Consider the following 57,465-nt stretch of genomic DNA (forward strand, 5'->3'; position numbering starts at 1 on the left):
CTCTGGCCTCCTTGAGGGGGAGGCCCCTGGCCCGCATGGTGTGCGCCGCCTCCGTCACCCTCTCCACGATCTCCTCCGGCCTGCCGAGCGTCCGGTGGACGAGTCCCAGCTCAATGTCGATCTTCGCCTGGCTGGTCTCGTCCTCGGCCCCGATCAGCCCCTTGGCCCGCTCGAACGCCTCGAACGCCTCCTGGGGACGGCCCGCCGCGGTGTGGGTCAGGCCCAGATGGTAGGACTGCAGCCCCGCGCCCCGGGCCCTGCCCAGCGCCTCGTTGACGGCCAGGGCCTCGGTGAAGTGCCCGATCGCGGCCTCGAAGGCCCCTCGGGCCAGCTCGACCTGGCCGAGCGATTCGAGCACCGCCGCCTCAAGCCGCCTGTCGCCGGACTCCACGGCCAGGGACCTGGCCAGACGCAACTCCTCGTCCGCGGGCCCGAGCTCGCCGAGCTCGACGAACGCCCTGGCCGTCTGGTTGCGCATGCGCGCCTCCGCGGCCCGGTTCCCGAGGCGGCCCGCGGCCAGGGTGCCCAGCCTGCCCGCCTCGATCCAGTCGGCGTAGTGCTTGCGGCTGTGGTGCAGCACCCACAGGGCCTCGACCGTCTGCCAGACGACGTCGTCCCACCCGGCCCGCTCCGCGAGGCGGAGGACGGCGAGCATGTTGCCGCGCTCGCCGTCCAGCCAGTCCAGGGCCTCCCGCGCCGAGGAGAACGTCACCTCGGGCTCGACCGGCTCGGGGACGGGAGCCAGACGCAGCCGGGACCTCGTGACCGCCCGGTCGGCCGCCATGGCGCACGCCCGGTACCAGCGGGCCATCCGGCCGAGCACCGCCTCCCGTTCCCCGGGGGCCTCCTCCCGTTCGGCGAGCCGGGCCGCGTGCAGTCTGACCAGGTCGTGGAACCGGTAACGCTCCTGCGCGGTCTCCTCAAGCAGGTTGGCCTCGAGGAGCAGCTCCAGCAGCTCCTCCGTCTCCCGCTCCCCCACCCCCGCCACGACCTGTACGGCCTGGGCCGAGAGGTCGGCGACCGGGACCGCGCCCAGCAGCCGGTAGAGCCGTCCCGCCCCCGACGGCAGCGCCCGGCAGGCCGTCTCGAACACCGCCTCCACGATCGTCTTCCCCCCTACCGCCAGGCGTTCCAGCCTGCGGCGCTCGTCGGTCAGCTCCGTCACCAGTCTGGCGATCGGCCGTCCGCGCCGCTGCGCCAGGCGGGCGGCGGCCACCCGCAGCGCGACCGGCAGCCCTCCGCACAGCCGCGCCAGCTCCCCGGCGGCCTCCGGTTCGGCGTGGACGCGCTCCTCGCCGAGCACGCCCGCGAGCAGCCGTACCCCCTGCTCCTCGTCGAGCGGGGCGAGCGGGACCGGGACCGCGCCGGTGACGACCAGCTCGCCGAGCCTGCTGTGGCTCGTCACCACGACGACGCCGCTCGCGGACGCCGGAAGCACCGGCGTCACCTGGGCGGCGTGTTCGACGTCGTCGAGCAGGATGAGAAGCCGCAGGTCGGCTGTCCTGGAACGGAACAGGGCCGCCCGCTCGGACGGGTCGGCGGGGATGCCCGCCTCGCGGACGCCCAGGGCGCGCAGGAAACCGCCGAGCACGTCGCTCATCGCGACCCCGCCCTCGTGACGCAGGTCGCCCAGGCCGGCATAGAGCTGACCGTCGGTGAACCGCTCACGCACCCGGTGCGCCCAGCGGCGGCTCAGCGCGCTCTTGCCCACCCCGCCGAGGCCGTTGACGACGGCCACCAGGGGAGCGGAACCGTCACCGCCCTCGTCGAGGAGCCGGTCCAGCTCGTCCAGTTCCCTGACCCTGTTGACGAAGTCACGCGGCTCGGGAGGCAGCTGCCGGGGAATCTCGGCGACGGGCGGTTCCTGGGCCGCGAACGTGAGGTGCTGGATGACTCCGGCCTGCACGACGTTGCCCCCGACCTGGCCGGAAAGGTCGTTGCGCGTCCCGCTCGCCCCTGACCGCTCGTCATCGGATTCGATCACCATGCTCAAGCAACCGCCTCAGGTCTGGTCACACTTCGGACGGCGGCCCGCCACCGGGAACACGCCATGGGGTAAATGATCGCAACCATGACGCCACTTCACGAGTGGCTCAGGGCCTCGAAGCCTGCCGTGCGTCTCCCGCTTCTCGAAGGCCGGTCCGGTCCGCCGGGATCCGGCGGTGGACGTCTCTGCACATGTTCCGCATCGCCACGTGGAAGACCTCGGCCTGGTGGGCGCCGATGAACGTGGTGTGCCCGAACACCTCCAGGGCCACGAGACCGTGCATGCGCCCCCACGCGTCCAGGAAGAGGGACACCGCGGGGGGCGGCAGGGCTCCGAGGCCGTCCGGGGGCAGGTGTTCCAGGTGCGCCCTGAACGAAGGTGAGGGTTCCGGGGTGTCGGCCGCGGCCAGCTGCTCCGTGGAGAACTCACCGAACAGTTCACGCATGAATATGGCGCTCATCCGGCGGACGGCCTGGGTGGTCGGCCCCTCGGCGGGCGCCTCGTAGTGCCGCAGCGGCGTTCCGTAGATGAGCTGGAACCGCTCGGGATTGACCATGGCCCAGCGCCGGTAACCCTCGGCGGCCAGCACCACACGCGGCACCGTCGTCCTGTCCGGGGCGGCGTCGACGGCACCCTGCACGGCGTCGGCGAGGTCGTCGTACGCCTTGGCGATGAGTGTCGTGACGAGGTGGTCCCGGCTCGGGAAGTAGTGGTAGAGCGCCTGCACGGTCATTCCGAGACTTCGGGCGACCGCTCGCAGGGACATCGCGGCGGGCCCGTGTTCGGTGAGGTGGCGCTCGGCGGCGGTCACGATCTCCTGGACGGCGACGGCCCGGCGCCGCCGGCGCAGTGGCGGTACGTCGGTAGCCGCTTCGTCGGATGTCATGCGGTGACCGTACGGCATCCCCTTCACGGCTCCAAGGAAACCGCGCCCTGTTCGGAAAATCTAACACTGCCAAATTCTCTTTCCACTCACTAGCGTGATGAACGCCCACGGGAAACGGCCCAGCCCACAGGAGGGGTGGTGACCGGCACCGACCCGGGACGCCGGGATCCGCCGCCCCTGCGGTGCCGGACATGTGGTGGGGCGCTCCGCCGAAGAGGCATCCGGGCGGCGGCGCCGTCCTCAACGCGATATCCGTCCGGCCGGACCCGAACCCCGTCGGCAGGCCCACTCGTCCACCGGTATTGGAGTACCCCTATGACCGCCTCGCCCGCCCCCAGGACCAGCCGCCGCCGGTGGTGGTGGGCACTGTGGGGGCTGATGGCCGTGTCCGCGATCGGCATCACCGCCTACGCGGTGCCCCCTTACCTGTCGGGGAACCCGGCCGACAGCAGCGTGCCGATCGACCCGAACGTGGCGCTGCACTACCTATCCCTCGCCGTGCACGCCGTTCCCGGCGGCCTTGCTCTGATCATCGGCCCCTTGCAGTTCATGACCTGGCCGCGCGTCCGCAGGCCCGGGCTGCACCGGGTGATGGGCCGGGTCTACATGGTCTCCGTCCTGATCGCCTCCGGCGCGGCGGCGTTCGCCGCGACGTTCTCACTCAGCGGCTTCTCGATCCAGGTCGCGTTCTACCTGCTCGTCGCGGCCTGGCTGTACACGCTGGCCGAGGCGTACCGGAGCATTCGCCGCGGCGACGTACAGCTGCATCGGATCTGGATGATCCGTAACTACGCCCTGACCTTCGCCGCCGTCTCCCTGCGCGTCTATCTGGCCGTCGGCCTGCAGCTGAAGCAGTCGTTCGTCTCGTTGCCGTTCGACGAGATCTACGACGCCAGTGGTTGGGCGTCCATCCTGGTCAACGTGGTCGTGGCCGAGTACTTCATCATCCAGCGCACACTGGCGTCGCCGGCCCGCCGGGCAGCGTCGGCAGGCCTCCCCGACCGCGACCCGCTGCGGCGGTGAGCGGGGCGGTCCGGGACGCATAAGGTACAGCGTGACCTCCATCCTGCTCGTCGAGGACGACGACGTGATCCGCAGAGGCGTCTCGATGGCCCTTGAGCGGTACGGCTACCGCATGGCCACCGCCTCGGACGGCCTGGGCGGCCTGGAGTCCTTCCTGGCCGGTGACCACGACCTGCTGGTGCTCGACGTGATGCTCCCCGGGCTCGACGGCATCGGCCTGTGCCGCAGGGTCAGGGAGTCCAGCCAGGTGCCGATCCTGATGATGTCGGCGCGCGGCGACTCCCCCGACGTGGTCTCCGGGCTGGAGGCCGGGGCCGACGACTACGTGGTCAAACCGGTCGACATCCCGGTGCTGGTGGCCAGGATCAGATCGCTGCTGCGCCGTACCACCGCTCCCGTCTCCCAGCCCGGCGTGCTGAGGTTCGGCGAGCTGACCGTCGATCCGGCCGCCCTTGAGGTACGGCTCGGCGGGCGTCCGGTGGCGCTGGCGCCGACCGAGTTGCGGCTGCTGCTGGAGTTCGCGGCCAACCCGGGGATCGTGCTCGAACGCGCCACGCTGCTGCGCGACGTGTGGGACTACGGCTGGGACGGCGACAGCCGGGTCGTCGACCTGTGCGTACAGCGGCTGCGCAAGAAGATCGGCGCGGACCGGATCGAGACCGTGCGCGGGTTCGGTTACAAGCTGCGCAAGGCATGAAGCCCTCGCTGCGCTGGAAGGTGGCGGCGCTGATCACGCTGGCCTGCTGCGCGGTGACCGCCGTGGTCGGGGTGCTGGTCCACCGGACGACCTTCGACCGCGCGATCGGGCAGGCCAAGGAGCGGGCGGTGGAGTCGGTCCACAAGGCCGTCGAGGGTCACCGCGCGAACGCTCCCGCCGAGGATCCCGCCTCCTGGATCGGGCGGATCGGGCGACTCGGCGAGCTGCCTGACTCCCTGCGTGCCCTGCTGACCGGCGACGAGGCCGTCGCCTGGTACGACGACGGCAGGCCGACGCGGCCGTGGATGTGGGCCGCGCAGCGGATCGACGGGGATCTGGTGGCCTTCTCCCGGCTGGAGATGGGCTCGGAGAGGGTGAGGTTGCACGCCCTGGACCGCGCCATGGTCCAGGCCGCGCTGATCGCGCTCGCGGTCGTGGTCCCGGTCTCGGTCGGCCTGGCCGAGCTGACCAACCGGCGGCTGAGGCGGGTCGCCGCCACCGCCCGCAGGATCGCCGACGGTGACCTGGACGCCCGTGTCTCCGCCCCGGGGCGCGGGCTCGGGCGTGACGAGATCGCCGACATCTCCGTGGCCGTCGACTCCATGGCGGCGAGTCTGCAGTACCGGCTGCTGGCCGAGCAGCGCTTCACCGCCGACGTCGCCCACGACCTGCGCACCCCGCTGATGGGCCTGGTCACCGTGGCCGGGCTGCTCGACGAGGGCGAGGCGGCCGACCTGGTTCGTGACCGGGTCGGGGTGCTGCGCTCGCTGGTCGAGGACCTGCTGGAGGTCTCCAGGCTGGACGCGGGCGCCGAGGTGGCCGAACGGGTCCGGGTGCCGCTGGCCGAGCTGGCGCGACGGTCGGCGGCCCGCGTCGGGGTCGAGGTGCGGGTGACCGTCTCGGGGGACCCGGTGGCCGAGACCGACCCGCGCCGCCTGGACCGCATCCTGGCCAACCTCGTCCTCAACGCCCACCGCCACGGCGGCCCGCCGGTCGAGATCGCCGCCGGAGACAACGTGGTCGAGGTCCGCGACCACGGGCCGGGGTTCCCGCCCGAGCTCCTGGCCGACGGGCCGAAGCGCTTTCGCACCGGTGCCGCCGAACGTGGCCGGGGCCACGGCCTGGGGCTCACGATCGCGCTCGGCCAGGCGCACGTCATCGGCGCCGGCCTGACCCTGGCCAACGCCCCCGAGGGCGGCGCCGTCGCCACCCTCAGGCTCCCTGCCTGATACACGGCTGATACACGATTAAGCCACGGCGAAGACACAACGGCGACGGGCCGGAGATATCAGCGGCACACCGTTTCACGTATGCGATATGTCCTGGCTTATCTCCTGGCGTTCGTCCTGCTGAGCGGCTGCGGAGCCGTACCGGCCGTCTCCGGAGCCACGGTGCCCGGCGTGCCGCTGCCGTGGCCCGCTGAGGGGCAGGCCACGGTCGAGGTCGAGGGGGTGGGCAACCTGGGCCTCAGCGGCGGGCGGAGGCCGGTGCCCATCGCCAGCGTGACGAAGGTGATGACCGCCTACGTGATCCTGCGCCGCCATCCGCTGCGGCCCGGCGAGAACGGCCCGCTGGTCACGGTCGACCACACCGCCGCCAACGAGTCCTACCTGCCGCAGGAGTCGACCGTCCCGCTGCGGGAGGGCCGCAGGGTACGGCTGCGCCGCATGCTCGAACTGATGCTGGTGCCCTCGGGCAACAACGTGGCCCGCCTCCTGGCCCGCTGGGACTCCGGCTCCCAGGAGCGCTTCGTCGCGCGGATGAACGCCGAGGCCCGCCGCCTGGGCATGCGGGCCACCACGTACACCGGCGCCAGCGGCAACGAGGACAGCACCGTCAGCACCGCCCCCGACCAGCTCAGACTGGCCAAACAGGCGATGCGCGACCCGGTCTTCCGCGAGGTGGTCTCACGGGCCGAGACCGTCGTCCCCGGGGACGCGCTCAGGCTGGCCAACACGAACACGCTGCTGAACAGGCACGGCGTCATCGGCGTCAAGACCGGCTCGGGCACCGCCGCCGGAGGCAACCTGGTCTGGGCCTCCCGGGTGCGGGGCCGCCTGGTGCTCGGGGTGATCCTCTCCCAGGCCGCGGGCACCAACCCGGTGGCCGCCAAGGCCGCGGCGCTCGACGTGGGCGGCCGGATGAGCGAGGCGGTCGAGCGGTGGCTGACCGGCCCGGACTCCCCGCTGCCCGCCCGGTGAGAACCGGGCCGGTCAGTGCCGCCCGAGCCGTGCGCAGACGGACTCGAGCACGCCGAGCGCGGCGGTGAGGGCGGGCCGCCGCCCGGTCGCGGTCCGCCACACGCCGTAGATCCGGCGCAGCGGGGCCGAGCCGACGGGCAGCGCGCGGACGGTCGCGGGCAGCGGCCCCCGGCCCATCCTGGGGACCAGGGCCACGCCGAGTCCCGCGCCGACCATCTCGATCTGGCTGGCGTACTCGCTGACCATGTGGGTGAAGCGGGCCGTACCCGGCGAGTCGCGGTAGGCGTTGAGCAGGAAGTCGTGGGCCACGGACCCCGGCTCGTAGAGCCAGCTCTCCTCCCGCAGGTCGTCGAACTCGACCGAGGTCCGGCGGGCCAGCGGGTGGGTGTGGAAGACGAGCACGTCGGAGACGTCGTCGCCCAGGTGCCGGGAGTGCAGCCCCTCGGGCAGTTCGAGAGGCATCGCGGCCCAGTCGTGGGCCACGGCGAGATCGACGGTGCCCTTGGCGACGAGTTCCACCGCCCGGTGGGAGTCGACCTCGACGAGCTGCGGTTCCAGCGACGGCCAGGTCTGCCCGAGCTCCCGCATCGCCGCCGGGATCATCCCCCGCGCCGCGGTGGGGAAGGCCGCGACGCGCAGCGGGCCGGTGACCGTCTCCGTCTGCGCCTGCAGCTCGGCGTTCATGCTCTCCAGCTCGATCACGATGCGGCCTGCGGCCTCGGCGAGGATGCGGCCGGCGACCGTCAGGGTCATCCGCCGCCCCTGACGGTCGATGAGGACCTGGCGCACGTCGCGCTCAAGCCGGGCGATCTGCTGGGAGATGGCCGAGGGGGTGTAGCCGAGGGCACCCGCGGCGGCTGTCACCGACCCGTGGGTCGCCAGGGCGTCGATGGCGCGGAGGCCGGCGAGGCTCAGGTTGGTCACGGATGTCACCTCGTTCCCGCCGCGGTCCACGGGACGCGACCGGCAGGACACGCCGTCGGCCTACGGCTTGTGCTCGTCCGGCAGCTTACAGCGATGGCCTCCGGGCGGTCGAACGTCGCCCTCCGCGGGCGGGGCGGGCAGGTGGAGGACCGCGTCCACCTCGACCTTCACCTCGCGCAGTCCCGCGACCACCGTGGTGCGGGCCGGGCGGTGGCCGCCGAAGCACTCGGCGTAGGCGGCGTTGAACTCGCCGAAGTACTCGGGCCGCGCCAGGTAGGCGGTGACCTTCACCACGTCCCCGAGGCCGCCGCCCGCCGCGTGGGAGATCTCGGCCAGGTTGCGCAGGGTCAGCAGTGTCTCGGCGCGCACGTCGGCGGGCGTGTAGCCGCCGTCCGGCGCGCGCGGCACCTGGCCGGAGACGTACACGAGGTCGCCCGCCCGTACGGCCTGGGCGTAGTGCCCGGCCGGGGAGGGCGCCCGCTCGGTGTGGACGGGTACGGTGCCGTGCGCCGGTGGCGAGGTGATCCGGTGTTCCTCCCGGATGATCGCGTCCTTGGACGTCTGATCGCTCGGCTCCATGGCGGCTCCTCACTGTGGGCGACACGTCCCGGCCCCGTCCCGAACCCCGCCGGAGGCGGGAGCCGTACCGGATGCGGGGCGGACGGCGGCCACGGAAAGAGGTCCCGTCGCCGACCGCAGAGTCTGCCAAAAAGCCCGGAGACCGGACAAGAAACGTTTTCGAAATCGGTGTTTTAACGTCCGCTAAAAAAGCGGGCCGGGCGAGAACGGCGTCAGGGCCCATTAGCAAAGCTAAAAGAGGCGGTGCAGATTCCCGCGCTTGCCCGTTCCCCGGGGGTTCCCGTTCACTTGATTGACCGCGGCGGTTCCGTGGCGGACCGGGGAAGGGCGGCTCGACCACCCGCGTGCTCGGCCGGTCACGGGACGCCCGCTCCCCCTCGGCCCTCGCCCCGGCGCCCGGTCCGAGACGACCCACCGGCCACCGCCTCGACACGACGAGACGCGTCGGCGACTTCAACGGAGCGAACCACATGAAACCGACGGGGCATTCCATGGAACCGAACCCGGAACCGCAGCCGCGATCACAGCCGGGGGCACGGCCGGAGTCACGGCGCCTGCGGGCGACCCACCTGCCGGAACGGGCACGGCTCATCGGCTCGTCCGTGCGCGAGGCCGATCTCAGCCTGCGGCTGGACGGCGCCGGGCACGGACTGCTCGACACGACCCATTTCGACACCGTGCGCTTCCCGCCGCCGGACTGGGCGCTGGAGACCTTCTCCCTGGCCGCCGGGGACGGCGAGCTGGCCTACACCGCCTACCGGGGCGGCGACGGGGTGCGGCGGGCCTGTGCCCGTCCCGTCGCGGAGCTGCTGGGCGTGGACGTCGACCCCGACCGTGACCTCGTGCTGACCGCCGGGACCCAGAGCGGCCTGTTCACGACGCTCAGCGCGCTGGTCGACGACGGCGACACCGTGGCGCTCGCCGACCCGGAGTACCTGTTCGTCGAGCGGATGCTGCGTTTCCTCGGCGCCAGGGTGGTGCGGATCGGCATGGTGGACGGTCCCGACGGGCCGCAGCTCGACCTGGACGCGCTCGACGAGGTGGCCGGGAACGGGATCAGGCTGCTGCTGACGTCCAACCCCAACAACCCGACCGGCTCGGTCTACACCGAGGAGACGGTCCGCGGCATGGCGCGCCTGGCCGTACGGCACGACTTCCTGGTGGTCGTCGACGAGCTGTACTGCAGGCTGGTCTATCCGGACGTCCCGTTCTTCCATCTCGCGGCCCAGCCGGGGATGGCGGAGCGGACGGTGACCATGCTCGGCGGGTCGAAGACCGAGTCGCTCAGCGGTTACCGGATCGGGGTCGTCGTCGCGCCCCCGGAGGTCGTGGACGCGATCGAGCAGGTGATGGCGATGACCTGCCTGCGCGCCCCCGCCTACGCCCAGCAGCTGCTCACCCGCTGGCTGGTCGACGACCGGGAGTTCGTGCGGCGCCGGGTCGAGGAGCTGCGCGTGATCCGCGACCTGACCGTCGACCGGCTGCGTCAGGTCGACGGCCTGGTCGTACGGCCCGGCGCGGGCACGGCCTACCTGTGGCCCGACGTCTCGGCTCTCGGTCTCAGCGACGTGGCGGTGGCCCGTCTCCTGCAGCGGGAGGCGGGGGTCGTGGTGAGTCCCGGCTACCAGTTCGGGCCGTCGGGGGTCGGGCGGTTCCGGGTCTGCTACGCCAGGGACGAGACTCAGTGGGAGGCCGCCCTCGACCGGATGGTGAAGGCGCTGAATGACACACCTGACCGACACCGCTGACTCAAACCGGACATTACCCGCACAATAGGCTAGCCTTCCCTGATCATGACGTCGGGAGGCGCGGGTGAGCCGGTCGAGGTCGCCGGGACAGGTGGTTCTGCGCCGGGCGCTCGGCGGGAGGCGACGCCTGGTCCTGGCCGGGTCCGTGCTGCGTGCCGGGCACCAGGCGGGAGAGGCCACGGTTCCGGTGCTGATCGGCCTGGCCGTGGACCAGGGTGTCGTCGCGGGTGACCTCGGCGCCCTGCTGCGCTGGCTCGCGGTGCTGGCCGTCGTCTATCTGGTGCTGTCCTTCAGCTACCGGTTCGGCGCCCGCGCCTCCGACCGCGCCATGGAGGAGATCGCGCACACCCTGCGCGCCGACGTCGTCGGCCGGGTCCTGCATCCCGGCGGCGGCGCCGAGTCCGGACGGCTTCCCGGCGCGCTCGCCGGGATCGCCACCGAGGACGCCAGGCGGGTCGGCGCGCTGGCCAACGCGATCCCCGGCGCCGCCGCCACGTTCACCGGACTGCTGGCCGGGGCCGCCGTGCTGCTGTGGATCTCGGTCCCGCTCGGCCTGGTCGTGCTGGCAGGCGCCCCGGCGCTGCTGTGGCTCGGTCACCTGCTGAGCAGGCCGCTCGAACGGCGCAGCGCGACCGAGCAGGACCGGGCCGCGCGCGCCTCCGGCGTGGCCGCCGACCTGGTCGCCGGGCTGCGGGTGCTCAAGGGCATCGGCGCGGAACGGGCCGCCCTGGACAGGTACCGCGTGACCAGCCGCGACTCCCTGGCCGCGACGATGCGCGCGGCCAGGGCGGAGGCGCTGCAGAACGGTGTGGTCCTGGCGCTGACCGGCTGCCTCATCGCGGTCGTCGGGCTGTCCGGCGGGCGGCTGGCGGCCGACGGGCGGATCAGCCTGGGCGACCTGATCTCCGCGGTCGGGCTCGCGCTGTTCCTGATCGGGCCGTTGCAGTCGCTGGCCCGGGTCAACACCGCCTTCGCCCAGGCCAGGGCGTCGGCCACCAGGATCGCCGAGGTGCTGGCCGCGCCGCCCGCCGTCACCCCCGGCGCCGTACGGCTGCCGCGTGACCTTCGGGGCGGTCTCAGCCTGCGCGGGGTCGGGCACGCCGGGCTGCGCGGGATCGACCTGGAGGTCGCGCCCGGCGAACTGCTCGGCGTCGCCGCGACCGACCCGGCGGACGCGCTCGCGTTGCTGCGCTGCCTGGACCGGCGGGCCGACCCGGAGGCCGGGACGGTCGAGCTCGACGGGATCAACCTGCGCGGCCTCGACCCCGGTGACCTGCGCTCCGCCGTCCTGGTCGCCGCGCACGACGCCGACCTGTTCGAGGGCACGCTGCTCGGCAACGTCGGGGCCGCCGCCGAGGAGGGCGCCGACCTGAAGCGGGTGATGACCGCGGCCGGAGCCGACGAGGTCGCCCGCGCCCTGCCGTACGGACAGGAGACGGTGGTCGCCGAGCGCGGCCGGTCGCTCTCCGGCGGGCAGCGGCAGCGGGTCGCCCTGGCCAGGGCGCTGGCCGCCGACCGGCCGGTGCTGGTGGTCCACGACCCGACGACGGCGGTCGACACGGTCACCGAGGCCAGGATCGCCGCCGGGATACGCGAGCTGCGGCGGGGCCGTACCACGATCATGGTCACCACCAGCCCGGCGCTGCTCACCGTCGCCGACCGGGTGGTGCTGCTGGACGGCGGCCGGATCGTGGAGACCGGGCCGCACACCGAGCTCGCCCGCCGCAACGAGACCTACCGCTCGGCGGTGCTGACGTGACCCGGGACCGGGAGAGGGAGCCGGAGACGGCACCGCCCGAGGGGGCGCTGCCGACGGCCTCCCCCGCGCGGACCCGCGCCCTCGTGCGGGAGCTGCTGCGTCCGCGCCGCGGGCTCGCCGCCGCCGGGTTCGCCGTGATGGTCGGCGCGACCGCGTTCGGGCTGCTCCCCCAGCCGCTCCTCGGGCACATCGTCGACCTGGTCGCCGAGGGCCGTCCCGCCACGGAGCTGACCGGGCCCGCCGTGCTGCTGGTGCTCGTCGCGCTCCTGCAGGGCGGCGCGACGGCGCTGGGGCTGACGCTGGTCTCGCGGCTCGGCGAGACCATGCTGGCCGCGCTGCGGGAGCGGTTCGTCGAGCGCGCGCTGCTGCTGCCGCAGGAGCGGGTCGAGCGGGCGGGCTCCGGCGACCTGACGGCCCGGGTCACCGGTGACGTGTCCCGGGTGGCCGAGTCGGTGCGCAACGCCCTGCCCGAACTGGCCCGCTCGCTGCTGGCCATCGTGCTGACGCTCGGCGCCATGGCGCTGCTCGACTGGCGCTTCCTGGTCGCCGCGCTGCTCGCGGTGCCGGTCCAGGCGCACACCGCCCGCTGGTACGTGCGCAACGCGGTGCCGCTCTACGCCCGCCAGCGTGTCGCGGCGGGGGCGATACAGCAGCGTCTGCTCGACACGATCGGCGGCGCGGAGACCGTACGGGCCTTCCGGATGGAGGAGGAGCACGCCGGGCGGGTCGCGAACGCCTCGCGGGCGGCGATCGAGCTGACGATGCGCGGGGTCAGGCTCGTGGTGGGCTTCTACAGCCGGCTGCACATCGCCGAGTACATCGGGCTGGCCGCGGTGCTGTTCGCCGGGTTCCTCCTGGTTCAGGATGGCTCGGCGTCCATCGGCACCGCGACCGCCGCCGCACTGTACTTCCACAGCCTGTTCGGCCCGATCAACAACGCGCTCGTGCTGCTCGACGACGCGCAGTCGGCCCTGGCCGGGCTGGCGCGCCTGGCGGGGGTCGCCACGCTTCCCCCGGAGTCCGAGACGGAACCGGAGGCCGGGCGGGAACCGGACGCGGAGCCGCGGGCGGTCATCGTGACGGACGCCGGGCACGCCTACGAGGCGGGACGGCCGGTGCTGAACGGGGTGGACCTCGTCCTGCGCCCCGGTGAGCAGGTCGCGCTGGTCGGCGCGAGCGGGGCGGGCAAGTCGACGCTCGCCAGGATCGTCGCGGGCGTCCAGCGCCCCTCGTCCGGGACCGTACGGCTGCCCGCCGCCCGGCCGGGCGCGCGGCGCGCGGTGGTGCTGGTCACGCAGGAGTCGCACGTGTTCGCCGGGCCGCTCGCCGAGGACCTGCGGCTGGCCAGGCCGGAGGCGGACGAGGAGGAGCTGTGCTCCGCGCTCGCCCTGGTCGGCGCGCTGGAGTGGGCACGCGCGCTGCCCGCCGGGCTCGACACGGTCGTCGGCGAGGCCGGGCACCGGCTCACCGCCGCCCAGGTGCAGCAGCTCGCGCTGGCCCGGCTGGTGCTGGCCGACCCGGAGGTCGCGGTGCTCGACGAGGCGACGGCCGAGGCGGGCAGCGCGGGCGCCCGCGCGCTCGAACGGGCCGCCGCCCGCGCCGCCGAGGGCCGTACCGCCCTGGTGGTCGCGCACCGGCTGACCCAGGCCGCGACGGCGGACCGGATCGTCGTCATGGAGGACGGACGCGTGGCGGAGAGCGGCACGCACGAGGAGCTGCTGGCCGTGGGCGGACGTTACGCCGCCCTGTGGGAGGCCTGGTCGGACACCCGCGCCACGACGGAGTGATCCACCTGTCACCGTTCCCCCACCCCCGGTGACAGAGTGACAGAAGGGACATATAAGGTAAGCCTTACCTAAATCTCCCTCCGTCACTTGGAGATCGCATGCTCACCGCCGTACGGTCGCGATCCAGGACCGCACTGGCCGCGCTGGTCACCCTGACCGCCCTCGCGCTCGCCGGGTGCTCCGCCTCCACCTCCCCCGCCGAACCCGGGGCGCGGTCCTCGGCGAGCCGGGCCGCGTCCTCAAGCGACGCCTTCCCCGTCACCATCCCCAGCGCGCTCGGCGACGCCGTGATCACCAAGAGGCCGGAGCGTGTGGTCACCTGGGGCTGGTCGAGTCAGGACGTCGTGCTCGCCCTCGGCGTGGTCCCGGTCGCGATGCCCAGGAACACCTACGGCGGGGACGCCGACGGCGTGCTCCCCTGGGACGCGGACAAGATCAAGGAGCTCGGCGGCGCCACCCCGGTCCTGCTCAGCTCCGAAAGCGGCGAGGTGCCGTTCGAGGAGATCGTCGAAGTCCGCCCCGACGTCATCCTCGCCCCCTACTCGGGCATCACCAAGGAGGAGTTCGCCAAACTCGGCAAGATCGCCCCGGTCGTCGCCTACCCGGAGAAGCCCTGGGCGCTGTCCTGGCAGGACCAGGTCGAGATCATCGGCAAGGCCCTCGGCCGCAGCGCCGAGGCCACGGCCCTGAAGGAGAGGACCGCCGCCCACGTCGCCTCGCTCGCCGCGGCCAACCCGGTCCTGAAGGGCAGGTCCTTCCTGTACGGCGCCGCCAACGAGGCCGACCAGCTCAACGTCTACCGGGCCAGCGACCCCCGGGTGGCGCTGCTCGGCGACCTCGGCATGACCGTGAGCCCCAGCGTCGCCGCGCTCGACGCCGACCCCGAGGCGGGCTCCTACTTCTACAACGTCAGTTACGAGAACGTCGGCAAGATCGAGGCCGACGTCCTGGTGATGTACTTCGGCTCCCAGAAGGAGGCCGACAGGTTCGTCGCCGACCCGGTCATCGCGGCCATGCCCAACATCAGGGACAAGCGCTTCGCTCCCATCGTGGGTGAGTCGTTCGTGATGGCCAGCAGCGCGCCGACGGTGCTGTCCATCCCGTGGATGCTCGACCGGTACGTGCCACAGCTCGCCGCCGCCGCCGCGAAGGCCGGCGCGTAGCCCTCTGGAGATCCGTACGTGCCCGTCCTGCCCGCGCCCCGGGACGCCCGGAGACCCGCGGTCCCTGCCGGCCCCGCGTCCCGGCGCCGGACCGGCCCCCTGGTCGCCGGTCTGCTCCTGCTCGCCGTCGCGCTGGTCGCGGTGTGCGCGTTCAGCCTCGCCGTCGGCGCCAACGCGCTGCCGCCGCGCACGGTGTGGCAGGCGCTCACCCACTACGACCCGGCGAACCCGCACCACCTGGTGATCGTCGAGAAGCGGCTGCCCCGGACCCTCGTCGGGGTGGTGGCCGGGCTGGGCCTGGCCGTGGCAGGGGTGGTCGTCCAGGGACTGACCCGCAACCCGATGGCCGACCCCGGTCTGCTCGGCGTCAGTTCCGGCGCCTCCCTGGCCGTCGTCGTCGCCATCAGCGTCCTCGGCGTCCAAGGCGGCGGCAGGATCTGGTTCGCCTTCGCCGGTGCCGCCGTGGTGACCGCCTTCGTGTACGGCGTCGCCGGGGCAGGGGGACGCTCCGGTGCCGGCCCGGTCACCCTGGTGCTCGCCGGGGCCGCGGTCACCGCGGCGCTCACCTCCCTGGTCACCGCGGTGCTGCTCACCGACCGCTCCGCCCTCGACCAGATGCGCTTCTGGCAGGTCGGCGCGCTGGCCGCCCGGGGGTTCCCGGTGCTGTGGCAGACACTGCCGGGCGTCGCCGCCGGGCTCGTCCTCGCCGTCGCGGTCAGCAGGCCGCTCAACGGCCTGGCCCTGGGCGAGGACACGGCCCGGGGCCTGGGCCAGCGGGTCGGGCTCACCCGGGCGCTCGCCACGCTGACGGTGGTGCTGCTGTGCGGCTCGGCCACCGCCGCCGCCGGACCCATCGCCTTCGCCGGGCTGATCGTCGCGCACACCTCACGCAGGCTCGCGGGACCCGACCACCGCTGGACCGTCCCGTACGCGGCGCTCTCCGGCCCGATCCTGCTCATCGGCTGCGACGTACTGGGCCGGATCGTCGCGCGCCCCGGCGAGCTCCAGGTGGGCGTGGTGGTCGCGGCGGCCGGCGCCCCGCTGCTCATCGCCCTGGTACGGCCGCGCGGGAGGGGACGCCGATGACCGTCACCGGATCGCCGACCGGCAGGCTGCGCAGGCGGGCCCGGTCGCGCGAGGCCCGGGTCACCGCCGTGCTCGCGGCCGGGATCGCCGCGCTCGCCGTGTGCGGGCTCGCGCTCGGCAAGGCGTCGGTCAGCCCGCAGGAGGTCCTCGGCGCCGTCCTCGGCCGAGCGGACCCGACGACCGGGTTCGTCATCATGGAGCTGCGCATGCCGCGCATGCTCACCGCGCTGCTGGCCGGGGCGTGTCTGGGCCTGTCCGGCGCGCTGCTCCAGTCGATCCTGCGTAACCCCCTGGCCAGCCCGGACGTCATCGGTGTCACGCAGAGCGCGGGCGCGGCCGGGGTCCTCGGGCTCATCGCCTTCGGGCTGAGCGGCCTGTCGCTGACCGGTGTCGTGCTCGGCGGCGCCCTGGTCGCGACCGCCGCCGTCTACCTGCTGTCCTGGCGGCGCGCCGGTCACCGCCTCGTCATCGTCGGCATCGGCGTCTCCGCCCTGTGCACGGCCGTCGTCTCGTACGTGCTCACCAGCGGCGACGTGCGCGACACCCAGGAGGCGCTGGTGTGGATCAACGGCAGCCTGGGCAGGGCGGGCTGGGAAACCTCGCTGACGCTGGCGGTCTGCGGAGTGGTGCTGGTGCCCGCCGCGCTGGCCGCGGGGCGCGGGCTGCCCGTCCTCGAACTGGGCGACGACCCGGCGACGGCGCTCGGCGAGCGGGTCGGGCGCGCCCGGACGCTGGTGCTCGGGCTCGCCGCCGCCCTGGCCGCCACGGCCGTCGCCGTCGTGGGGCCGGTGCCGTTCGTCGCGCTGGTCAGCGCCCCGGTGGCGCGCCGCGTCGTCCGGACGGGCTCCGTCGCCCTGCTGCCGTCCGCGTTGGCCGGGGCCGCGCTGCTGCTCGCCTCCGACCTGGTCGCGCAGTTCGCGGTGCCCGGTGTGCCGCTGCCCGCCGGCGTCGTGACCGGTGTCGTCGGCGCGCCGTACCTGCTGCGGCTGCTGGTCAGACGCCGCTAGAGCAGGTATCGCACCCACAGGTACGGCGTGGCCACGGCGACGGTGACGAGCGTGACGACGAGGCCGTACCTCGTGAAGCCCCAGAAGCTGATCGGGGTGCCGTTGCGGGCGGCGATGCCGAGCACGACGACGTTGGCCGCGGCGCCGACGGCGGTGGCGTTGCCCCCCAGGTCGGCGCCGAGCGCGAGCGCCCACCACAGCACCCTGGCGTGCTCACCGCCTCCGGCCGCGTTCACCAGGTCGGCCACGATGGGGCTCATCGTGGCCACGTACGGGATGTTGTCGACGATCGCCGAGATCCCGGCCGACCCCCACAGCAGGCCCGTGGCGGCCACCCCGATCCGCCCCTGGGTCGCCTCGACGGCGGCACGGGAGACCTGTTCGATGACGCCGGTCTCGACCAGCGCTCCGACCATGACGAACAGCCCGGCGAAGAAGGTCAGGGTCGGCCACTCCACCTCGGAGATGGCCTCCTCCGCGGTGACCCTGGTCGCGGCCACCAGGAAACCCGCCCCCAGGATCGCCACGACGGACGGCTCGTAGTGCAGGACGGGGTGGAGCACGAAGGCCACCAGGACCAGGGCCAGCACGACCAGGCTCTGCCACAGCAGCCCGCGGTCGGTGATCGCCTCGCGTTCGTCGAGCGCCATCACGTCGGCCGCCCGCGCCGGGTCGTGCGCGAACGCCCCGCGGAACAGGAACCGGCACAGCACCACGAAGACCACCATCAGCAGCACGATCAGCGGCGCCAGGTGGACCAGGAAGTCGTTGAAGGTCAGACCTCCCCGGCTGGCGATGATGATGTTGGGCGGGTCGCCGACCAGGGTGGCGGTGCCGCCGATGTTCGAGGCCATCGCCTCGGCGATCAGGAACGGCGCCACCGGTACGGCCAGCCGTTCGCACACCAGGAACGTCACCGGGGCGATGAGCAGCACGGTGGTGACGTTGTCCAGCAGGGCGGAGGCCAAGGCGGTGATGACGACCAGCAGCACCATCAGCCGGTACGGCCTGCCCCTGGCCCGTTTCGCGGCCCAGATCGCGAGGTACTCGAAGACGCCGGTCTGCTTGAGCACCCCGACGATGACCATCATGCCCAGCAGCAGGAAGACGACGTTCCAGTCGACGCCGGTGTGCCGGGAGAAGAACGCGGCCTCGGCGTCGGTCGCGTGGATCAGCAGCATGATCCCGGCACCGCCGAGGGCCGCGGCGACCCGGTGCACCCGTTCGGTGGCGATCAGCGCGTAGGCGCCGAGGAAGACCGCGACCGAGAGCCAGGCGAGGACGCTCACGCGGCCAGGACCCGGTCGAGCAGCGTCCGCAGGGTGACCGCGCCCACCAGGCGGCCGCCGTCGACGACCGCGGCCAGCGGGCTGTGGGTGCGCGCCATGAGGGCGGCGACCTCCAGCACCGTGGCGTCCGGATCGGTGACCGGCAGTTCCCTGCGTTCGCGGGGCATCGCCTCACGTACCGTCCGTCCGGCGACCGCCCGCAGGAAGCCGTCGGCGTGCGCCTCGTCGACCACCCGGGCCAGCGCCGGGTCGTCCTGGCAGTAGCCGGGCACGGCCAGGCGCAGCACCTGCGTGCCGGGCAGGATGCTGATGGGCAGGCCGTCGCCGTCGACGACGATCAGGCCGGGCAGCCCCTGGTCGGCCAGCAGCCGGGCCGCCTCGGCGACCGGGGTCTCAAGGGTGACCGTGGGAAAGGCGGTCAGCAGGTCGCGTGCGCGCATCGGAGAGTCCTCCTCGCCGCGGCGACCCGCGGCACTGGTTCCGGTGACGTGGGTCTTCCGCCGGGCGGGCGGCGGTTCCCCGGGCGGGTCAGGAGCCCGGCGGGCGGGGACGGAGACATCGGCGAGCACCTTCCAGGCCATACGGCATGACAGCGCCGACCAGGCTTCCCGGCTCACCGGGGACGATCTTATCAGTGCCCTGTTTTCACCCACGGGACAGAAACGAACCCTGATCGAGCAATCTTGCCAGCTGATCGTGATGCTCGCTGGGCACCATGAGCAGCAGGCGTTCACGCCGACGATCTGTTCCACGATTCCTGGAGGCCAGCCCTGCACTCCCCGGCGCCGGAGATCCATCGCAGATCACAGGCGGTACTCAAGATCCTTCCGTTCGCGGTGATGGGCGCCGTCGGCCTGACCGACATGCTCGCCGGTCCGAGGCTCGGCTTCCTGCCGCTGCTGACCCTCGGGCCGACCTTCGCCTCGGTGTCCGGCGGCGTACGGCGCACCGTACTCGTCGGCGCGCTGGCGCTGGCCATCTGCCTGCCGCTCTCGGCCTACAGCGGCGTGCTGTTCAACCGGCAGAACAACCTCACGATCGCGACGATCACCGCGGTGACCGGCGCCAGCATGCTGGCCGCCCACCTGCGCATCCGCCGCGAGCGCGAACTGGCCAACGTGCGGATGGTCGCCGAGACGGCCCAGCACGTGCTGTTGCGCCCGGTGCCGCGCCGGGCGGGCGACCTGCGCATCGCCCTGTCCTACACCTCGGCCGCGGCCGAGGCACGCATCGGCGGGGACCTCTACGAGGTCGTCACCACCCCGGAGGGGGTGCGCCTGCTCATCGGCGACGTGCAGGGCAAGGGGCTGCAGGCGGTCGAGACGGCCGCCTGGACACTCGGCGCGTTCCGCGAGGCGGCCTACGACGAACCCGACCTGCCGGGCATCGGCGACCGGCTCGAAAACAGCCTCGCCCGCCACCTGGGAGGCGAGAGGTTCGTCACGGCCATCCTCGCCCAGGTGCACGAGGAGGAGATATCCCTGCTGAACTTCGGCCACCCGCCGCCCCTGATCATGCGCAGCGACGGCCGGATCCTGCTGGCCGAGCCGGAGGAGGAGATCCCCCCGCTCGGCCTCGTCTCCCTCGGGTCCGCCGTCCCCGCCCCCTACCGGGTGCCGTTCGGGACCGGCGACCAGATCCTGCTGTACACCGACGGCGTCATCGAGGCCCGTGACGCCTCCGGCGTCTTCTATCCCCTCCTCGACCGCGCCGGGGTGCTCGGCGGCTCCGACCCCCAGGCCGCGCTTGAGGAACTGCGCGCCGACCTGCTCGACCACGTCGGCGGGCCGTTGCAGGACGACGCGGCGATGCTGCTGCTGCGCCGCCATTCCCGCCCTCCGGCGAGAGACGGCGCCGGGATCACCAGGTGACCGGGATGCGGTCGACCCCTCCGGTGAGCGAGTCGCTCTGCTCGGTCAGTTCCTCAGGCGGCACGGTCAGGGTGAGCGTGGGGAAGCGGCGGAACAGGCCGCCGATCATCTCCCGCATCTCGATCCTGGCCAGGCTCGCCCCGATGCAGTAGTGGATCGCGTAGCCGAACCCGAGGTGCTGGCTGCCGGGGGCGCGCCCGATGTCGAAGCGGTTGGGGTCGGTGAAGGCCCGCTCGTCCCGGTTGGCCGCCGTCATGGCGATGATCACCGCGTCGCCGCGCTCGATCGTCACACCGCCGATCGTCACGTCCTCGTGCGCGTAGCGGGGCAGGCCGTGGTTGCTCGGCGCCGCGATCCGCAGGATCTCCTCGACCGCCCTGTCGATCATCTCCGGGGTGGCGACCAGGGCGTCGCGCTGCTCCGGGTTGGACAGCAGCAGGAGCACGCCGTAGTCGATCTGGTTGATGGTCGTCTCGTGGCCCGCGAACAGCAGCCCGGCGGAGAGCATGGCGATCTCCTCGTCCGGCACGTCCGCCCTGGCCAGATCGGAGAAGACGTCCTCACTGGGATTCTCCCGCTTGTCGATGACGATCTTCCTGGTGTACTCGCTCAGCGCGTCCATCGCGTCCTGGGCCCGGCGCGGGTCGCTCAGGTTGCCCACCATCTCGGCCAGCTTCCTGAAGTAGCCGCGGTCGGCGTACGGCACGCCGAGCAGTTCGCAGATCACCAGTACGGGAAGCGGAAGGGAGATCCGCTCCCTCAGGTCGGCCGGGGGGCCGTGCTCGGCCATGTCGTCGAGCAACGTGTCGACGAACTCCCTGATGCGCGGCGCGAGGGCGCTCATCCTGCGGGCGGAGAAGGCGGGGGCGAACAGGCGGCGCATCCGCTCGTGCTTGGCCTTCTCGACCTCGATGGTGTCGCTGCGCGGGCCGCCCAGCAGCACTGAGTTGGAGATCCTGGACACCCGCTCCGGGGTGGGGGTCGAGCGGCCCAGGCGCCGCTCGGCGAAGGCCTCCCTGGCTTCCTCGTAGCCGGTCACCAGCCAGGCGACGTCGCCCGCCTGGGTGCGCACCCTGGCCACCGGTTCGTCGTTGAGCAACGCGTGGTAGGTCTGCGGCAGGTCAAGAGGGTTACTCCGCACGAAGGGGAGCGCGGGCAGATCCGCGGAGTCCGCGGGGTCGTTGACGTCATCAACCATGGCCGGGAAACACCTCTCGAAGTGGACGACGAGCCGTTTTTCAAAGCTCTCACTGAATGGTTTTCCCGACAAGGATGTTTTTGTGGAAAACATTAACATCACGAGGCGACACGGCGGTGTCGCTAAAGTTCCATACGACACTTTTTGGGCCGGACAAAAGGTCAGAAAAGCTCGTTCCAGCCATCAATTCGGGCCGTTTCCGACCTCTGCTTTCCCTGTCCCGCACCGCGCCGGAGGGTACACAGAAGGCCCTCCCACCGGGCAGGACGGAGCGGGAAGGAAGCGAGGGAGCACCGTTCCAAAAATCGCCTCCGGCACCCGGTCATGTGGCACGACGGCCGCGAACCGGGCAAAGGCCTTTACCGGCACGACTTCCCCGAAGAACCCGTATTAAGGAAATGTTTCGGCTTCGGGGCCGCGCCGTCCGGGCCCCGTCGTGCGGCGTTCGTCGCCGGCCGGTGGTCGTGCGCCGGCGGGTCCACCTCAGCCTTGGCGGCCGCATTGGCCGAACCGGCCGCACCGGCCGCATTGGCCGAACCGGCCTCGGTGAACCCGCCGGGCTCCGTCATCGCCCTCGCTACCCCACGAGCTCGGCGACCACCTTGGCGAACAGCTCGTTGTGCCGGTCGACGTCGGACTCCTCCGACAGCGGTGAGAACAGCGCCGCGCCGCTCATCCCGTCGAGCGCGATCCCCCGGTTCGCCAGGTACAGCCACAGCGCCTCACGCAGCGAGGCGCTCCGGGGATAGGGCTGCCCGGCGTTGCGCGGCGGCTCCGGGGTGAAGGCGTACATGACGCGGCCCCCGAGGCGGCCGACGTGCCAGGGCAGGCGGTGCGCCGCGACGACCTCCTCGATCCCGTGGCCGTAACGGTCGGCGAGACGGTTCATGTGCGCGTACGTCCGCTCCGTCATGACCTCTTCGAGCACCGCCCGTATGGCCCTGACCGCGAGCGGGCCGCTCGCCAGCGTGCTGCCGAGACCGCCGTCGCCGTCCCGGGTGTAGCGCGCCGCCGCCGTGGCGACCTCCTCGGACATGCCGTACACGCCCGCGGGGACGCCCCCGGCGATCCACTTGCCCATGGTGATGAGGTCCGGTTCCAGGCCGAACTCGCGGACGCAGCCGCCCGGACCGGCCGGGATCGTCTGGGTCTCGTCGATGAGCAGCAGGGTCCCCGTACGGCGGGTGATCTCACGCAGGCCCGCGTGGAATCCGGGGTCGGGGTGGATCACCGCGCCGCCGTTGGTCATCACCGGTTCGGCGATCACCGCGGCGACGTCCCGTGGCGCGAGCTCCCGTTCCAGCGCGTCGAGGTCGTTGAACTCGACCACCTTCGTGGTCCGCCGCACGTCCACGCCGCCCGTGTCGACGCCGGGCAGCGGCGTGACGCCCTCCTCGGTCAGCACGGCGTAGGTCTGCTCGACCGCGCCGTGGTAGGCCCGGTTGAACATCAGGATCCGCTCCCGTCCCGTGGTCACCCTGGCCAGCAGCAGCGCGAACCGGTTCGCGTCGGTGGCCGAGACGGCGAACTGCCAGCACGGCAGGCCGAAACGGCTCCGCAGTTCCTCGGCCACCCACACGTGGTCCTCGTTCGGCCACAGGGTCACACTGCCCCGGCCGAGCTGGTCACGCAGCGCCGCGACGATCGCGGGGTGGTCGTGCCCCCACAGCGCCGCCGTGCCCGCCAGGCCGAAGTCGGCGTAGTCGTGCCCGTCGACGTCGTGCAGGCGGGCTCCGGTGGCCCGCTCGACCGTCAGCGGCACCGGCGGCGGGAACTGCCTGATCCAGTGCTGCGGTGTGCCGTGCAACTGCGAGGCGCGGGCACGCTCGTACAGCGCCGCCGACCTCGGCCTGCCCTCGATCCAGGCGGCGCGCTCCCGCGTCAGCAGCGCGGCGAGGCTTCGTTCGTCGATCCCCTGCGGCACGACGGCCGTCCGGTCATCCGTCATCGTTCCTCCTGTGCGGGCGGGCCCCTGGCAGGGGCCGAGCCTGTGGGACGGCCGAACGGGCCATGTCGGCGCGGACCCCGGATCGACGCTACCTTCCGCCATGAGTTCGGAAATAGGACCGGATTACCACGTTTGCCGGGACCACGGACCTCCCCGGCCCGGTCGCCTCAGGCCGTGACGGCTCCCCGCGCGGCGGCGACCAGGGACCGGGTATAGGGGGCCGCCGGGTCGTCCAGGACGTCGTCGGTACGGCCGTGCTCGACGATCCGTCCCCGGTGCATGACCGAGACCTCGTCGGCGACCGCGCGGACCACTCCCAGGTCGTGGGTGACGAACAGCACGGTCAGACCGTCACGACGCAGCGTCGTGAGCAGCTCCAGGACTGCGGCCTGGACCGAGACGTCGAGCGCCGAGGTGATCTCGTCGCAGATCAGCACGCTGGGGTCGCAGACGAGGGAACGGGCGACGGCCACGCGCTGGCGTTCGCCCCCGGACAGTTCCCCGGGACGGCTCCGGGCGATCTCCGGACGGAGCGCCACCCGGTCGAGGGCGTCCAGGACCCGTCGCCGCGCCTCGTCCTCCGGGACGCCGAAGAGGTGCCTGATCGGGGTCCGCAGGATCTCGGCGACCGTGTGCCGGGGGTTGAGCGCGCGGTAGGGGTTCTGGAACACGTACTGGATCCGGCGCCGCAGCTCGGCGGGCCTGTCCGTCCCGGCGACCGCCAGCGGCGCCCCCGCGTAGGACAGGGTGCCGGTGACATGGCCGCCGAACCCGGCCAGCACCCGGGCGAGGGTCGTCTTGCCCGACCCCGACTCCCCGACCAGCGCGTGGAAGGCCCCCTCCCGCAGGTCGAGGGAGACCTCGTGCAGCACCCGGTGCGCGGAACCGTAGGAGAAGGAGACGTCGCGGGCCCGCAGCAACGGCTCCGCGTCCGCGCCGGGCCGTACCTCAGGAAGGCCGGCGACGGCGACGGCGGCGGTCTCCGGGACGGCGACCGGGTGGTGGCAGGCCACCGAGTGCTCCGGCCCTACCCCCGTCTGCGAAGGCGTCTCCTCCCGGCAGAGCGTGTCGGCCCGGACGCAGCGCGGCGCGAACGCGCAGCCGGACGGCCTCGCGGCCAGTGACGGGGCGTGACCGGGGATGGGCCGCGGCGCCCGGCGGACGGCGACGTCCGGGGAGGCGGCCAGCAGGCCACGCGTGTACGGGTGCCGTGCTCCGGCGGACCCCCTGGTCGTCCCGGTCGGGAAGAACGTGCCGAGGGGGGCGGTCTCCACGACGCGGCCCGCGTACATGACCGCGACCCGGTCGGCCAGGCCCCGCACGACCCCCAGGTCGTGGGAGACGTAGACCGCGGCGGCCCCCCGGTCCCGGCACATCTCACGCACCGAGGCCAGGACCCGCGCCTGGGTGGTGACGTCGAGCGCGGTCGTCGGCTCGTCGAGCACGACGAGCCGGGGGCCGGGCAGGAAGGCCAGCGCGATGAGCACCCGCTGCTGCTGGCCTCCGGAGAGCTGGTGCGGGTAGCGCCGCAGGAAGGCCTCCTCCGAGGGCAGCCCCGCCGCGTCGAGCGCGGCCCCGACCTCGGCGGTCACCGCCCGGCCGCGCAGGCCGGGCCGGTGCACGGCCACCATCTCGGCCAGCTGCGTGCCGATCCGCAACGCCGGGTTGAGGGCGGTCGCCGGGTCCTGGGCGACGTAGCCGACCAGCCCGCCGCGTGCCCGCCGCAGCTCACGCGGCGACAACCCGAGAATGTCGACGCCACCGACCGTGATCGAGCCCCCGGTGATCCGGGCCCCCGGCCTGGCGTGCCCGAGCAGGGCGGTGGCCAGCGTGGTCTTGCCTGAGCCCGACTCCCCGACCAGGCCGACGATCTCGCCGGGGCCGAGGGTCAGGTCGACGCCGGACAGGACCTCGGGGCCGGTGTCCAGGGCGACCCGCAGTCCCTCGACGCGCAGCAGCGGATGGGTGCTCACCGTTCCTCCTCGACCGGCGCGACGGTACGGCCGAGCCCTTCGGCCAGGGTGTTGACGCCCAGCGCGAACAGGGCGATCAGGACGACGGGAGCGAGCACCGCCCAGGGCTGCAGGCGCAGGCCGCCGTGGTTCTCGTTGACCATGAGCCCCCAGTCGGCCGCCGGGGCCGCCACGCCGTACCCGAGGAAGCTCATCGCGGCGATCAGCCCGGCCGACCAGGTGAGCATCGCGCCCAGGTGGACCAGCAGCGGCGTGGTGACGTTGGGCAGGATCTCGCGGAACAGGATCCGGCGCCGGGGGTAGCCCAGAAGCCTGGCCGCCTCCACGTACTCCTGCCCCATCACGCCGAGCGTCAGGCTCCTGGCGAGCCGTACCGTGCCGGGCAGCAGCGTGACGGCGACGGTCGCCACGACCAGCGGGCGGGAGCGGCCGAGCATCGAGACGGCCAGCAGTACGAGCACCAGGTGCGGGAAGGCCAGCAGCACGTCGGCGCACCACAGCACGACCCGGTCGGCCAGGCGCCCGGTCCAGGCGGCCGACATGCCGATCACCGCGCCCACGAGCAGCGCGAGGACGGCGGCGCAGACGGTCGTCAGCACGAGGGAGCGCCCGCCGAGCAGCACCCGTGACAGCACGTCGGCGCCCAGGTAGTCGTAGCCGAGCGGCGCCCCGGGGGCGGGCGCGCCGTAGGCCGGTCCGACCAGTTCGTCGGCCGCGTACGGCGCCGCCACCGGTCCGAGCACCGCGACCAGCACGACGAGGACGGTCAGCAGCGCCCCGAACCCGACCTGCCGGTCGCGCAGCGGACGGACGACTCCCGCCAGGACGTTCACGACCGCGCCCGTTCCCGCCCGCCGGTCGCGCGGGAGACGGATCGCGCTCACCGCCCCTCCGTCCTGAGCCTGGGAGTCAGCAGCACGGTGACCAGGTCGGCGAGGAGGTTGACGACGACCACCCCGCCCGCGACGAGCAGGGCCGCCGCCTGGATCACCGGGATGTCGCGGGCGCCGACCGCCGCGTTCAGCGCGCCGCCGAGACCCGGATAGCTGAAGGCGACCTCGACGACCAGCGAGCCGCCGAGCAGCACCCCGGTGGTCAGCGCCGTCGCCTGTACGGCGGGCACCAGCCCGTTGGGCAGGGCGTGGCGCCAGACCACCCGGCGTTCCGGGACACCCCGCAGCCGGGCCGCGGTCGCGTAGTCGGACTCCAGCGCCTCGGCCACCGAGGAGCGGACCTGGCGCAGCAGGTAGGGCGTCTCAGCGGCGACCAAGGTCAGGGCGGGCAGGACGAGATAGCGGGGCTGGGCGAACGGCGACACCCCGGGTTCGAGCAGCGAGGCGGCCGGTAGGACCGGCCAGACGGTCGTGGCCAGCAGGACGATCAGGGCGACGGCGACGACGAAGCCCGGTACGGCCTGCAGGGAGACGGCCGCCGAGGTGACGACGCGGTCGGCGAGGCCGCCCCTGCGCAGCGCGGCGAACAGGCCGAGGGCCAGCGCGAGGGCGACGGCGACGGTCAGCGCCGAGGCCAGCAGTGCCAGGGAGTTGACGAGTCTGCCGCCGAGCAGGGACGCCACGTCGGTGCCGGAGTCGAGGGATCGGCCCAGGTCACCGGTGAGGACGCCGCCGAGCCAGGTGAGGTACCGCTGCCACAGCGGCCGGTCGAGTCCGAGGTCGAGCCGCAGCCGGGCCAGGCTCTCCGGGGTCGCGTCCCCGCCGAGGATCGCCATGGCCGGGTCGGAGGGCAGCGCCTGGGTCGCGGCGAACACCACGACGCTGGTGGCCCAGACCGCCGCCGCGCCGTACGCGACCCGGCGCAGCAGCCACCTCCCCCTGCCGCCCGCCCGGGGTCGTCCCCCCGGTTCCGGTTCGGTCATATCAGGTCGTCTCCTTGACCCAGAGCTTCTCGAAACGCCAGGTCGCGAACTGGGTGTGCTCGGGGGCGACGCCGCCGACGCCGGTCGAGACCGCGTCCAGGGCGTTGTTGAAGCCCCAGATGACCATTCCGCCCTTCGCGTGCTGGATGCGCTGCATCTCGTGGACCAGTTCGGCGCGCTTGGCGGTGTCCGGCTGGGTGACGGCCTGTTCGAACAGCTCGGTGAAGCGCGGGTCGGAGAAGTGGGTCTTGTTCGCGGCCGAGACGGGCGCGTCCAGGTGCAGGGCACTGGACAGGAACGACTCGGTCAGCAGGCCGCCGGTGCTCATCGTCCAGTCGAGGCGCCGCGGGCCGTTGAAGGTCGCGGCGTCGACCTTCTTCACCGTGACGGTGATCCCGGCCTTCTTCGCCTGGGCGGCGAAGACCAGCGCGGCGGCGTCCCCTCCCTCGCCGGAGACCAGCTCGATCTGGAGGTTCTCCCGGCCCGCCTCCTTCAGCAGCGCCCTGGCCCGTTCGACGTCGTGGGGACGTTGCGGGATGCTCCAGTCGAAGGTGGGGTCCTGCGGCGAGTAGAGGTCGTTGGCGACGCGCCCGTGACCGGACAGGGCGCGATCGACCAGCTCCCGCCGGTCGGTCAGCAGCCGGAACGCCTCACGCACCCGCTCGTCGCGGAAGGGCTCCTTGCTGAGGTTGAGGTCGAAGGACTGCCAGTTGCTGGTCTCGGAGACGACCACCCTGACCCTCGGGTCGCCCTGCAGCAGCCTGACCTGGTCGGCGCCGATGCCGTTGGCGAGGGAGATCTGGCCGGCCTGCAGCGCGGCGATCCGGGACGCCTCGTCCTGGAAGTCGATGATCTCCAGTTCGTCGGCGTACGGCCGGCCGTCCTTGAAGTAGTTCTCGAACCGGGTGAACAGCGACCGCTGCCCCGGGGTGAACTCCTTGAGCTTGTACGGCCCCGCCCCGACCGGCTTGGCCGGGTCGTAGTCGACGGGGACGATGGCGCCGAAGTTGGTGAAGGTGTCGGGGAAGGGCACGAAGCCCTTGCCGTCCTTGAAGTGGAAGCGCACGGTCCGTTCGTCGACCTTGTCGATCCGCTCCCGGTCGAGGGTGAACAGCAGCGCCGCCCAGGGGGAGCCGAGCGCGGGGTCGGTGAGCCGCCGGGCCGAGAAGATCACGTCGTCGGCGGTGATGGTCTTGCCGTTGTGGAACTCGAGCCCCTGCCTGAGCCGTACGGTCCAGGTCGTCGCGTCGGCGTTCGCCTCGGTCTCCTCGGCCAGGGCCGGGGACCAGTTCATCTCGGCGTCCCACTCCCACAGCTTACTGTAGACCGCGAAGCCCCTGATGATCGAGCCGATGGTGAGCGGCTTGTGCGCGTCGAGCGTGCCCGCCCTGTCGCCGTCGACCACGCCGAGCCTGAGCCTGCCGCCCCTCCGGGGGGCGCCGTCGGCGACCGCGGCCTGCTGGATCGTTCCAGGGCGCGCGGCCTCCTGCCCCGGGGCGCAGCCGACGAGCGCCGCCCCGCCGAGAAGTACGGCTCCGCCGAGGAAGCCACGCCGGGTGATCTGGCTGTTCATCGAAGTGTCTCCTGAGGGGTTACGCGTCCGCGCGCAGCGAGGGGATCTCGAAGCCGTGGTCGAGGTCGAGCAGGGGGAAGAGCAGGTCGGCGACCCGGTGGGCCTCGGCGATCAGCGGGAAGCCGGACAGGATGAAGGACTGGACGCCGTGTTCCTGGTACTCGCGGATGCGGGCGGCGACGTTCTCCGCGCTGCCGACCAGGTAGGTGCCCGAACTCGGCGAGACCACGTCGAAGCCGAACAGGCTGGGCCCGGTCCAGACGTTGGGATGGATCTCCAGGTCGCGCACGTCGGGTAGCCGCCCGGAACGCAGCGCCTCAAGACGCCGGTTGACCTGCGGGTCCTGGCTCCGGTAGGTCTCGATCGGTTCGGGCAGGTTCCACTTGGCGAGTTCGAGTGCGGTCTCGACCGAGGTCGCGCGCAGCAGCGAGGCGGCGTGCTCCCAGGCCTCCTCCTCGGTCTCGCGCACGATGATCTGCAGGCGGGTGCCGTACCTCAGGGTGCGGCCGTGCTTGGCGGCCTCGGCACCGACGCGGCGGAACTTCTCGCCGAGGCGCTGCGGGGTGTCGGCGAAGCTGAGGTAGACGTCGAGCAGGCCCGCCGAGTGGGCGACGCCCGCGGGTGAGGTGCCCGCACCCCACAGCGGTGTCGGGCGCACGGCCGTGCCCCACGGAGACAGCGGCCCCCCGGGCCCTCCCCGGCCCGCCAGCCGGACGTGCCTGCCCTCGTACGGCTCCGGCTCGCCGAGGTAGACGCGCTGGAAGGCGTCCCAGTACTCGGCGCTGAAGTCGTAGCGCTCGTCGTGGCCGAGGTGCAGGCCGTACTGGGCGAGGGTGGCGTCGTTGCCGTTGACCACGTTGAACAGCAGCCGACCGCCGGAGAAGCGGTCGATGGTGTGCGCGATCTGGGCGAGCTTGGCGGGTGAGGTCAGACCGGGGTAGACGGCGGTGAGGAACCTCATCCGCCGGGTGGCCCCGGCCATGGCCGCCGCGACGGTCAGCCCGTCGTCCCGGCCGGTGCCCAGCAGCGCGCCGTAGTAGCCGAGCCGGTCGATCGTCTCCGCGACGTGGCGCAGGTGGTCGAAGCCGGTGGCCCATCGGCCGCGCTCCTCCCAGGGGTACGGCCCGTCAGGGGCGGTGAGGTACCACAGGAGCTGGGCGGGCGGGACGGTCATCGGTGTTCCTTTCCGGGGATTCAGCGCAAAACATACTATACAGATAGGAAATAAATGCAATTACGGACGGCCTCCAACCCGATCAGGGCAGGCCGGAAGCACCGGAGGTGACGGACGGCGGACACATCCCCGTACGGTGGGCAATCGCCTGATTGCCTGCCGTCGCCCTCACGTTCGTGATCTGATGACCTTCCCCGCTCCCTGTACACCGTCTGCGAGCACGCCTGCCCCGGCACGCCCGCGGACGCCCGCCCGGCCGTTCAGGCGGCGCCCGCCCCGCGGCGGGCGGCGCCCCTCGTGAGTATGGAAGTCGCTGCCATGTCGTCGAACGTAAGTCGCCTGTACCAAGCGGTCCTCCGGGACAAGACCGCGCCGATATCCCCCCGGCTGCGACGCACCTTCGGGGAGTGGCTCGCCGCCAGGGGATTACCGGCCCCGGAGACGGGCAGGGCGGCGCAGGAGTTCGAGCGGGACGGAGTCCGGGTCCGCGTCGAGCGCTCGGGCGAGTGCGGGCGTTACCTCGTCGAGGAGAACCGGGCGGAGGGCCTGCTGCGCACCCGGGTCGCCTACGCCGAGCGGACGGGCGGACCGGCGGGCTGGGTGGTCGTCACGGTCGAGGGGGACGGCGAGAGCGGTGCGGGGCACGCCCCGGGGTTCGTCCAGGCCTACCTGCGCACCGCCAGGATCACCGACGGCGGCACGCACCTGCCGGACGCCGCGGAGGAGGTCGACGAGGACGCCGTCCACCGGCTGGTCTCGGTGCTCTCCGAACGCAGGCGCCGCGTCCCGGTGGCCGTCGTCTCGGTCGATCCACAGGACCCGCGGGCGGCGAGGACCAGGGCCGAATACCTGGCGGGCGCGGTCGCCGGGGCCGGGATGGTCGCGCGCTTCGCCGACCTGCACGCCCAGCAGCGCTTCAACGAGGCCATGGGCTCCGACCTCGGGGTGTTCGGCGGGGGGATCCGCACCTACGTGGCCCCGTTCGACCCGGGCGGTGAGAGCTACCCCTACCGGCACCGCCCGATGGGCGGGGCGATGGTCCGCAAGCAGGGCAGGCAGGCGCTCGACCTGGCCGCGGACGGCATCATCGGGGAGACGGCGCGACGCGCGCTCCCCGACGACGTGCAACGGGCCTACCGGGTCGTCTCCAGAATCCTGGTCGGCAAGGCGACCGCCGGTGACCTGGCCGAGGCCATGACCCCGCGTCCCGCGCCGACCGGCTCCCCCGGAGACGGGCTGCGCCGCTGGATGATGGCGATGGGCCCCCGGACCGCTCCCGCAGAACCCGTCCCCGCGCACGGCGCGGAGCCCCCCGCCGAACCCGAGCCCGCGGCGACGGCCGTCCCGGCCGCCGAGCCGGAGCCCGCGCAGGAGCGGCGTTCCCTGGACGTGGACGAGCTGGCCCGCCTGGTCGCCACCGTGGTGGTCAGGGAGCTGCGGGGCGAGCTGGACGCCGCCCTCGGCCTGGCGGCCTCCTCCTCCGGAGCCTCGGGTGGTTCCGGCAGCGGTTCCGGCGGTGGTTCCGGCGGTGGTTCCGGAAACGGGGAGATCCTGCGTCAGATGCGCACCCTCGGCGCGCACGTCGAGGGCCTGCGCGAGCTGGTCGTCGTACGGCAGAGCGGTGACCAGCTGCTGGCCGAGGCCGAGGACGAGAGCGACAGGCTGGCCGGTGAGATGGACCGCCTGCACACCGAGCACGAGATCCTCCAGCAGGAGTACGCCGAGGCCGTCGCGTCCGCCCGCAAGCTCCAGGAACGGGTCCGCTGGCTTGAGGGCAGGCTGGCCAGGGCGGGCAGTCCCGCCTTCGGGCTCTCCCCCGACGACGCCGTCTTCGAACCGACCAGCCTCATGGACGCCCTGAACATGGCGCGGGAGAAGCTGGCCCACGTGGAGATCGGCGACACCGACACCGAGGCCGCGAAACTCGACCTCACCTACCCCACACTCGCCAGGGTCTGGGCCTCCAAGACCTGGGACGCGCTGCGCGCGCTCGACGCCTTCGCCCAGGCCAGGTCGTCGGGCGAGTTCTCCGGCGGGTTCTTCGACTGGTGCAGGAGCTCGGCCGTCCTGACCATCCCGGCCGGGATGGTCGCGATGAGCGAGTCGAAGACCGTCAACACCAACGGCAGATACAGCACAAGGCGGACCTTCTCCGTGCCCGCCGAGGTGCACCCGTCGGGGAAGGTGATGATGGAGGCGCACATCAAGATCCGCAAAGGCGGCTGCCCCGCGCCCAGAATCCACTTCCACGACGACTCCGGCGGCCTCACCGGCAAGGTCTGGGTCGGACACGTGGGCGACCACCTGCCCAACCCCCACACCAACTGACCTCCCGCTCCCGGTTCCGGAGACGTTCGCGGCTCCTGACGAGACGATCTCTCACGCGACGGCGGCGGGAGGGACGGTCGGCGCGGCCGGAGCCGTGGAAGGTCGTCACGCCGTAGCGGCCCGCGCCCGGGACCCTCGAAGCCCGGTCACCGGGTGAGGAGCGGTCCGGCGCCGGGGCATCCGCCGACCCGGGCCTTCCCGGGTCGGCGCGGGTCTCACGGCCTGTGGCAGGTTGGATGACCGTGACTCACTCGGGTCGAACCCCGCGTCCAGACCGCCCTGCCGCCCGCCGCCTGATCCTTGTCTCGGGGCAGGAGGGCGCGGGCAAGACCACGATCATCCGTGCGCTGTTGCCCCACACGCCGAGCGGCGCGCGGGTCGACGCCGAAGACCTGGGCCAGGTCAATCCGTGTCTCTTCGACGACGCGTTCTGGCGGCTGCTCCGGGCCAACGTCGCCGCCCTCGTCCGCAACTACTGGACCGCCGGCTTCGAGAACGTCATCACGGGGAGTTTCCTCACCACGCGCGACGACTTCCTGCGCTTCCGCGAACTCGTCCCCGAGGTCGACGAGGTGTTCATGGTCCAGTTGCTCGTGCAGCCGGACGAACGCCTGCGCCGACGCCTCACTCGCGCCAAGCGGACCACCCAGGAGTGGCGTGACAGGGTGGACCGATACGACGCCGCCGACACGACGATCGCCGCCGACCAGGACGGCTATCGCTATCTCGCCGTCGACAGCACGGCGATGACGCCCGGGCAGACGGTGGCGGCGATCGTGCGCGGGTTCCCGGAGATCTACGGCTCCCGGCCACCTGGTTAGGGGCACGGCCCCCGTGGCGGGATGCCCGGCAGGTGCTGTTCCCATTCGGCCCGGGTGATCGGCGGGGGCGACAGCGCGCACAGCCGCCGGGCGGCCGGCGCGGGGTCGGTGGTCCACAGCCGGGCCGTGGCGTCCTGCCCGCCCGTGGCCAGCAGGCCGGTGCGCCGGTCGAAGGCCAGGGCGTAGACCGCGCCGAGATGGCCGGTCAGGGTGGCGACAGGCACCGGGCCGCCGGGGGCCGTCAGGTCCCACAGCAGGACGGCCCGGTCGGCCCCCGCGGTGGCCAGGGTGCGCCCGTCCGGGCTGAAGTCCACCGCGTTCACCGCGTCGCCGTGACCGCCGAGGACCGCCACCGGGCCCCCGGCCTGCGTGCCCGTGTTCCACAGGCGCACGGAGCGGTCGGCTCCGGCGGTGGCCAGGGTGCGCCCGTCGGGACTGAAGGCCACCGCGTTGACGGTGTTGGCGTGACCGGTCAGCGTGACCGGGGAACGTGTGCCGGTGAGGTCCCACAGACGCACGGTGTGGTCGGCGCCCCCGGTCGCCAGGAGGCGGCCCGCCGGATCGAAGGCCAGCGCGTAGACGCCGGAGGTGTGACCGGTCAGCGTGACCGGCGCGCGGCCGAGGTCGGCGGTGTCCCAGAGAACGACCGCGCCGCTCTCCCCCGCCGCGCCCAGCCGCCCGCCGCCGGGGTCGAAGGCGACGGCGAAGACGTTGCCCAGCCCTGGGGTCAGGACGGCCCGGGGGGCGACCGGGGTCGCGCGGGGAACGGCCGAGGTTGGACGGAAGGTGGCCGGAACGGCGATGTCCCACAGCCGGACCGTGCCGTCCAGGCCGCCGGTGGCCAGGGTGCGCCCGTCCGGACTGAAGGAGAGCGCCCCGACGTTGTCGGTGTGGCCGGTCAGGGTGACCAGCGGCCGGACCCCGTACGGATCCGAGACGTCCCACAGCCGGACCGACCGGTAGGTCCCGGTGGCCAGAGTCCGGCCGTCGGGACTGAAGGCCACCGCGCTGACCTCGCCCTCGTGGCCGCCGAGGACCGGCCTGCGCAGGTCCCACACCCGGACCGTCTCGTCGAAGCCGCCGCTGACCAGGACCGCCCCGTCCGCGGCGAGGTCGACCGAGTAGACGGTGCCCGAGTGGCCCTCCAGCACGACGGGGGCACCGGCGCGGCGCGGATCGCCCACCTCCCACATCCGGATCGTGCGGTCGTAGCCGCTGGTGACCAGGGTGCGGCCGTCCGCGCTGAACACAGCGCCGACGATCCCGCCGGTGTGCCCCTCAAGGGCGGCAAGGTGCCTGGGGTGCTCAAGGTCGGTGGCGTCCCACAGGTAGGCGGTGTTGTCGAACCCCCCGGTCATCAGCAGGCGCCCGTCCGGAGAGAAGGCGACGCACAGCACGCGGGCTCCGTTGCCGCGCAGGTCGGGCAACCGTACGGGGTGGTGCGGATCCGTGACCCGCCACAGGCGCACGACCGGCTCGGCTCCCGCGACCACGAGGAAACGGCCGTCCGGACTGAAGGCCGTCGAGGACAGCCCATCGCGGGGACCGCGCAGCACGGCCAGCGAGGCGGGGTGCGCCGGGTCGGCGATGTCCCACAGCCGTGCCGTACGGTCATAGCTCGCGGTGGCCAGGGTGCGACCGTCGGGACTGAGGGCCAGGGCCCTGACGACGCCGGTGTGACCGGTCAACGTGGCGAGGGCACGGGGACGGCGCGGGTCGGCCACGTCCCACAGGCGGGCGGTGCCGTCGTCGCTCCCGGTGGTCAACAGGTGGCCGTCGGCGCTGAAGACGGCGCTGGTGACGCCCTTGGTGTGCCCGGTGAGTACGGCAAGCGGGACGGGCCGGTGCGGATCGGTCAGGTCCCACAGGCGGACGGTGCCGTCCATGCTCGCGCTGGCCAGGGTGTGCCCGCCTGGGCTCAGCCGTACGGCGTAGACGGCGTTGGTGTGGCCGGGCACGAGGGCCGCGTAAGGGTTGGCGAAGGAACTGAGCAGACTGCCGCGCGCCTCCCTGGTCGGCGCGAGACGGTAGGCGGCCAGGGCGAGCTGGGCGGCCAGGGCCGGATTCGCGGCGCGCAGCGCGTCGGCCTCGTTGGCGACCTTGCCCGACAGCGCCTCGTCACGCTGACGTCCGACGGTGTCGGAGGCGCGCACCGCCGCGACGGAGGTGCCCGCGGTGACCAGGACGAGCACGCTCAGCAACGCGATGAGCTGGTAGAGCCTGCGGACGCGTCCGCGCTCGCGCCGCCCGCTCGCGGTGACGAAGTCGCGCACGCGCGGGTTGACCGGGTGGTGGGAGGCGCTCTCCAGCCAGGCCCTGGCCGCGGAAAGACGTGTCCCCCGGTAGAGGGCGGCCGGGTCCCGGTTCTCCCGTTCCCACAGGTCGGCGGCCTCCTCCAGCTGTTGCGCGGTCAGCAGCCAGGCCCGGTCGGCGTCGATCCAGCCGCGTAGCCTGGGCCAGCACCACAGCAGCGCCTCATGGGTGATCTCGACGGTCTCCGCGCCCGCGGTGAGCAGCCTGAGGGCGACGAACGCGCCCACGATCCGCTCCAGCTGCTCGGCGTGCTCGTGTTCCCGCAGGTCACGCCAGGGCAACGGGCGGCGGGTGCCCGGAACGCTCCCCTCGGTCTCCCCTGACGTCTCCCCCGGGACGCGTACCAGCCGCAGGAACAGCCGCCCGGCCAGCGCGCGGCCGGTCTCGTCGAGTGCCTCGTACGCCTCCTCCGCCGACTGCGCGACGGCCCCGTGAATGCCTCCGCTCGCCTGGTATCCGGCGACGGTCAGCCTCCGCCGCCCGCCGTCACGCCAGGCGGTGAGCAACGCGTGCGACAGCAGCGGGAGCGCCCCCGCGTCGTGCGCCGTGGCGCCCGTCGCTCCCGGGTCGGCTGGCGACAGGTCGCGCAGGACCAGCTCGACCAGGCCGTCCTCGACATCGCCCTTGGCCTGCCGCGCGGGCTTGACGATCGCCTCGCGCACCTCGTCGCGGCCCATCGGCCCGACCAGGACCTGCGAGTCCTGCAGGACGCGGGCCAGAGCCGGGTGCCGAAGCGCCTGGGGGTAGAAGTCGGCGCGCACCGCGAACACCACCACGCCTCCCCCGGGTGGCCGGACGTCCGGCCCGGCGCCGCCGGTGAGCGCGGCGACGAACCTCTGCCGCTCCCCCTCGTCCCGGCACTCGGTGAAGACCTCCTCGAACTGGTCGACCACAAGGACGTGGCCGCCGATCTCCCCCCATTCCCCGGGCAATCGCTCCGTCGGCCGTTCCCCGGGCGTCAGCAACGTGACGCGCCCGTACCCCTCGCGGGTCACCGGAGTGGCCCGCCCGCTCCCGTCGCGGGTCAGTGCCGGGATCAGTCCCGCTCTCAGGAGGGACGACTTGCCCGACCCCGAGGCCCCGACCACCGCGAGCACGCCGCCGCCGTCCCCCGCGAGTACGGCCACGCGCTCCCGCAACAGCCGGACGAGCCCGTCCCTGCCGTGGAACCAGTCGGCGTCCTCGGGCTGGAAGCTCGCCAGCCCCCGGTAGGGCACCGGAGCACTTGAGGGTCGTCGCCCCGGGCTCCGGCGTATCCGCAGCAGCGCCTGAACCCATTCATCGAGCGTTTCCCGGTCACGGACCCCACAGGCACCGAGAACGTCGACGAGTGTTTTCCTTGAGGGCAGGTGTGCCCCGGAGAAATAGCCGCCGACGGTACTGTCCGGAATCCCGGTCGCACGGGCCACCTCCCTGACCGTGTGCCCCGCCCTCTCCCGCAGGAGAGACAGTTCCCGGGCGAAATCCCGCCGCTCCGCGATCCCCTTTACCCCATCCCGCCGCTCCGCGATCCCCTTTACCCCGGATTCATCCTCTTTCGGGGACTTCTCCCGCAACGCGCCCTCCTCGCCCCGAGGTCAGCCGTACCCGGAGTGTATAGAGCCATCACCCCACTGTCCCGACTTGTACGGACATCCCCCGAGATCTTTTAGGCACCCCCTTAAACCACGTGCGGCGAAGCGGCTACCGAATTCCCGTAGGGGCGGAAGACAAGCGTGACCGCCCCTCCCGCAGGTCGGCTCGCCAGAACAGGGTCAACGAGTCTCTACTCGGCCGACAAGGAGAAGAATTGAAGTCCTACAATGCCGCACTTCGGAAGAAGGTAAACGATCTCGTCGAACCTCCGTTCACCAGTGCGGGCGGAGCACTCCATGGATGGCGTCCGGTTTCGCTTCCCTTCCAGGTTCGTCGGGGTTAGGCGGCCGGCAGTTGCAAGACCTCGCCGCGCCGGTCGGGGATCGAACAGCAGCCGCTTCTCGCGGGCGTGCCGCAGGCCTGCCAGGACCGCAGGAGCGGCCGAATCCCGCAGCCAGAACGGGTGAGGATGCGAGGGCGGGATCCAAGACGCCGCGGGTTCGCCCAAGGATCAACCCGACTTTCCGAAATGATCGGACCTCGCAAGGGAACGGCACATCTCCAGGGCGTCGACGACGACAGTCGCACAACCTCCCGACCGGCAGGTTTCTCTAGACGGAATGACCCAACGAGAGCAAACAGATTGAATGTACGCCGCCAATGGATGGATTGAGCCCACACGGAAGCTAAATAGGTTGAATGTACGCCGTCAATAGATAACTTGGTTCCCGACTCCGGTTCCCACACGGGAGGTTGGTGAACGTCCATGGGTCGGAGGCCGACCCCGGCCACACAGCACGGCGTACGGGTCAGACAGCGCGGCGGACCGCTCGAACTTCCCTGGGACTTCTGGCGGTTCTGGGCCGCGTCCTCGGTCTCCGGACTCGGCGACGGGCTGATGCTCAGCGCCTTCCCTCTCCTCGCGGTCCACTACACCCGTGACCCGCTCGCGGTCTCCGGGATCTCGGCGGCGGCGCAGGCGCCATGGCTGGTGTTCGGGTTGTTGGCCGGAGGGCTTGTGGACCGCTGGGACCGGCGGGTGACGATGTTGGGCGCCGACATCGTACGGACCGTCCTCGTCGGTGGTCTGGCCGCGCTGGTGGCCTTCGACGTGGGCAATATCTGGGTGATGCTGGCGGTTCTGTTCCTGCTCGGAACGGCGCAGACCTTCTTCGACAGCGCCGCGCAGGCCGTCATCCCTCGGGTCGCGGGCCGGGAGTCGCTCGTCCGCGCCAACGGTCTTCTGCAGGGTGGTGCGACGGTGCTCGTTCAGTTCGCCGGCCCAGCGGCGGGCGCCGCGCTCTTCGCCACCGCACCGGCGCTGCCCCTTACGGTCGACGCGGTCAGCTTCGCGCTCGGCGTCGCGCTGCTGACCGGCATCTCCGGAACGTTCCGTTCTGCGGACACCGCGCCCTCTGTAGCGGACCGGGCATCGGTGCGGTCCTTGCTCGGAAGCGCGGCCGAGGGTCTGCGCTGGTTGCGCGGTGACCGGGTGGTCCGGGTCCTGGCAGCCGCCACGGTTCTGCTGGGGGTGGGCAGCGCAGCGGCCTGGGGTGTGATGGTCCTGTTCGCCGAGGAGCGCCTGCGTCTGGGCAGTACGGGATACGGACTGCTCCTGACAAGCAGCGCGGTCGGCAGTGTGATCGGCAGCCTGCTGGCCGCGCCACTGGCCCGGCGGCTTCCGATCCGGCTGTTGCTGACCGGGTCCGCCGCAGGCTCCGGCGTCGCCTTCGCCGGACTGGCGGCCACCGATTCGGCGATCATCGGCGCCGTGCTGCTGGCGCTCAACGGGCTCATGGTGGTCGTCTGGAACGTGGTGACGGTGTCGGAGCGGCAGGCTCGCATTCCTGACGCGCTCGTCGGCCGGGTGACGGCGGCGTACCGAGTCCTCGCCTGGGGCGGCATGCCGCTCGGCGGCCTGCTCGGCGGCGTTCTCGGCTCCACTCTCGGCCTGCGCCCCGCGGTCCTCGCCGCCGCGCTCCTGCTGGCCTTCGCCGCTGTCCTGATCGCCCTCGCCCTGCCTCTCCCGGGTGCGACGGAGAAACAGCCGACGACGACACTTCCGGAACCGCGGTCCTCTTCGATGGTTAGCGGTTCCAAATCGACGAACACGGACCCTGTCAAGTTCGGAAAAATCATAAAATAAACAGACCGATTCGCCCTGGAAGTCGCCCGAACGTCGAATAAAAGAAAATTCAATCAGACTCGACGCCCCCTCCGGTCGCACAGAGGTCCAATTCTGCTACAACCCGAAGGCAGGTAAGGCGAACTACGATCACGACCACAAGGTGAAAAAATCATAGCGACCCGAGTCGCCTGAAACTAAGGCAAGGAAGGCAAGTCAGATGATAGTCAGATGCCAAAGACTGATGAGTTCAACGACCGGAGAGCCGCTGGAATTCAGTCCTTACCTGACCATCGGGGCAGAATATGTCGTCCTCTCCATCAGCGTCACCCCCAACGGCTACTGCAGGCTACAGATCGTAGGTGACGACGGCGGATCCCCAGGCCTGTTTGAAGCTGAAATGTTCACCACGATTTCAGACAGCGTCCCTTCCATATGGGTGAGTCAGATCGAGGACCGGGGAGGGCTCACGATCGGCCCTTCCCGGTGGCTCAAGGAGGGTTTCTGGTATGCCTACTTCGACGATTCCCCTGCTGAGATGGCAGCCTTTGAAGAGGACAGGGAAATCATAGAGCGGGAGTCCTGGAGGATTTCCCAGTAAAGACTGGGAAGCAGCGCCGTCCGAGGACAAGGCCAACGAGAACCCAGTCGCTTATGGGATCGTCTCCCAATGCGGTGCCGCTGCTATATCTTTCACGTTGGGGCGCATCCGGGAACTTCCGATGCAGGGGGCGGGGGCCGTCGTCGGCAATGGGATCACCGCCGAGGCGGACTTTTCACCGCAGCCTCTCATGAAGTCGCCGTTCGCCTTGGAAGCTCTATCGGCGTGTTGTTCGGTGGAGCTTCCAGTCGTTTGACGGCGACGTCGGCTACAAAGACCCCGGGGCCGGGCCCGCAAGGGCGATCTCGTACGGAAGTGACAGCCGACGATCTCACCGCGACGACGTGAACCGGCTTATCGGTTCAGGTCGGCGGGTTCCCTGGATTTCGGGATGGCCGTGGCCGTATTCGACACGCAGATCCAAAAGGAGAGTATGCCCCATCACCGTTCACGGCTTCAGTTTGAGCTTCTTTCTTGACGTGCCCGGGAACACGGTGACCAGGTGTTCCTCTCCCGTTTTGCCCATCCGTATGTAGGCCCGGAGCCGGTAGTGGCCCTTCCCCGCGATCGCCAGGTTCGGCATCGGGGCGCCCGCGCCCACTTCTCCCCCGTCCGCCTCCGGCACGGTGAGATGGCCGCTGCGGCTGACGACCGGTACCTCGGTGACCTGGTCCCACCCGGCTATCCGCTGTGGTGGTGCGGTACGGAAGGCCTTCACCGTGAGGCACAGATCGATGACGTCTTCGAGGTGTCCGACAAGCACCGCGCTGTCGAACGCCCCGACGAGAGTGTTGTCGTCGTAGAGCCTGTCCGTCGCCTGTTCCGCCGCCTTCTCGACCTCTTCGACCTTCGGGTCGTGGACCAGGTAGCCGTGGTCGCCGTCGGCGAACAGGAAGTATTTGGCCGTGGCCTGGACGACGCCCTTCGTCCGGGGCCACGGGTCGCGGCACTTCGCGTTCTCCTCGGCGACGTAGGCGGCGCCCGCGTCCTCCGTCTCCTTGGTCGACTGCAGCAGCTCGGGCTGGGTCGCGCCGATGATCTCCGGGCAGATGTAGACGAGGTCCCACGGGTCCGCGCCCCAGGCGGGCCGCTCGCTCCCGGCCCGCGTCAGGATCGCCTTCTGCTCGTCGCGATCCTTCGTACGGCACAGGGCCCGCCCGTACCCGAGGATTCCCTGGTCCGACAGGCTGTCCGGGAACAGGGGTGGCATTCCGTCCGCTGTGATCCGTGCCCGGCACAGGAACACGGCGTCGCGTTCTGTGGGTTTCAGGTCTCCGAAGCTGGGCCGGTCATAACAGTCCATCGACCCGCCGGTGTAGGTGAGATGCGGGGTCTGCTCCGGGTGGATCAGCAGGATGATCGGCAGTACGACCATGGCCGCCACCACGATGCGGACCGCTCGCTGCCGCGCGGGCGGAAGGCCCACCGGCCGGCCCCCAACGGACAGTTCACGAGCGGTCGCCGCGATCCACACGGTGCTGACGAGCTCCAGCACGTCCGTTACAACCGGTGCCACCGGATTGGCGTAGAAGTCCCATCGGAAGAGAACACTGATCGCGATCATCAGCGCGTAGTCACCGACCGACAACCACCCCGCGATCTGCGTACCACGGCTCCACCGGCCGTCGCGCCGCTGTCCGACGATCGTGATGACGGTCGCCGCCACTCCGCCCAGCATCATGCCGAATCCGAAAACGTTGCCCGACCCGATCTCCGGGAGGTCGAGTTCGTCGAGGAGTTCGTTGGCGATTCCGACCAGCTCGACCGCGAAGATCGCTCCGGCCGCCACGCGCAGCATGCGGGACCGCCAGCGGATGACGAGCAGGTAGAGAACGTCGATCGCGGTCCACAGTACGAGCTGGAACGCCACATCGACCGCGTCGGGGAGCATCCCGATCGGAATCCACAGCACGAGGGAGTACGCCACCGCCAGGTACAGCAGTCGGCGCAACGCCCTCGTCCGGCGGTCCAGTGGCCCCGGCGCGGGGGTACGCAGGATCAGCCACAGGAGCGCGGCCTTCACCAGGGCGGCCACGAGCAACGCCACGATTGTCGCGGCGTCGAACTCGCCGTCCACGTAGAACCTCGCGTAGACCGGCGATGTCCATTCGACGGCCGCCCAGAGCCAGGCGTCGCCGAGCACCAGGCCCACGACCGCCGCCACAAGGGACAGGCCTACTAACCCAATCCTGGTGATACGCCAGAAACCATCCGAAAGCACGGAAAGTGATCTTAGTCCGGCACCGCCGTACAGGCGGACGTAACGGAGCGTACGGTTTCGCCCCGCTGGCCAGGCTTCACGGCCTTCGACGGAACGCCGATGAAAGTGCGGCTCCGCCCGGGATGTTGGTCCAGTTTCCCGCCCCAGCCCCTGCGGTTCACCGCGGAGCCGGGGCGGGAGAGTGACCTCGGGTTTCTCAGTCGCCGAGGGACGAGCCGAACTCCCCGGCCTTCACGCCGTTGAGGAAGACGTCCCACTCGGCAGGAGTGAAGAACAGCTTCGGGCCATCAGGATCCTTCGAGTCACGCACAGCGACCAGATCAGCGTGCCCGGCGCCCTTCAACGCAGCGACCTCAACACAGTTCCCGCCGTTGTTGCCGCTGAGGCTTGACCTACGCCACCGCACCTTGCTCACGTCCATTTTTCCTCTGCCGTCCTCTTGATGAGATCCAACGACATGCTCAGAGGCAGCGCCTCTATCCGAATGGCCTCGAACTGCTTGACGGCCGCCGCCACCTCGTCCCGGTCGCCGGTCGTCAACCCGTGAATGGCCGTCTCCAAATACGCTATCTCGACACCGCCCTGCAGGGTGGCGATCGCAAACCCCGCCAGAATGCCCGTACGCACGCAGCCATGTGGAACGACCTGAACGCTGATCTGAGGACCGGCAAGTTCCACCAGATGCTTCAGCTGTTCGTAGACGATTTCCGGGCCGCCCACCAGACGGTGCAGAACCAGTTCGTCGATCACGCACCGGAGGGTGGGCGGCGGAGGGTCCTCGCGGGTCAGGATGGCCTGCCGCTCAAGTCGGGCCGCAGCCGCGATGTCGTCACCCAACAGAGCACGCGCGTAGGCCTCGGTCTGCAGCAGCCCCGGCACGACCATCGGCTCGTATATCCGCAGGGTTACAGCGTCCTGCTCCTTGTCGCGCCACTTCCCGAACCAGGAAGGGAAGACCTGGCCCTTCCGCCAGTCGAGGAGGCGGTGGAGGGCTCCGCCCGTGTCGAGGACCCTGTCGCATGTCTCGGCGAAGTCCGGACTGGCCGGGAGCTGGCCTGTCTCGACCCCGCTGATCAGGGACTCGCTGAAGTGGATCCGCTCGGCGAGCTGCCCCTGGGTGAGGCTCGCGGCCTTCCGGTAGTAACGCAGCTCCCTGCCCCATATCGCCTGAGGCGTGTAGAGGTTGACCACGATGCCCCCCTTGCCGGAATTCAATGACGACGCCTTGAATTCCAGAGCTCGACCTTGGTAATCATTCAATCACCAAGCGTAGTCACCGCTCGGCATCCTGAACATACAAAACCGAGACCGGAAGAGAAACCCCATGGAAGAGATTCCCAACACGCACACAGCACGAACCGGATGCCTCCACATAGTGGACCCTGCCCTCTGCGTGCTGGGCGAGAAGCGCATTCCCCACAAGGCGAGGAACGTGGCATCCGCCCGCCGGTTCGTCCGGGACGTCGCCATCGAGTGGAACGCGGCGGAAGACATCCCCGAAATCGCCGAACTCCTCACCTCGGAAATCGTCACCAACGCCATCGTGCACGGCGCCGTGAGCCTCACCACCAGGCCTCCCGTTCACATCACGGTCATGCGGGAGGGAAAGCTGATGGTGGTGGAGACCTGCGACTCCTCAAGCGAGATCCCTCGAATCAGGAACGTGGCCTCCATGGAAAGCTCCGGCAGGGGCCTCGCAGTCGTCAAGGAGCTCTCCCACAACTGGGGCTGGCTCCCCAACCCCCACGGCAAATCCGTCTGGTTCGAACTCGTGGCGTGGCCCTGAACGGCGGCCGAGACGTATGGCGCGCCGTCACCCGAGCCATTCCATGAATACGGCCCCTCAGGTCCGGAGAGGATGATTCCTGAAATCCTTGTTCGATGAACAAGATCCGGAAGAAGCCCACCGAGATTTCAGGGAATCACGACGACATCCCCCAATAGGCTCAGATGTGTTCGTCCGCGTGACGAACGAGCCGTCGTCTTCCACGACATGGCGACATTCAGGAGCAGTTTCTGAGAAGCCTCAGCCAAATCCTTTGGCTTCTCAACGATGACCACGGCCAGACGATCCGAGATTCGCTCCTTGCACACCGCATCAGGTGGAAGCGTGCCCCCCTGGGCGGCGAGCCGGAGTGACGTCGTCGACCAGGTCGGCGCTCGGAATCTCACGGTTCTCACCAGACCGGTCAACGTCAAGCTCTGGTCGGCCCGGAGTCCGCATCACCCATCGGCGCATGGGACGCCGACAACCGTCGCCCGGCGATTCGCCGAACGCCCAGACGCGCATGGAGGCCTAACAGGCGAGGAGCTTACTCACCGCCTGATGGGAGACGCCGAGCAGCACACCGATGTCCCGATGAGGAAGCCCTTGTTCGTGAAGGCGGCGCGCGGCCTCACGCGAATGACTGACCGCGTCTGCACGCAGCCGCTCCGCCTCCCGGCGGACCTCCCGGGTCCGCGCCACCTCCGCAGCGAGCTCTTCCCCGAGGGCGGGAACCACCGTGATCTTCCAGGTGGGCGCGGTCCTGTCATTGACATCGACGTCGAAGCGAACGGCCAGCAGATCACGCACGGTCTCCTCTACCTGGTCGAGCCGTCGAGCCTGCGTATGCGCCGGACGCCGTAGCCCCGGCCCCTCCACCTCCAGCGCCCACCAGCCACCGGACCGCTGGGCCGTGACCCGAAACTCGTTCACTTGCCCTCCTCCTCGTCATCCCGGCTCACATCTTGTCGAGCTTCGGCGAGCAGGGCATCCCACTCCTTGAGGATGCCCTTGGCCGTCAACTCGTTGATTTCGGTGTGGCGCGGCACGACGACCGCGTCTCCCCGGATATACCACTTGTCATGGCCAGCACCGTGGATGTCAGGCGTCTTCGAGAACTCGAAGCCATAATGTCTGGCCAGGCGTGCCATACGGTTGAGCAGGTCGTTCCGTTTCACCAGGCTAGTCAATGTGGTTGCCAATAACAAGGCAACCACATTGACAGAATGTCCGGTTAGGTGTCGCCTCACCCTCCGGTCCCGTGCCGGTCACGATGCGCCGCCGAAGCCACAGGACCTCGGGAACCTCGTCTGACACCCGACCGCTCCGTGGACCAGCACCACCTCACGTGCCGACATCTCGTCAGCGATCTCCCACGGCGTCGCGGTCAGGTGCGGACATCGCGACGGGAGAGCACATCGAGTGATCACCGACCCTGCCGGATAGCCGCTATCCGCAAGATCAGCAACGGTCTGGCAGGGGCATCGGAGTCGCCAACGGCGATCTGTCCGGAACGGTGGACGTCACCCCGGGCAGTCGCTGGGGTCGATGCTCTTCCCGGCGCCGGTCACCGTGACCTGGGACGGGCTTTCCCGCAGCGTGGCGGCGGTCGTGCACACGATCTGTTCGATGGCCAGTTGGGACAGTTCACCGGCCGGGGTGGACAGGGTCACCACCAGGTGGCCTGGTCGCTTGGCGGTGACCGAGAACGGGGCGGCCCTGGGTGGGACGTCGGTGGTGAGCCCGTCCGACCGCTCCATCACGGTGGGTCCGGCCGCCAGCAGCGCGAGCGTGTCCTTCCGGAACACCGGTCGGTCGCTGGGCCGTGTCACCGCGCTGAGCCTGCCGTCCCTCACCAGGTAGAGGGTGATCTTCCAGCCAGGCGCGACGACTCCGCTCGGCGGTTCACCCGCGCCGATGGGGTCGCTGGGCTGCACGCCACAGCCCGTCACGGCACAGCCGGTCGCGGCGACGAGCGTCATGAGGCCCGCGACGAGCACGCGGCGGGCGAGCCCGGTCCTCCGGCCGAATCCTGTGTACCCGGTGTGACGGACCTTCACCCGGCGCCTCCGTCCGGATCGGGTGTCCGGCGCGGCGGTTCTCATTCGGAGCCTCCGTCCGGGTCTGATGCCCGGCGTGGCAGGCGCAGGGTGAACACGGCGCCGCCGTCCTGGGCGTTGGTGACGGTGAGGTCGCCCTGGTGCAGGCGCGCGTTCTCCCGCGCGATGGCCAGGCCAAGGCCGCTGCCCTCAGACCTGGCCCTGGCGGCGCTGGCCTTGTAGAACCGGTCGAACACGTGCGGCAGCACCGCCTCGTCCAGTCCCGGCCCATGGTCACGGACCTCGACGGTGATCCAGTCCGGGTCGGCGCGCAGCCGTACCGACACCGGGGGCTCGCCGTGCCGTAGGGCGTTGCCGACCAGGTTCGCGAGGATGACGTCCGCCCTGCGCGGGTCCAGCCGTGCCGTCACCCCGGGCGGGAACTCGGTGCTCACCTGTTCCGACCAGCCCCGGGTGCGCAGGGTCGCGCGTACCAGCTCGGCCATGTCGACCTCGTTCAGCGCGAGGGCCGCGACGCCGGAGTCGAACCTGCTGATCTCGATGAGGTCGTTCACCAGGGCGGTGAGGTTGAGCGTCTCCTGGCTGACCAGCCTGGCGGCTCTGCCCGCGTGCTCGGGCAGTTCGGCCGCCTCCTCGTCCAGGACCTCGGCGACCGCGGTGAGCGCGGCCAGCGGGGTGCGCAGTTCGTGGGACACGTCGGCCACGAAGCGGCGGGCGTCGGCCTCCATCTCACGGAGCTGTTCGACGTGCCGTTCCAGTTCGGCGGCGGTGTCGTTGAACGTGCGTGCCACGTCGGCCAGTTCGTCTGAGCCGCGCACCGCGATCCTGGTCCGCAGCTCGCCCTCCCCCAGCAGGCGTGCCGCCCGGCCGAGCTCGCGCACCGGACGCAGCACACTCCAGGTGGCCAGCAGGGCGAGGACGACTGCGAACGCCAGGGCCACACCGCCGAAGAGCCAGGCGCGTATGGCGATCTCGTCGATGCCGCGCTGTTCGGGGGCCAGGCTCTGCGTGACGTAGACCTCGATGCCGGACGCCCGCGTCGACCGGTCCGGCTCGACGATCAGCAACGGTGTGCCGATGATCAGGTGAGGCCCGTCCTCCCATGCCACGCGTTGCCACACGAGAGCGCCGTCGGCCACCTTCCGCCGTAGCTCCTCGGGGATCATCCCGGCATCCAGCCTCTGCCGGCATGGGCTGCCGAAGGGCAGGCATGGCCGGGCGGGGCCGGCGGGCGAGCGTGTTCCGCGGTAGATCGCGATCGCCTCGTTGTTCCTGTCGGTCACGGTGTCGGCGATCTCGCCGAGTTCGGCCGGGCTCGGCGTCGGGTTTCGCAACGGGAAAAGCGCCTGCAGGCGGGTTCTCATCTCCTCGACCGCGGCGTTCTGGGTCCGCTCCAGGATCTCGGTTCTGGCCACGACGTAGATCCCGCCGGCCACCGCCGCCGTGGTGACCACGCACAACAGCGCGAACGCGGCCAGCAGCCGGGCACGCAGTCCAAGGTTCAGCCGGAGGGTCACACCGGCCCGAACCGGTAGCCGAACCCACGTACCGTCTGCACGTAGACGGGCGCCGCCGAGTCGTCCTCGATCTTCGCGCGCAACCGCTGCACGCACGCGTCCACGAGACGTGAGTCGCCGAAGTAGCCGTGCTCCCACACCGACTCCAGCAGCTGCTGGCGGCTGTGCACCCGGCCCGGCGTGCCGGAGAGTTCGAGCAGCAGGCGCATCTCGGTCGGGGTGAGGCCGACCTGCGTGCCCCGGTTGGAGACCACCAGGGAGGCCCGGTCGATGGTCAGGTCCCCGTACCGCTCAAGCTCGGCCTGGTCACGGCCGACCCGCCGGAGCACCGCGCGGATGCGCGCCTCGAGCACCCTGGGCTGCACCGGTTTGACCACGTAGTCGTCGGCGCCCGCCTCAAGCCCGGCCACCACGTCGATGTCGTCACCGCGCGCGGTCAGCATGATGATCGGTATCTCCCTGGCGGCCCGGATGCGGCGGCAGACCTCGAACCCATCCATTCCAGGCAACATCAGGTCGAGCACGACGACGTCGGGAAGGTCCGCGCGCAGCCACTCCAGTCCCTGCTCGCCGGACTCCACTCCGCGTACCCGGTGCCCGTGCCGCGTCAGGGCCAGCTCAAGGCTCTCCCGCACGGCCGGATCGTCCTCGATCAGCAGCACTCGTGACACGTTGCCGAGTTTCACCGCACGCTCCGTACCTTGTCCGCCGGTCGACTCCGTCCACTGTCGACCGGCCCTGTCACCGCCCCGTCCGCGCGATGTCTTGGTTGTGTCACGGTCGTGCCGACGATCGCCGTCGAGAAACGGTGACATACGGCAGACAAAGCACACACATTTGGCGCCAATCGTAATCGCCATGAATGAACCACGCACCATCCCCTCTCGGCCCCGAGACCGGCTGTTCGCCGTGGTCACGCTGGTGCTCGCCGTACTCCTGTTGCCCGTGGCGCTTGCCTGCCGTCCTGGCCGCGCCCTCGAACTGGCCTGCCGCTGGGCGTTGCGGGTGCGGTTCCCCGCCGAGGATCTGGCCGGGCTCACCGACGGCGCCCTGGCGGCGTTCACCGCGGCGCGCACCGAGGCGTTCTGGCGGCACGGCCAGCTCATCGGCCTCACCTCGGGGTACCGCGATCCCGCCGTCCAGCAGCGGATGTTCGACGAGGAGGTGCGTCGCTCCGGCTCCCCGGCCCTGGCTCGGATGCTCGTGCTGCCGCCGGCGGAGTCCAGCCACGTCAAGGGCCTCGCGCTGGACGTGCGCCCGCACGAGGGCGCGCGATGGCTTGAGGAACACGGCGCCCGCCACGACCTCTACCGCGTCTACGACAACGAGTGGTGGCACTTCGAGTATCGCCCGGACCGCGAAGGCGTGCCGCCCCGGCGGCTGCCCCATCCCGGCGTGTTCCACGGATACCGGACGGACGAGCCGCTCGACGTCTGGGATGACCGGGCTGTCGCGATCTCCGCCGCGGTGCCCTCCCCTCGCAGACTCGCGCCGGCTTCCTGAGCCCGAGGTCCGGCGTGTCAGAAAACCCACGGTTCGTCGATCAAGAAAGGTCATGATCATGGATTCGGACTCCGTACGCGGTGTCGACCGGCGGCGGCTGCTCAGGTGGGGCGGATTGGCGGCCGGCGCGCCGCTGGTCGGCGCCCACCTCGGCCGCCCCTCCCCTCTCCCGGCCACCCGTGACGCTCCCCCGGCCGCCCGTGAGGTGATTCCGCCGGACACCCGGCCCGGCGGAGCCTACGACCGGTATGTGGCGAAGCTGGCCGCCGAAGGCCGGTTCTCCGGCGTGGTGCTGCTGTCGCACCGGGGCCGGATCGTGCTGTCCCGCGGCTACGGCATGGCCGACCGGGAGAAGGGGATCCCCAACCACAAGGGCGTCGCGTTCAACCTCAGCTCGGCGGGCAAGCCGTTCGGCGCGGTGGCCGTCCTGCAGCTGGTACAGCAGGGCAGGGTGAAGCTGTCGGACACGGTGGGCACCTACCTGACGGGCTTCCCCAAGGAGATCGCCGAGCGGGTGACCGTCCACCACCTGCTCTCCGGCACCTCCGGGTTGAGCACTCCGGAGGAGGACCTGGAACGCGTCTTCCAGAGCCGGGAGGAGGTGCACGAGTTCTACGAGGGGTGGGCCCGGCGGTCGAAGCAGGTGGCTCCCCCCGGCACGCCGACCGACCACGCCGGGGCCGAGGTCGCCATCCCCGCGCTGATCGTGGAGGCCGTGACCGGCAGGACGTACTGGGACCACGTCGAGGAGCACGTCTTCCGGCGCTGCGGCATGACCGGCACGGCGTTCTACACCAGGCCGCAGTGGCTCACCGACGAGCACATCGCGCACTCGTACATGCGGCAGGCCGACGGCGGTGTGGTGGACGCCGTCCGCAACCTGGACAAGGGCAGCCTCGACCCGTACCAGCTGGGCAAGAACCCGGGCCGCCTCTTCGTCGACGCCCCCGGGGACGGCGGTTTCGCCACCGCGCCGGATCTTGTCCGGTTCGCGCACGCGCTGAGCGACGGCACCCTGCTGGACCGGCCCCACTTCGAGATCCTCACCGGGGCCAAGATCCCCCATGGGAAGGACGCCTTCGGGGCCTACTCGATGCCGGTCGCGATCGTCGACGGTCAGTGGGTGGTCGGTCGTGCCGGTGTCAATCCCGGCAGCTTCGCCAGCTGGAACATCTATCCGTACACCGGCTGGGTCGGCGTCGTCCTCGGCAACCACGACGGAGCGCCGTTCCAGGAGATCATCCAGCGGGAGGTCCAGGCCGTCACCGGGGCCTCCCCCGGCGACGGCGAGGGTGGCTGACCCCCGTCACCGATAAGTGGGTAGAACCCTCAGGTGATCACGTTGTCGCCCGGTCAGGGGTTGCCACAGATCGGCGAGCTCGTGCTGGCGCTGGTGCTCTCCTTCGCCATCGGGCTGGAGCGCGAGGCCCGTAACAAGAGCGCCGGGCTGCGCACCCACACGCTCGTCGGTCTCGGCGCGGCGCTGTTCATGCTGGTCAGCAAGTACGGCTTCAGCGACGTGCCCGGTGCGCACGTCTCCCTCGACCCCTCACGGGTGGCCGCGCAGATCGTCTCGGGCATCGGGTTCATCGGAGGCGGCCTGATCTTCGTACGGCGCGACGCCGTACGGGGGCTGACCACCGCCGCGGTCGTGTGGGTCACCGCGGCGGTGGGGATGGCCTGCGGGGGCGGGCTGCCGGTGCTCGCCGTGGCCGTGACCGCCTGCCACTTCCTCACCGTCTACGGCCTCAACGCGCTGGGCCGCAGATTGCCGCTCTCGCGGCGCGCGCCGATCCAGCTGCGCATCGTCTACCTCGACGGGACCGGGGCGCTGCGCCGGGTGCTGGTTGAGTGCACCCAGCGGGACTTCGTGGTGGCCGAGGTCTCCGTCGAGCGTGGGGTGCCCGGTGAGACGGCGGAGCCGGGACACGACCGTGGTCGTGATCACGGGCGTGACCGCGAGCCGCTGCCCCCGCGGCGGACCGTCGCGGTGACGCTCGTCCTGGAGGGCAAGGGGTCGATTCCCGAGCTGACCGCCGCCCTCGGGGAGATGCCCGACGTCGTCGGTGTCAGCTCCCGTGAGGGCGCCTCCAGCACCGACTGAGCCGTCACGCCGGATCCCGGTGCGGGGCGTGGCCGTACGGCCCGGCCTCTCCAGCGCTCGAAGCACCCGGCCGCCGGATCTCGGCGTGGGACGTGAGAGACCCCTCCCGCTGGACGGATCACCGTCCTGTTCCTCCTCCGCCGGGAGAAACGTCCAGCCTGGGTTGCGTACGGCGGACGAAACGGCACCATGCGGACCGTGGATGACAACAATCTTCTCAATCTCGACGGCCGCAGGTTCGTCATGGTCAGCTCGACCGCGAGCGCCGTCGACCCGGACGGGCCGACCTCGTTCACCTACCAGGAGTCCGACGGCCTCATCTGGGGCGACTACACCGGCGACACCGTGGTCACCGGGCGTTTCGTCGGTGTCCGGGACGGCGACCGGATCGAGCTGACCTACGTGCACCTGCTCAAGAACGGCGAGCGCGCGAGCGGCAGGAGCGGAAGCCGGATCGAGCCGCTCTCCGACGGACGGCTGCGCCTGGTCGAGGAGTTCCAGTTCGCCGGGGACGACACGGTGCACGTGAGCGTGTGCGCCGAGGTCGCCTGACCGCCTTCTGACCTCTGGCCGACCGAAAACCGGGTCAGACGTCGCGCTGCAGCTGGGCGCGGCCCTCCGCCGCGCCCACGAAACGCATCTTGCCCAGGGGGACCTCGCCGCCCGCCGGATCGGGGGCCGGGCGGCGGGTCGACCACGCCGGGCCCCGGTCGCTCGGCAGGACGTAGGGCCGTCTGATGACCTCGTCGAGGATGAAGACGGTTTCGGTCGCCTTGACGGCGGGGATGTTGGCCAGCCTTTCGGTCACCATCGTGTGCACGGCGGCCACGTCCGTCATGCGGACCTGGATCATCGCGTCGTGCTGGCCGGTGGTGACCGCGCAGTACTCGACCTCGGGCATGTGGGCGAGCTGGGCGCGGAACTGGCGCCACATCTGCTGCCTGACGGTGACGAAGATCAGCGCTGTGATGCCGAGACCGGCGCGGACGTGGTCGATCTCCGCGGTGAAACGCCTGATCGCGCCGTCGGCGCGCAGCGCCTCGAAGCGAGTGTAGGCGTTCGCCCTGGAGATGCCGACACGCTCGGCCAGAGCGGCCACGGAGATCCTGCCGTTCTCCCGCAGTACCTCCAGAATTCTCAGGTGCGTCGCGTCGAGGTCAAGGCCGATACCGATCCGTCCAGCCTGACCGCCATCTGGGGACATGTTCCTTGACGTTTCGGTCATGATCATACCCTTCGGGTCGGATTTGTCTCAGTTTACTGCCATGACCTGGACTTTCTGCCTGTCAATCCTGGACGATCGACCACCAAACGTCCACCACGGCCCCTTTTCGGAGGACACAAAAATGGCGATCCGTTCCCGGCGCCCCACGGCGAAGGCGGCGCTGCTGCCGGTGCTGCTCACCGGCGCCCTCGCCCTTGCCGCCTGCTCCAGCGGCGGCTCGTCCACCCCCGCGTCGCAGGGAGGCGGCACCGCCGCCAAGACGCTCGTGGTCGACACGTCCTTCAACCTCAAGACGGCCGACCCGGGGCGCACCTACGAGCCGACCGGCCTGACCGTCGGCAAGGCCGCCTACGACACCCTGCTGACCTTCGACGGCTCCGACGTCACCAAGCCGGTGCCCTCCCTCGCCGACTCCTACGAGCTGTCGGCGGACGGCAAGAAGCTGACCCTCAAGCTCCACCAGGGCGCCACCTTCGCCGACGGCTCCCCCGTCACCGCGGACGACGTCGTCTTCTCCCTCAACCGGGTGCGCGACATGAAGGGCACCCCGTCCTTCCTGCTCGACGGGGTGGAGGTCGAAAAGACCGACGAGACGACGGTCACCCTGACCTCGAAGAACCCCAACCCGGCGCTGCCGTACATCCTGCCCAACCCCGCGCTGGGCATCATCAACTCCAAGGTCGCCAAGGAGCACGGCGCCACCGCGGACCCCGGCGACAAGGCCGAGCAGTACCTCAACTCCACCTCGCTGGGCTCGGGACCGTACACGATCGAGTCGGTGAACATCAGCAGCCAGGTCGTGCTCAAGGCCAACGCCAAGTACTGGGGCCCGAAGAAGCCGGTCTACGACAAGGTCGTGATCCGCAACGTCGAGTCGGCGACGCAGAAGCTCAACGTCGCGCGCGGTGACAGCCAGGTCGCGCTCGACCTGTCCGGCGACCAGGTCAACGGGCTGCCGGGCACCCTGCAGGTCACCAAGACGCCGTCGGCGAACGTGGTCTTCCTGCTGGCCAACCGGAACTCCTCGGTCAGCGCGATCACCTCCAACCCCAAGTTCGCCGAGGCCGTCCGCAAGGGCATCGACTACACGGGCCTGCTCGAACTGGCCGGTGAGGGCTCGGTGCAGGCGCCGGGCGTCATCCCCTCGATGTTCCTGGGCGCGCTCCCCGCCGACCAGGCCGCCAAGCGCGACGTCGAGGGAGCCAAGGCCGCCCTCAAGGAGAGCGGCGTCACCGACCCCAAGGTCAAGCTGGAGTACCCCAGCGAGCTGACCCTCAACGGCCTGTCCCTGCAGGGCATCGCCGAGCGCATCCAGGCCAACCTCAAGGAGGTCGGCATCACCGTGGACCTGGCCCCCTCGCCGGTCACCACCGCGCTGGACAACTACCGCAACGGCAAGGAGGAGCTCGGCCTGTGGTGGTGGGGTCCGGACTACCCCGACCCCAGCGACTACCTGGTGTTCCTGCCGGGCAAGACCGTCGGTCTGCGGGCCGGTTGGAAGGCGGGCGCGGACAAGGAGATCGAGGCCGCCGGTGACAAGGCCGCGGCCGCGATCGGCGACGACGCCCGCAAGCAGGCCTACGTCGACGTCCAGACGAAGCTGAACGCCTCAAGCCCGTTCATCCCGCTCATCCAGCCGAGCCAGAACATCGTGACGGCCGCCTCCGTCACCGGCATGGAGTTCCACCCGGTCTGGACCATCGATGTCGCCGACCTCGGTGCCAAGTAAGGACCCGGAGGCCACCCCGGAGCGCGGCGGCGCAGGGGCGGCCTCCGGCCCGGGGGGCGCCGGTACGGCCGCGCGCCGCCCGGGCCGGGGCGGCGGCCCCAACCCGCTGGTCCGCTTCCTGGTCCGCAGGGTGCTCACCGCGCTGCTGCTGGCCGTGGGCATCACGCTGGTCACCTTCGTCCTGACGAACCTCGTCCCCGGCGACCCGGTGGCGGCCAACCTGGGCCAGCGGGCCCTCGGGGACCCGGCCATCGTGGCGCAGTGGCGGGCCGATCACGGCCTGGACAAGCCGCTCCCGCAGCAGTACCTGCTGCACCTGCAGGGTGTGCTGCAGGGCGACCTGGGCACCAGCCAGCAGAGCCACCGCCCGGTGCTCGACGACCTGTCCGAGGCCGTCCCCGCCACCCTGGAGCTCGCGGGCACCGCGATCCTGATCTCCCTCGTGGCGGGCGTGGCGTTCGGCGTGATCGCGGCGCTGCGCCGTGACCGGCTCCCCGACCACGTGCTGCGCGTCCTCAGCCTGGTCGGCATCTCGGTGCCGACGTTCTGGCTGGCGCTGACGACCTTCTACATCTTCTTCTACCGCCTGCAGATCACCCCGGGCAGCGGCCGGATCGATCCCGGCATGACCGCGCCGCCCCACGTGACCGGCCTGTACACGGTGGACGCCGCGCTGGCCGGGCAGTGGGACGTGTTCTCCTCCGCTCTCGGTCACCTGGCCACCCCCGCGCTGGTGCTCGCCCTCTACACGATCGGCCTGCTCACCCGCTTCACCAGGTCGGCGGTGCTGGAGGTGATGGGTCAGGACTACGTGCGCGCCGCGCGGGCCAAGGGTCTGCCCGGCCGGGTGATCCTGTTCCGCTACGTGCTGCGCTCGGCGCTGGTGCCGATCATCACGGTCGCGGGCCTGGCCTTCGGCAGCCTGCTGTCCGGCACCGTCCTGGTCGAGGCGATCTTCGCCTGGCCCGGCGTCGGGCAGTACGCCTACAAGAGCGCGACCAGCCTCGACCTGCCCGCCGTGATGGGCGTCGGCCTGGTCATCGGCGCGGTCTACCTCGTCATCAACCTGATCGTCGACGTGCTGTACGGCGTCATCGACCCCAGAGTGAGACTCACGTGAAACTCCCCCAAGCCTGGCGGCAGCCGCTGGCGATCGTCGGCGGGGTTGTGGCGCTCGCCTGGCTCGTGATCACGGTGGCCGCCCCGCTGCTGGCGCCGCACGACCCGCTCGCCCAGGACCTGCCCAGGCTGGCCCCGCCCGGCCCCGGGCACTGGTTCGGCACCGACCAGCTCGGCCGCGACATCCTGAGCAGGGTCATGTACGGCGCACGCCTGTCGATCCCGTTGACGCTGCTGCTGGTCACCCTCTCGGTGCTGGTCGGTGGCCTGCTCGGCGCCTGCGCCGGATATTTCGGTAAATGGGCTGATGAGACGATCATGCGGTTCGCCGACCTCGTCTTCGCCTTCCCCACCGTCATCCTGGCCATGGTCGTCGCCGCCGCGCTCGGCGCGAGCCTGGCCAACGCCGTGCTCGCCGTACTCGTCGTCGCCTGGCCCTCCTACGCCAGGGTGACCCGCGGGCTGGTGCTCGGCGTGCGCGGGCGGGAGTTCGTGATCAGCGGGCGGCTGCTGGGCTTCTCCGCCTGGCGCTCCCTGCGCGTCGACGTGCTGCCGAACATCACCGGCCCGATCCTGGTCCTCGCGACCCTCGACATCGGCACCGCGCTGCTGCTGCTGAGCGGCCTGTCCTTCCTCGGGCTCGGCGCCAAGCCGCCCTCCCCCGAGTGGGGCGCCATGGTCGCCTCCGGCGTGGAGGTCTTCGACAGCTGGTGGGTGGCGGCCTTCCCCGGCCTGGCCATCCTGACCGTCGTCCTGGCCTTCAACTTCCTCGGCGACACGCTGCGCGACGCCCTGGACCCCCGTACGGCCCGCGCCATCAAGGAGCGTGCGCTATGACCCTCACCATCTCCGGCCTGAAGGTCGCCGTCGGCGACCGGGAGATCCTGCGGGGCGTCGACCTCGACCTGCAGCCGGGGCGTGTGCACGGCCTGGCGGGCGAGAGCGGCTCGGGCAAGACGATGACCGGCCTGGCCGTGCTCGGCCTGCTCCCGCACGGCGCCAGGGCCACCGGGCGGATCTCCCTCGGCGAGCGTGACCTGCTGGGCATGTCCGCCAAGGAGCTCAACACGGTGCGCGGCGGCGAGGTCGCCATGGTCTTCCAGGACCCGGCGACGAGCATGCACCCGATGCTGTCGATCGGCCGCCAGCTCACCGAGCACATGCGCCACCACCTGCGCCTGGACAGGAAGCAGGCCAGGGCCAGGGCGATCGAACTGCTCGGCCAGGTGCGCATCCCCGGCCCGGAGTCGGCGATCGACCGCTACCCGCACCAGTTCTCCGGCGGCATGCGCCAGCGCATCGCGATCGCCATCGCGCTGGCCTGCTCGCCCAAGGTGCTCATCGCCGACGAACCGACGACCGCCCTCGACGTGACGGTCCAGGCCGGGGTGCTGCGGCTGCTGCGCGGCCTCTGCGACGACCTGGGGCTGGCCGTACTGCTCGTCACCCACGACCTCGGCGTGATGTCGGCGGTCGCCGACGAGGTGAGTGTGATGAAGGAGGGCCTGGTCGTCGAGACGGGCCCGCGCGGGCGGGTGCTTCGCGACCCCGAGCACCCCTACACCCGCGCCCTGCTGGACTCGCTGCCCGGGGAGAAGGCATGACGGAGAGCACGACGCTGCTGACCGTGGACGACCTGGTCGTCGAGCACCGCACCCCCGGCCGTCCCCTGGTCCGTGCCGTGGCCGGGGCGAGCCTGACCGTCTCGGCGGGCGAGGTCGTCGGCCTGGTCGGGGAGTCCGGCTGCGGCAAGTCGACACTGGCCCGCGCGGTGTGCGGGCTCAACCCCGTGACCTCGGGGTCGATCACCTTCGACGGCCACCGGGTGACCCCGCTGGGGCTGCGCCGCAGGAACCCGGCGCTGTCCGGCGTCCAGATGGTCTTCCAGGACCCCTACTCGTCGCTGAACCCCCGGCGCCGGGTCGGCGCCCAGATCGCCGACGGCCTGCGCACCGGGCGCGACACCGCCTCCTCCCCCGCCGACATGCTCGAACGGGTCGGGCTGCCCCGCGACTTCGCCGGGCGGCACCCGCACGAGTTCTCCGGCGGGCAGCGGCAGCGGATCGCGATCGCCAGGGCCCTGGCCGCCAGGCCGTCCCTGTTGATCGGCGACGAGCCCATCTCCGCCCTCGACGCCTCGGCGCAGGCGCAGGTGGCCAGGCTGATGCGCGACCTCGCGGTCTCCTCCGGCGCGGGCCTGCTGTTCATCAGTCACGACCTGTCGGTGGTACGGCTGATCGCCGACCGGATCGCGGTGATGTACCTCGGGAAGATCGTGGAGGTGGGCCGTACCGAGGAGGTGTGGAACGACCCCCGCCACCCCTACACCCGGGCCCTGCTGAGCGCCATCCCCGCCCCCGACGGCGCGGGCACGCTGCCCGCGGAGCTGCCCGGGGACGTGCCCGACCCGGCCGCCCCGCCACCGGGGTGCCGCTTCCATCCGCGCTGCCCGGTGGCGATGGACGTGTGCCGGGAGCGCGAACCGGCCTTCGGACCGGTCGCCTGCTGGCTGCACGAGCCCGCGTGACCGTCGCATGATCGACGAGGTGCGGCTCAGGATGGCCGAGGAGGGGATCGACGCCCTGGTGCTGCGCCCCTCCCCCGACTTCCGCTATCTGGGCGGCCAGGGCGACGGATACCTCGTCCTGACCCATGACCGCCCGCCCACCGCCGCGGCGGAGCCGCTGGAGGCCGCGGCGCTCATCCCACC

At 71.3% G+C, this 57,465-nt stretch carries 49 protein-coding genes and 1 pseudogene (2 of these 50 cut by a window edge); 26 read left to right on the top strand and 24 right to left on the bottom strand.

Features of this window, described 5'->3' with window-relative positions:
• Both ACFYY8_RS23510 and ACFYY8_RS23515 read right to left on the bottom strand, forming a co-directional pair.
• A protein-coding gene (locus ACFYY8_RS23510) for an NB-ARC domain-containing protein (protein WP_390044220.1) crosses the window boundary here: on the bottom strand, positions 1-1,987 show its 5' portion. It extends 161 nt beyond the left edge of the window; 1,987 of the gene's 2,148 nt are visible here — the first part of the coding sequence; the start codon lies at positions 1,985-1,987; its stop codon lies off the left edge, out of view.
• A gap of 106 nt (positions 1,988-2,093) precedes the next feature.
• A complete protein-coding gene (locus tag ACFYY8_RS23515; protein ID WP_390044222.1) occupies positions 2,094-2,873 on the bottom strand; it encodes a TetR/AcrR family transcriptional regulator in 780 nt (259 codons plus the stop codon).
• 315 nt (positions 2,874-3,188) lie between these two features.
• Between ACFYY8_RS23515 and ACFYY8_RS23520 the strand changes: the two genes are divergently transcribed.
• From ACFYY8_RS23520 to ACFYY8_RS23535, 4 genes are all read left to right on the top strand, one after another.
• Positions 3,189-3,896, top strand: coding sequence for a DUF2306 domain-containing protein (locus tag ACFYY8_RS23520; RefSeq protein WP_390044224.1), 708 nt, complete (start codon positions 3,189-3,191; stop codon positions 3,894-3,896).
• Positions 3,897-3,927: 31 nt separating this feature from the next.
• Positions 3,928-4,593 carry a two-component system response regulator CseB gene (gene cseB, locus ACFYY8_RS23525; protein WP_390044226.1) on the top strand — a complete coding sequence of 222 codons (666 nt, stop codon included), beginning with the start codon at positions 3,928-3,930 and terminating at the stop codon, positions 4,591-4,593.
• Positions 4,590-5,822 carry a sensor histidine kinase gene (locus ACFYY8_RS23530; RefSeq protein WP_390044228.1) on the top strand — a complete coding sequence of 411 codons (1,233 nt, stop codon included), beginning with the start codon at positions 4,590-4,592 and terminating at the stop codon, positions 5,820-5,822. Before cseB ends, ACFYY8_RS23530 begins: the two co-directional genes overlap by 4 nt.
• An 81-nt stretch (positions 5,823-5,903) precedes the next feature.
• Complete coding sequence (locus ACFYY8_RS23535; RefSeq protein WP_390044230.1) at positions 5,904-6,794, top strand: D-alanyl-D-alanine carboxypeptidase family protein; 891 nt, start codon at positions 5,904-5,906, stop codon at positions 6,792-6,794.
• Positions 6,795-6,806: 12 nt separating this feature from the next.
• Here ACFYY8_RS23535 and ACFYY8_RS23540 read toward each other — a convergent pair whose 3' ends face one another.
• Together ACFYY8_RS23540 and ACFYY8_RS23545 are read right to left on the bottom strand one after the other, a co-directional pair.
• A complete protein-coding gene (locus ACFYY8_RS23540) occupies positions 6,807-7,718 on the bottom strand; it encodes a LysR family transcriptional regulator (protein WP_390044232.1) in 912 nt (303 codons plus the stop codon).
• A 60-nt stretch (positions 7,719-7,778) separates the two neighbouring features.
• Positions 7,779-8,297 carry a RidA family protein gene (locus ACFYY8_RS23545; RefSeq protein ID WP_390044235.1) on the bottom strand — a complete coding sequence of 173 codons (519 nt, stop codon included), beginning with the start codon at positions 8,295-8,297 and terminating at the stop codon, positions 7,779-7,781.
• A 491-nt stretch (positions 8,298-8,788) separates the two neighbouring features.
• Between ACFYY8_RS23545 and ACFYY8_RS23550 the strand changes: the two genes are divergently transcribed.
• The 6 genes from ACFYY8_RS23550 (at position 8,789) to ACFYY8_RS23575 (ending at position 16,847) form a co-directional block, all read left to right on the top strand.
• Complete coding sequence (locus ACFYY8_RS23550) at positions 8,789-10,045, top strand: pyridoxal phosphate-dependent aminotransferase (protein WP_390044239.1); 1,257 nt, start codon at positions 8,789-8,791, stop codon at positions 10,043-10,045.
• A gap of 64 nt (positions 10,046-10,109) precedes the next feature.
• Positions 10,110-11,804 (top strand): ABC transporter ATP-binding protein, encoded by a 1,695-nt coding sequence (locus ACFYY8_RS23555; RefSeq protein WP_390044242.1) that lies wholly within the window; start codon positions 10,110-10,112, stop codon positions 11,802-11,804.
• Positions 11,801-13,591, top strand: a complete 1,791-nt coding sequence (locus tag ACFYY8_RS23560) for an ABC transporter ATP-binding protein (RefSeq protein ID WP_390044244.1) — start codon at positions 11,801-11,803, stop codon at positions 13,589-13,591. Before ACFYY8_RS23555 ends, ACFYY8_RS23560 begins: the two co-directional genes overlap by 4 nt.
• 98 nt (positions 13,592-13,689) lie before the next feature.
• Positions 13,690-14,754: an ABC transporter substrate-binding protein gene (locus ACFYY8_RS23565; protein WP_390044246.1), complete on the top strand. Its 1,065-nt coding sequence runs from the start codon at positions 13,690-13,692 to the stop codon at positions 14,752-14,754.
• Positions 14,755-14,772: 18 nt separating this feature from the next.
• Positions 14,773-15,840 (top strand): FecCD family ABC transporter permease, encoded by a 1,068-nt coding sequence (locus ACFYY8_RS23570; RefSeq protein ID WP_390044248.1) that lies wholly within the window; start codon positions 14,773-14,775, stop codon positions 15,838-15,840.
• Entirely contained in the window at positions 15,837-16,847 is a 1,011-nt protein-coding gene (locus ACFYY8_RS23575; protein ID WP_390044250.1) for a FecCD family ABC transporter permease, read from the top strand. The genes ACFYY8_RS23570 and ACFYY8_RS23575 overlap by 4 nt, the downstream gene beginning before the upstream one ends.
• On the opposite strand, the gene ACFYY8_RS23580 is transcribed toward ACFYY8_RS23575, so the two are convergent.
• Both ACFYY8_RS23580 and ACFYY8_RS23585 read right to left on the bottom strand, forming a co-directional pair.
• Entirely contained in the window at positions 16,844-18,136 is a 1,293-nt protein-coding gene (locus ACFYY8_RS23580; protein ID WP_390044252.1) for an ArsB/NhaD family transporter, read from the bottom strand. The two genes, ACFYY8_RS23575 and ACFYY8_RS23580, sit on opposite strands and share 4 nt — an antisense overlap.
• The gene (locus ACFYY8_RS23585) at positions 18,133-18,753 is read right to left on the bottom strand and encodes a CBS domain-containing protein (RefSeq protein ID WP_390044254.1); all 621 of its coding nucleotides are present in this window, start codon (positions 18,751-18,753) and stop codon (positions 18,133-18,135) included. The genes ACFYY8_RS23580 and ACFYY8_RS23585 overlap by 4 nt, the downstream gene beginning before the upstream one ends.
• A 222-nt stretch (positions 18,754-18,975) precedes the next feature.
• Between ACFYY8_RS23585 and ACFYY8_RS23590 the strand changes: the two genes are divergently transcribed.
• A complete protein-coding gene (locus ACFYY8_RS23590; RefSeq protein WP_390044256.1) occupies positions 18,976-20,007 on the top strand; it encodes a PP2C family protein-serine/threonine phosphatase in 1,032 nt (343 codons plus the stop codon).
• Here the strand turns inward: ACFYY8_RS23590 and ACFYY8_RS23595 are convergent.
• The 7 genes from ACFYY8_RS23595 to ACFYY8_RS23625 all read right to left on the bottom strand — a co-directional run bounded on the left by ACFYY8_RS23595 (position 19,997) and on the right by ACFYY8_RS23625 (position 29,749).
• The gene (locus tag ACFYY8_RS23595) at positions 19,997-21,205 is read right to left on the bottom strand and encodes a cytochrome P450 (RefSeq protein ID WP_390044258.1); all 1,209 of its coding nucleotides are present in this window, start codon (positions 21,203-21,205) and stop codon (positions 19,997-19,999) included. The two genes, ACFYY8_RS23590 and ACFYY8_RS23595, sit on opposite strands and share 11 nt — an antisense overlap.
• Before the next feature lie 577 nt (positions 21,206-21,782).
• Positions 21,783-23,153 carry a transaminase gene (locus tag ACFYY8_RS23600; protein ID WP_390044260.1) on the bottom strand — a complete coding sequence of 457 codons (1,371 nt, stop codon included), beginning with the start codon at positions 23,151-23,153 and terminating at the stop codon, positions 21,783-21,785.
• Between the two features lie 167 nt (positions 23,154-23,320).
• The gene (locus tag ACFYY8_RS23605; RefSeq protein WP_390044262.1) at positions 23,321-25,126 is read right to left on the bottom strand and encodes a dipeptide ABC transporter ATP-binding protein; all 1,806 of its coding nucleotides are present in this window, start codon (positions 25,124-25,126) and stop codon (positions 23,321-23,323) included.
• Positions 25,123-26,010 (bottom strand): ABC transporter permease, encoded by an 888-nt coding sequence (locus tag ACFYY8_RS23610; RefSeq protein ID WP_390044263.1) that lies wholly within the window; start codon positions 26,008-26,010, stop codon positions 25,123-25,125. The genes ACFYY8_RS23605 and ACFYY8_RS23610 overlap by 4 nt, the downstream gene beginning before the upstream one ends.
• Complete coding sequence (locus ACFYY8_RS23615) at positions 26,007-27,002, bottom strand: ABC transporter permease (protein WP_390044265.1); 996 nt, start codon at positions 27,000-27,002, stop codon at positions 26,007-26,009. The genes ACFYY8_RS23610 and ACFYY8_RS23615 overlap by 4 nt, the downstream gene beginning before the upstream one ends.
• A 1-nt stretch (position 27,003) precedes the next feature.
• Positions 27,004-28,575: an ABC transporter substrate-binding protein gene (locus ACFYY8_RS23620; RefSeq protein WP_390044267.1), complete on the bottom strand. Its 1,572-nt coding sequence runs from the start codon at positions 28,573-28,575 to the stop codon at positions 27,004-27,006.
• Between the two features lie 19 nt (positions 28,576-28,594).
• Positions 28,595-29,749, bottom strand: coding sequence for an LLM class flavin-dependent oxidoreductase (locus ACFYY8_RS23625; protein WP_390044270.1), 1,155 nt, complete (start codon positions 29,747-29,749; stop codon positions 28,595-28,597).
• 318 nt (positions 29,750-30,067) lie between these two features.
• Between ACFYY8_RS23625 and ACFYY8_RS23630 the strand changes: the two genes are divergently transcribed.
• Together ACFYY8_RS23630 and ACFYY8_RS23635 are read left to right on the top strand one after the other, a co-directional pair.
• A complete protein-coding gene (locus tag ACFYY8_RS23630) occupies positions 30,068-32,077 on the top strand; it encodes a hypothetical protein (protein ID WP_390044272.1) in 2,010 nt (669 codons plus the stop codon).
• A gap of 236 nt (positions 32,078-32,313) precedes the next feature.
• Entirely contained in the window at positions 32,314-32,898 is a 585-nt protein-coding gene (locus tag ACFYY8_RS23635; RefSeq protein ID WP_390044274.1) for a hypothetical protein, read from the top strand.
• Here ACFYY8_RS23635 and ACFYY8_RS23640 read toward each other — a convergent pair.
• Together ACFYY8_RS23640 and ACFYY8_RS23645 are read right to left on the bottom strand one after the other, a co-directional pair.
• Entirely contained in the window at positions 32,895-36,428 is a 3,534-nt protein-coding gene (locus ACFYY8_RS23640; protein ID WP_390044358.1) for a hypothetical protein, read from the bottom strand. The two genes, ACFYY8_RS23635 and ACFYY8_RS23640, sit on opposite strands and share 4 nt — an antisense overlap.
• A 69-nt stretch (positions 36,429-36,497) precedes the next feature.
• A pseudogene (locus tag ACFYY8_RS23645) lies at positions 36,498-36,767 on the bottom strand (helix-turn-helix domain-containing protein); the annotation flags it as partial.
• Between the two features lie 785 nt (positions 36,768-37,552).
• Here ACFYY8_RS23645 and ACFYY8_RS23650 point away from each other — a divergent pair.
• Positions 37,553-38,932 (top strand): MFS transporter, encoded by a 1,380-nt coding sequence (locus tag ACFYY8_RS23650; RefSeq protein ID WP_390044276.1) that lies wholly within the window; start codon positions 37,553-37,555, stop codon positions 38,930-38,932.
• 223 nt (positions 38,933-39,155) lie between these two features.
• Positions 39,156-39,512, top strand: a complete 357-nt coding sequence (locus ACFYY8_RS23655) for a hypothetical protein (RefSeq protein WP_390044278.1) — start codon at positions 39,156-39,158, stop codon at positions 39,510-39,512.
• Positions 39,513-39,960: 448 nt separating this feature from the next.
• Here the strand turns inward: ACFYY8_RS23655 and ACFYY8_RS23660 are convergent, their stop codons facing one another.
• The 3 genes from ACFYY8_RS23660 to ACFYY8_RS23670 all read right to left on the bottom strand — a co-directional run bounded on the left by ACFYY8_RS23660 (position 39,961) and on the right by ACFYY8_RS23670 (position 42,993).
• A complete protein-coding gene (locus tag ACFYY8_RS23660) occupies positions 39,961-41,676 on the bottom strand; it encodes a hypothetical protein (RefSeq protein ID WP_390044280.1) in 1,716 nt (571 codons plus the stop codon).
• A 253-nt stretch (positions 41,677-41,929) separates the two neighbouring features.
• A complete protein-coding gene (locus ACFYY8_RS23665; protein WP_390044282.1) occupies positions 41,930-42,154 on the bottom strand; it encodes a DUF397 domain-containing protein in 225 nt (74 codons plus the stop codon).
• Complete coding sequence (locus tag ACFYY8_RS23670) at positions 42,145-42,993, bottom strand: helix-turn-helix domain-containing protein (protein ID WP_390044284.1); 849 nt, start codon at positions 42,991-42,993, stop codon at positions 42,145-42,147. Before ACFYY8_RS23670 ends, ACFYY8_RS23665 begins: the two co-directional genes overlap by 10 nt.
• Before the next feature lie 64 nt (positions 42,994-43,057).
• Here ACFYY8_RS23670 and ACFYY8_RS23675 point away from each other — a divergent pair, with 64 nt between their 5' ends.
• Complete coding sequence (locus tag ACFYY8_RS23675) at positions 43,058-43,519, top strand: ATP-binding protein (RefSeq protein WP_390044286.1); 462 nt, start codon at positions 43,058-43,060, stop codon at positions 43,517-43,519.
• Positions 43,520-44,029: 510 nt separating this feature from the next.
• Here the strand turns inward: ACFYY8_RS23675 and ACFYY8_RS23680 are convergent.
• The 5 genes from ACFYY8_RS23680 to ACFYY8_RS23700 form a co-directional block, all read right to left on the bottom strand.
• Positions 44,030-44,431 carry a hypothetical protein gene (locus ACFYY8_RS23680; protein WP_390044288.1) on the bottom strand — a complete coding sequence of 134 codons (402 nt, stop codon included), beginning with the start codon at positions 44,429-44,431 and terminating at the stop codon, positions 44,030-44,032.
• Positions 44,428-44,676: a hypothetical protein gene (locus ACFYY8_RS23685; protein ID WP_390044290.1), complete on the bottom strand. Its 249-nt coding sequence runs from the start codon at positions 44,674-44,676 to the stop codon at positions 44,428-44,430. The genes ACFYY8_RS23680 and ACFYY8_RS23685 overlap by 4 nt, the downstream gene beginning before the upstream one ends.
• A 345-nt stretch (positions 44,677-45,021) precedes the next feature.
• Entirely contained in the window at positions 45,022-45,558 is a 537-nt protein-coding gene (locus tag ACFYY8_RS23690; RefSeq protein WP_390044292.1) for a GerMN domain-containing protein, read from the bottom strand.
• Between the two features lie 41 nt (positions 45,559-45,599).
• Complete coding sequence (locus ACFYY8_RS23695; RefSeq protein WP_390044294.1) at positions 45,600-47,075, bottom strand: ATP-binding protein; 1,476 nt, start codon at positions 47,073-47,075, stop codon at positions 45,600-45,602.
• Complete coding sequence (locus ACFYY8_RS23700) at positions 47,072-47,746, bottom strand: response regulator (protein WP_390044296.1); 675 nt, start codon at positions 47,744-47,746, stop codon at positions 47,072-47,074. Before ACFYY8_RS23700 ends, ACFYY8_RS23695 begins: the two co-directional genes overlap by 4 nt.
• A 187-nt stretch (positions 47,747-47,933) precedes the next feature.
• Between ACFYY8_RS23700 and vanY-N the strand changes: the two genes are divergently transcribed.
• The 4 genes from vanY-N to ACFYY8_RS23720 all read left to right on the top strand — a co-directional run bounded on the left by vanY-N (position 47,934) and on the right by ACFYY8_RS23720 (position 51,234).
• The gene (vanY-N, locus tag ACFYY8_RS23705) at positions 47,934-48,578 is read left to right on the top strand and encodes a D,D-peptidase/D,D-carboxypeptidase VanY-N (RefSeq protein ID WP_390044298.1); all 645 of its coding nucleotides are present in this window, start codon (positions 47,934-47,936) and stop codon (positions 48,576-48,578) included.
• Between the two features lie 58 nt (positions 48,579-48,636).
• Positions 48,637-49,878, top strand: coding sequence for a serine hydrolase domain-containing protein (locus ACFYY8_RS23710; RefSeq protein WP_390044300.1), 1,242 nt, complete (start codon positions 48,637-48,639; stop codon positions 49,876-49,878).
• A gap of 33 nt (positions 49,879-49,911) precedes the next feature.
• Positions 49,912-50,682 carry an MgtC/SapB family protein gene (locus ACFYY8_RS23715; protein WP_390044303.1) on the top strand — a complete coding sequence of 257 codons (771 nt, stop codon included), beginning with the start codon at positions 49,912-49,914 and terminating at the stop codon, positions 50,680-50,682.
• A 198-nt stretch (positions 50,683-50,880) separates the two neighbouring features.
• The gene (locus ACFYY8_RS23720; protein ID WP_390044305.1) at positions 50,881-51,234 is read left to right on the top strand and encodes a hypothetical protein; all 354 of its coding nucleotides are present in this window, start codon (positions 50,881-50,883) and stop codon (positions 51,232-51,234) included.
• Between the two features lie 34 nt (positions 51,235-51,268).
• Here ACFYY8_RS23720 and ACFYY8_RS23725 read toward each other — a convergent pair whose 3' ends face one another.
• Positions 51,269-51,907, bottom strand: coding sequence for an Lrp/AsnC family transcriptional regulator (locus tag ACFYY8_RS23725; protein ID WP_362914777.1), 639 nt, complete (start codon positions 51,905-51,907; stop codon positions 51,269-51,271).
• A gap of 121 nt (positions 51,908-52,028) precedes the next feature.
• Here ACFYY8_RS23725 and ACFYY8_RS23730 point away from each other — a divergent pair, with 121 nt between their 5' ends.
• The 6 genes in view from ACFYY8_RS23730 to ACFYY8_RS23755 are tightly spaced (at most 7 nt apart) and all read left to right on the top strand, a layout consistent with a single transcriptional unit that may run on beyond the window.
• Complete coding sequence (locus tag ACFYY8_RS23730) at positions 52,029-53,636, top strand: ABC transporter substrate-binding protein (RefSeq protein WP_390044307.1); 1,608 nt, start codon at positions 52,029-52,031, stop codon at positions 53,634-53,636.
• Positions 53,611-54,756 carry an ABC transporter permease gene (locus ACFYY8_RS23735; protein ID WP_390044309.1) on the top strand — a complete coding sequence of 382 codons (1,146 nt, stop codon included), beginning with the start codon at positions 53,611-53,613 and terminating at the stop codon, positions 54,754-54,756. The genes ACFYY8_RS23730 and ACFYY8_RS23735 overlap by 26 nt, the downstream gene beginning before the upstream one ends.
• Entirely contained in the window at positions 54,753-55,592 is an 840-nt protein-coding gene (locus ACFYY8_RS23740) for an ABC transporter permease (protein WP_390044311.1), read from the top strand. Before ACFYY8_RS23735 ends, ACFYY8_RS23740 begins: the two co-directional genes overlap by 4 nt.
• Positions 55,589-56,359 carry an ABC transporter ATP-binding protein gene (locus ACFYY8_RS23745; RefSeq protein WP_390044313.1) on the top strand — a complete coding sequence of 257 codons (771 nt, stop codon included), beginning with the start codon at positions 55,589-55,591 and terminating at the stop codon, positions 56,357-56,359. The genes ACFYY8_RS23740 and ACFYY8_RS23745 overlap by 4 nt, the downstream gene beginning before the upstream one ends.
• Complete coding sequence (locus ACFYY8_RS23750; protein WP_390044315.1) at positions 56,356-57,282, top strand: ABC transporter ATP-binding protein; 927 nt, start codon at positions 56,356-56,358, stop codon at positions 57,280-57,282. Before ACFYY8_RS23745 ends, ACFYY8_RS23750 begins: the two co-directional genes overlap by 4 nt.
• A gap of 7 nt (positions 57,283-57,289) precedes the next feature.
• Positions 57,290-57,465: the 5' end (the start) of a M24 family metallopeptidase gene (locus ACFYY8_RS23755; protein WP_390044317.1), read on the top strand. 799 nt of this gene lie beyond the right edge of the window; 176 of the gene's 975 nt are visible here — the first part of the coding sequence; its start codon is at positions 57,290-57,292; the stop codon falls past the right edge of the window.

The sequence above is a fragment of the Streptosporangium sp. NPDC001559 genome (assembly GCF_042893955.1).
Taxonomy (GTDB): Bacteria; Actinomycetota; Actinomycetes; order Streptosporangiales; family Streptosporangiaceae; genus Streptosporangium.

Excerpts from the sequence above, each read along its gene's own strand:
- ACFYY8_RS23595 (WP_390044258.1), bottom strand. The coding sequence starts at position 21,205 with ATGGTTGATGACGTCAACGACCCCGCGGACTCCGCGGATCTGCCCGCG.
- ACFYY8_RS23665 (WP_390044282.1), bottom strand. The coding sequence starts at position 42,154 with ATGGACGTGAGCAAGGTGCGGTGGCGTAGGTCAAGCCTCAGCGGCAAC.
- ACFYY8_RS23550 (WP_390044239.1), top strand. The coding sequence starts at position 8,789 with ATGGAACCGAACCCGGAACCGCAGCCGCGATCACAGCCGGGGGCACGG.
- ACFYY8_RS23655 (WP_390044278.1), top strand. The coding sequence starts at position 39,156 with ATGAGTTCAACGACCGGAGAGCCGCTGGAATTCAGTCCTTACCTGACC.
- ACFYY8_RS23615 (WP_390044265.1), bottom strand. The coding sequence starts at position 27,002 with ATGACCGAACCGGAACCGGGGGGACGACCCCGGGCGGGCGGCAGGGGG.
- ACFYY8_RS23630 (WP_390044272.1), top strand. The coding sequence starts at position 30,068 with ATGTCGTCGAACGTAAGTCGCCTGTACCAAGCGGTCCTCCGGGACAAG.
- ACFYY8_RS23565 (WP_390044246.1), top strand. The coding sequence starts at position 13,690 with ATGCTCACCGCCGTACGGTCGCGATCCAGGACCGCACTGGCCGCGCTG.
- ACFYY8_RS23600 (WP_390044260.1), bottom strand. The coding sequence starts at position 23,153 with ATGACGGATGACCGGACGGCCGTCGTGCCGCAGGGGATCGACGAACGA.
- ACFYY8_RS23735 (WP_390044309.1), top strand. The coding sequence starts at position 53,611 with ATGTCGCCGACCTCGGTGCCAAGTAAGGACCCGGAGGCCACCCCGGAG.
- ACFYY8_RS23620 (WP_390044267.1), bottom strand. The coding sequence starts at position 28,575 with ATGAACAGCCAGATCACCCGGCGTGGCTTCCTCGGCGGAGCCGTACTT.
- ACFYY8_RS23710 (WP_390044300.1), top strand. The coding sequence starts at position 48,637 with ATGGATTCGGACTCCGTACGCGGTGTCGACCGGCGGCGGCTGCTCAGG.
- ACFYY8_RS23515 (WP_390044222.1), bottom strand. The coding sequence starts at position 2,873 with ATGACATCCGACGAAGCGGCTACCGACGTACCGCCACTGCGCCGGCGG.
- ACFYY8_RS23545 (WP_390044235.1), bottom strand. The coding sequence starts at position 8,297 with ATGGAGCCGAGCGATCAGACGTCCAAGGACGCGATCATCCGGGAGGAA.
- ACFYY8_RS23635 (WP_390044274.1), top strand. The coding sequence starts at position 32,314 with ATGACCGTGACTCACTCGGGTCGAACCCCGCGTCCAGACCGCCCTGCC.
- ACFYY8_RS23730 (WP_390044307.1), top strand. The coding sequence starts at position 52,029 with ATGGCGATCCGTTCCCGGCGCCCCACGGCGAAGGCGGCGCTGCTGCCG.
- ACFYY8_RS23520 (WP_390044224.1), top strand. The coding sequence starts at position 3,189 with ATGACCGCCTCGCCCGCCCCCAGGACCAGCCGCCGCCGGTGGTGGTGG.
- ACFYY8_RS23530 (WP_390044228.1), top strand. The coding sequence starts at position 4,590 with ATGAAGCCCTCGCTGCGCTGGAAGGTGGCGGCGCTGATCACGCTGGCC.
- ACFYY8_RS23750 (WP_390044315.1), top strand. The coding sequence starts at position 56,356 with ATGACGGAGAGCACGACGCTGCTGACCGTGGACGACCTGGTCGTCGAG.
- vanY-N (WP_390044298.1), top strand. The coding sequence starts at position 47,934 with ATGAATGAACCACGCACCATCCCCTCTCGGCCCCGAGACCGGCTGTTC.
- ACFYY8_RS23675 (WP_390044286.1), top strand. The coding sequence starts at position 43,058 with ATGGAAGAGATTCCCAACACGCACACAGCACGAACCGGATGCCTCCAC.
- ACFYY8_RS23650 (WP_390044276.1), top strand. The coding sequence starts at position 37,553 with ATGGGTCGGAGGCCGACCCCGGCCACACAGCACGGCGTACGGGTCAGA.
- ACFYY8_RS23590 (WP_390044256.1), top strand. The coding sequence starts at position 18,976 with ATGGGCGCCGTCGGCCTGACCGACATGCTCGCCGGTCCGAGGCTCGGC.
- ACFYY8_RS23625 (WP_390044270.1), bottom strand. The coding sequence starts at position 29,749 with ATGACCGTCCCGCCCGCCCAGCTCCTGTGGTACCTCACCGCCCCTGAC.
- ACFYY8_RS23745 (WP_390044313.1), top strand. The coding sequence starts at position 55,589 with ATGACCCTCACCATCTCCGGCCTGAAGGTCGCCGTCGGCGACCGGGAG.
- ACFYY8_RS23725 (WP_362914777.1), bottom strand. The coding sequence starts at position 51,907 with ATGACCGAAACGTCAAGGAACATGTCCCCAGATGGCGGTCAGGCTGGA.
- ACFYY8_RS23575 (WP_390044250.1), top strand. The coding sequence starts at position 15,837 with ATGACCGTCACCGGATCGCCGACCGGCAGGCTGCGCAGGCGGGCCCGG.
- ACFYY8_RS23535 (WP_390044230.1), top strand. The coding sequence starts at position 5,904 with ATGCGATATGTCCTGGCTTATCTCCTGGCGTTCGTCCTGCTGAGCGGC.